Source organism: Microcoleus vaginatus FACHB-2002, assembly GCF_040004035.1.
GTDB classification, from domain to species: domain Bacteria; phylum Cyanobacteriota; class Cyanobacteriia; order Cyanobacteriales; family Microcoleaceae; genus Microcoleus; species Microcoleus vaginatus_C.
On sequence record NZ_JAMPLN010000039.1, the window covers coordinates 1 to 54,495 of the forward strand.

Annotated in this window: 48 protein-coding genes and 2 pseudogenes; 29 read left to right on the plus strand and 21 right to left on the minus strand. The window is 45.0% G+C overall.

What is annotated here, in order from left to right; all coding sequences use genetic code 11:
• The first annotated feature begins 187 nt into the window (after positions 1 to 187).
• On the plus strand, positions 188 to 574 hold the full coding sequence (locus tag NDI35_RS24485) for an MAG6450 family protein (RefSeq protein ID WP_445315025.1): 387 nt from the start codon (positions 188 to 190) through the stop codon (positions 572 to 574).
• A 102-nt stretch (positions 575 to 676) separates the two neighbouring features.
• Here NDI35_RS24485 and NDI35_RS24490 read toward each other — a convergent pair whose 3' ends face one another.
• Positions 677 to 1,705, minus strand: a complete 1,029-nt coding sequence (locus NDI35_RS24490; RefSeq protein WP_445314981.1) for a hypothetical protein — start codon at positions 1,703 to 1,705, stop codon at positions 677 to 679.
• Positions 1,706 to 1,863: 158 nt separating this feature from the next.
• Positions 1,864 to 2,424 carry a hypothetical protein gene (locus NDI35_RS24495; protein WP_445314982.1) on the minus strand — a complete coding sequence of 187 codons (561 nt, stop codon included), beginning with the start codon at positions 2,422 to 2,424 and terminating at the stop codon, positions 1,864 to 1,866.
• A 192-nt stretch (positions 2,425 to 2,616) separates the two neighbouring features.
• Here NDI35_RS24495 and NDI35_RS24500 point away from each other — a divergent pair, with 192 nt between their 5' ends.
• From NDI35_RS24500 to NDI35_RS24510, 3 genes are all read left to right on the plus strand, one after another.
• Positions 2,617 to 3,702 carry a T4 RnlA family RNA ligase gene (locus tag NDI35_RS24500; RefSeq protein WP_445314983.1) on the plus strand — a complete coding sequence of 362 codons (1,086 nt, stop codon included), beginning with the start codon at positions 2,617 to 2,619 and terminating at the stop codon, positions 3,700 to 3,702.
• A gap of 207 nt (positions 3,703 to 3,909) precedes the next feature.
• Positions 3,910 to 4,758, plus strand: a complete 849-nt coding sequence (locus NDI35_RS24505; protein ID WP_445314984.1) for a phosphatase domain-containing protein — start codon at positions 3,910 to 3,912, stop codon at positions 4,756 to 4,758.
• A gap of 87 nt (positions 4,759 to 4,845) precedes the next feature.
• The gene (locus NDI35_RS24510; RefSeq protein WP_445314985.1) at positions 4,846 to 5,436 is read left to right on the plus strand and encodes a Uma2 family endonuclease; all 591 of its coding nucleotides are present in this window, start codon (positions 4,846 to 4,848) and stop codon (positions 5,434 to 5,436) included.
• A 144-nt stretch (positions 5,437 to 5,580) separates the two neighbouring features.
• On the opposite strand, the gene NDI35_RS24515 is transcribed toward NDI35_RS24510, so the two are convergent.
• Positions 5,581 to 7,116 carry a mercuric reductase gene (locus NDI35_RS24515; protein ID WP_445314986.1) on the minus strand — a complete coding sequence of 512 codons (1,536 nt, stop codon included), beginning with the start codon at positions 7,114 to 7,116 and terminating at the stop codon, positions 5,581 to 5,583.
• Between the two features lie 16 nt (positions 7,117 to 7,132).
• The gene (locus tag NDI35_RS24520; RefSeq protein ID WP_445314987.1) at positions 7,133 to 7,864 is read right to left on the minus strand and encodes a TVP38/TMEM64 family protein; all 732 of its coding nucleotides are present in this window, start codon (positions 7,862 to 7,864) and stop codon (positions 7,133 to 7,135) included.
• A gap of 77 nt (positions 7,865 to 7,941) precedes the next feature.
• On the opposite strand from NDI35_RS24520, the gene NDI35_RS24525 reads away from it, so the two are divergent.
• The 3 genes from NDI35_RS24525 to NDI35_RS24535 are packed head-to-tail and all read left to right on the plus strand — an operon-like array spanning position 7,942 to position 9,367.
• Complete coding sequence (locus NDI35_RS24525; protein WP_445314988.1) at positions 7,942 to 8,967, plus strand: cysteine hydrolase family protein; 1,026 nt, start codon at positions 7,942 to 7,944, stop codon at positions 8,965 to 8,967.
• A gap of 20 nt (positions 8,968 to 8,987) precedes the next feature.
• Positions 8,988 to 9,125, plus strand: coding sequence for a hypothetical protein (locus NDI35_RS24530; RefSeq protein WP_445314989.1), 138 nt, complete (start codon positions 8,988 to 8,990; stop codon positions 9,123 to 9,125).
• An 11-nt stretch (positions 9,126 to 9,136) separates the two neighbouring features.
• Positions 9,137 to 9,367: a hypothetical protein gene (locus NDI35_RS24535; protein WP_445314990.1), complete on the plus strand. Its 231-nt coding sequence runs from the start codon at positions 9,137 to 9,139 to the stop codon at positions 9,365 to 9,367.
• 33 nt (positions 9,368 to 9,400) lie between these two features.
• On the opposite strand, the gene NDI35_RS24540 is transcribed toward NDI35_RS24535, so the two are convergent.
• The 4 genes from NDI35_RS24540 to NDI35_RS24555 form a co-directional block, all read right to left on the minus strand.
• Entirely contained in the window at positions 9,401 to 11,644 is a 2,244-nt protein-coding gene (locus NDI35_RS24540) for a DEAD/DEAH box helicase (protein WP_445314991.1), read from the minus strand.
• 5 nt (positions 11,645 to 11,649) lie between these two features.
• Entirely contained in the window at positions 11,650 to 12,180 is a 531-nt protein-coding gene (locus NDI35_RS24545; protein ID WP_445314992.1) for a hypothetical protein, read from the minus strand.
• Positions 12,181 to 12,306: 126 nt separating this feature from the next.
• Positions 12,307 to 13,356 carry a caspase family protein gene (locus NDI35_RS24550; RefSeq protein ID WP_445314993.1) on the minus strand — a complete coding sequence of 350 codons (1,050 nt, stop codon included), beginning with the start codon at positions 13,354 to 13,356 and terminating at the stop codon, positions 12,307 to 12,309.
• 127 nt (positions 13,357 to 13,483) lie between these two features.
• Positions 13,484 to 13,642: a hypothetical protein gene (locus tag NDI35_RS24555; RefSeq protein ID WP_445314994.1), complete on the minus strand. Its 159-nt coding sequence runs from the start codon at positions 13,640 to 13,642 to the stop codon at positions 13,484 to 13,486.
• A gap of 32 nt (positions 13,643 to 13,674) precedes the next feature.
• Between NDI35_RS24555 and NDI35_RS24560 the strand changes: the two are divergent.
• Positions 13,675 to 14,034, plus strand: a pseudogene (locus NDI35_RS24560) (cysteine hydrolase family protein); the annotation flags it as partial.
• A gap of 169 nt (positions 14,035 to 14,203) precedes the next feature.
• A complete protein-coding gene (locus tag NDI35_RS24565; RefSeq protein ID WP_445314995.1) occupies positions 14,204 to 14,692 on the plus strand; it encodes a hypothetical protein in 489 nt (162 codons plus the stop codon).
• A gap of 379 nt (positions 14,693 to 15,071) precedes the next feature.
• Here the strand turns inward: NDI35_RS24565 and NDI35_RS24570 are convergent, their stop codons facing one another.
• Entirely contained in the window at positions 15,072 to 16,094 is a 1,023-nt protein-coding gene (locus NDI35_RS24570; RefSeq protein WP_445314996.1) for a cysteine peptidase family C39 domain-containing protein, read from the minus strand.
• 420 nt (positions 16,095 to 16,514) lie between these two features.
• Between NDI35_RS24570 and NDI35_RS24575 the strand changes: the two genes are divergently transcribed.
• The gene (locus tag NDI35_RS24575; RefSeq protein ID WP_445314997.1) at positions 16,515 to 17,969 is read left to right on the plus strand and encodes a methyl-accepting chemotaxis protein; all 1,455 of its coding nucleotides are present in this window, start codon (positions 16,515 to 16,517) and stop codon (positions 17,967 to 17,969) included.
• A gap of 81 nt (positions 17,970 to 18,050) precedes the next feature.
• Here NDI35_RS24575 and NDI35_RS24580 read toward each other — a convergent pair whose 3' ends face one another.
• Entirely contained in the window at positions 18,051 to 18,299 is a 249-nt protein-coding gene (locus tag NDI35_RS24580) for a hypothetical protein (RefSeq protein ID WP_445314998.1), read from the minus strand.
• A gap of 381 nt (positions 18,300 to 18,680) precedes the next feature.
• On the opposite strand from NDI35_RS24580, the gene NDI35_RS24585 reads away from it, so the two are divergent.
• Positions 18,681 to 20,138 (plus strand): CHASE3 domain-containing protein, encoded by a 1,458-nt coding sequence (locus NDI35_RS24585; protein ID WP_445314999.1) that lies wholly within the window; start codon positions 18,681 to 18,683, stop codon positions 20,136 to 20,138.
• Positions 20,139 to 20,219: 81 nt separating this feature from the next.
• On the opposite strand, the gene NDI35_RS24590 is transcribed toward NDI35_RS24585, so the two are convergent.
• On the minus strand, positions 20,220 to 20,378 hold the full coding sequence (locus tag NDI35_RS24590; protein WP_445315000.1) for a hypothetical protein: 159 nt from the start codon (positions 20,376 to 20,378) through the stop codon (positions 20,220 to 20,222).
• Positions 20,379 to 20,643: 265 nt separating this feature from the next.
• Here NDI35_RS24590 and NDI35_RS24595 point away from each other — a divergent pair, with 265 nt between their 5' ends.
• From NDI35_RS24595 to NDI35_RS24615, 5 genes are all read left to right on the plus strand, one after another.
• Positions 20,644 to 23,409, plus strand: a complete 2,766-nt coding sequence (locus NDI35_RS24595; RefSeq protein WP_445315001.1) for an HAD-IC family P-type ATPase — start codon at positions 20,644 to 20,646, stop codon at positions 23,407 to 23,409.
• A gap of 780 nt (positions 23,410 to 24,189) precedes the next feature.
• Entirely contained in the window at positions 24,190 to 25,584 is a 1,395-nt protein-coding gene (locus tag NDI35_RS24600; protein WP_445315002.1) for a CmpA/NrtA family ABC transporter substrate-binding protein, read from the plus strand.
• Between the two features lie 79 nt (positions 25,585 to 25,663).
• Positions 25,664 to 26,506, plus strand: coding sequence for a nitrate ABC transporter permease (gene ntrB / locus NDI35_RS24605; protein ID WP_445315003.1), 843 nt, complete (start codon positions 25,664 to 25,666; stop codon positions 26,504 to 26,506).
• A 211-nt stretch (positions 26,507 to 26,717) separates the two neighbouring features.
• On the plus strand, positions 26,718 to 28,718 hold the full coding sequence (locus tag NDI35_RS24610) for an ABC transporter ATP-binding/substrate-binding protein (protein WP_445315004.1): 2,001 nt from the start codon (positions 26,718 to 26,720) through the stop codon (positions 28,716 to 28,718).
• A gap of 166 nt (positions 28,719 to 28,884) precedes the next feature.
• Entirely contained in the window at positions 28,885 to 29,730 is an 846-nt protein-coding gene (locus NDI35_RS24615) for a nitrate ABC transporter ATP-binding protein (RefSeq protein ID WP_445315005.1), read from the plus strand.
• A gap of 599 nt (positions 29,731 to 30,329) precedes the next feature.
• On the opposite strand, the gene NDI35_RS24620 is transcribed toward NDI35_RS24615, so the two are convergent.
• From NDI35_RS24620 to NDI35_RS24640, 5 genes and pseudogenes are all read right to left on the minus strand, one after another.
• On the minus strand, positions 30,330 to 31,337 hold the full coding sequence (locus NDI35_RS24620) for a DUF6745 domain-containing protein (protein WP_445315026.1): 1,008 nt from the start codon (positions 31,335 to 31,337) through the stop codon (positions 30,330 to 30,332).
• A 33-nt stretch (positions 31,338 to 31,370) separates the two neighbouring features.
• A pseudogene (locus NDI35_RS24625) lies at positions 31,371 to 34,286 on the minus strand (leucine-rich repeat domain-containing protein); the annotation flags it as partial.
• A 293-nt stretch (positions 34,287 to 34,579) separates the two neighbouring features.
• On the minus strand, positions 34,580 to 34,873 hold the full coding sequence (locus NDI35_RS24630) for a DUF8820 family protein (protein WP_006632553.1): 294 nt from the start codon (positions 34,871 to 34,873) through the stop codon (positions 34,580 to 34,582).
• Positions 34,874 to 34,990: 117 nt separating this feature from the next.
• On the minus strand, positions 34,991 to 35,572 hold the full coding sequence (locus tag NDI35_RS24635) for a Uma2 family endonuclease (RefSeq protein ID WP_445315006.1): 582 nt from the start codon (positions 35,570 to 35,572) through the stop codon (positions 34,991 to 34,993).
• Between the two features lie 146 nt (positions 35,573 to 35,718).
• Positions 35,719 to 38,589, minus strand: a complete 2,871-nt coding sequence (locus NDI35_RS24640) for a diguanylate cyclase domain-containing protein (RefSeq protein ID WP_445315007.1) — start codon at positions 38,587 to 38,589, stop codon at positions 35,719 to 35,721.
• A 510-nt stretch (positions 38,590 to 39,099) separates the two neighbouring features.
• Between NDI35_RS24640 and NDI35_RS24645 the strand changes: the two genes are divergently transcribed.
• From NDI35_RS24645 to NDI35_RS24675, 7 genes are all read left to right on the plus strand, one after another.
• The gene (locus NDI35_RS24645) at positions 39,100 to 39,780 is read left to right on the plus strand and encodes a class I SAM-dependent methyltransferase (protein WP_445315008.1); all 681 of its coding nucleotides are present in this window, start codon (positions 39,100 to 39,102) and stop codon (positions 39,778 to 39,780) included.
• 101 nt (positions 39,781 to 39,881) lie between these two features.
• The gene (locus NDI35_RS24650; RefSeq protein ID WP_445315009.1) at positions 39,882 to 40,460 is read left to right on the plus strand and encodes an SMI1/KNR4 family protein; all 579 of its coding nucleotides are present in this window, start codon (positions 39,882 to 39,884) and stop codon (positions 40,458 to 40,460) included.
• On the plus strand, positions 40,453 to 40,998 hold the full coding sequence (locus NDI35_RS24655) for an RNA 2'-phosphotransferase (protein ID WP_445315010.1): 546 nt from the start codon (positions 40,453 to 40,455) through the stop codon (positions 40,996 to 40,998). The genes NDI35_RS24650 and NDI35_RS24655 overlap by 8 nt, the downstream gene beginning before the upstream one ends.
• 71 nt (positions 40,999 to 41,069) lie before the next feature.
• Positions 41,070 to 42,278, plus strand: a complete 1,209-nt coding sequence (locus NDI35_RS24660) for an AAA family ATPase (RefSeq protein WP_445315011.1) — start codon at positions 41,070 to 41,072, stop codon at positions 42,276 to 42,278.
• The gene (locus NDI35_RS24665) at positions 42,253 to 42,438 is read left to right on the plus strand and encodes a hypothetical protein (protein ID WP_445315012.1); all 186 of its coding nucleotides are present in this window, start codon (positions 42,253 to 42,255) and stop codon (positions 42,436 to 42,438) included. Before NDI35_RS24660 ends, NDI35_RS24665 begins: the two co-directional genes overlap by 26 nt.
• 423 nt (positions 42,439 to 42,861) lie before the next feature.
• Positions 42,862 to 45,072, plus strand: coding sequence for a PAS domain S-box protein (locus NDI35_RS24670; RefSeq protein WP_445315013.1), 2,211 nt, complete (start codon positions 42,862 to 42,864; stop codon positions 45,070 to 45,072).
• 26 nt (positions 45,073 to 45,098) lie between these two features.
• Entirely contained in the window at positions 45,099 to 45,392 is a 294-nt protein-coding gene (locus NDI35_RS24675) for a TIGR03792 family protein (RefSeq protein WP_333071228.1), read from the plus strand.
• 25 nt (positions 45,393 to 45,417) lie between these two features.
• Here the strand turns inward: NDI35_RS24675 and NDI35_RS24680 are convergent, their stop codons facing one another.
• The 4 genes from NDI35_RS24680 to NDI35_RS24695 all read right to left on the minus strand — a co-directional run bounded on the left by NDI35_RS24680 (position 45,418) and on the right by NDI35_RS24695 (position 46,998).
• On the minus strand, positions 45,418 to 45,846 hold the full coding sequence (locus NDI35_RS24680; RefSeq protein WP_445315014.1) for a type II toxin-antitoxin system VapC family toxin: 429 nt from the start codon (positions 45,844 to 45,846) through the stop codon (positions 45,418 to 45,420).
• 12 nt (positions 45,847 to 45,858) lie between these two features.
• The gene (locus NDI35_RS24685) at positions 45,859 to 46,215 is read right to left on the minus strand and encodes a hypothetical protein (RefSeq protein WP_445315015.1); all 357 of its coding nucleotides are present in this window, start codon (positions 46,213 to 46,215) and stop codon (positions 45,859 to 45,861) included.
• A gap of 20 nt (positions 46,216 to 46,235) precedes the next feature.
• Complete coding sequence (locus tag NDI35_RS24690; RefSeq protein WP_445315016.1) at positions 46,236 to 46,445, minus strand: hypothetical protein; 210 nt, start codon at positions 46,443 to 46,445, stop codon at positions 46,236 to 46,238.
• Between the two features lie 112 nt (positions 46,446 to 46,557).
• Complete coding sequence (locus tag NDI35_RS24695; RefSeq protein WP_445315017.1) at positions 46,558 to 46,998, minus strand: RDD family protein; 441 nt, start codon at positions 46,996 to 46,998, stop codon at positions 46,558 to 46,560.
• 190 nt (positions 46,999 to 47,188) lie between these two features.
• Between NDI35_RS24695 and NDI35_RS24700 the strand changes: the two genes are divergently transcribed.
• From NDI35_RS24700 to NDI35_RS24710, 3 genes are all read left to right on the plus strand, one after another.
• Positions 47,189 to 48,565, plus strand: a complete 1,377-nt coding sequence (locus tag NDI35_RS24700) for a helix-turn-helix domain-containing protein (RefSeq protein ID WP_445315018.1) — start codon at positions 47,189 to 47,191, stop codon at positions 48,563 to 48,565.
• A 338-nt stretch (positions 48,566 to 48,903) separates the two neighbouring features.
• A complete protein-coding gene (locus NDI35_RS24705; RefSeq protein WP_445315019.1) occupies positions 48,904 to 49,380 on the plus strand; it encodes a Panacea domain-containing protein in 477 nt (158 codons plus the stop codon).
• Complete coding sequence (locus tag NDI35_RS24710) at positions 49,361 to 49,795, plus strand: hypothetical protein (RefSeq protein WP_445315020.1); 435 nt, start codon at positions 49,361 to 49,363, stop codon at positions 49,793 to 49,795. The genes NDI35_RS24705 and NDI35_RS24710 overlap by 20 nt, the downstream gene beginning before the upstream one ends.
• Before the next feature lie 213 nt (positions 49,796 to 50,008).
• Here the strand turns inward: NDI35_RS24710 and NDI35_RS24715 are convergent, their stop codons facing one another.
• On the minus strand, positions 50,009 to 50,143 hold the full coding sequence (locus tag NDI35_RS24715) for a hypothetical protein (protein WP_445315021.1): 135 nt from the start codon (positions 50,141 to 50,143) through the stop codon (positions 50,009 to 50,011).
• 450 nt (positions 50,144 to 50,593) lie between these two features.
• Here NDI35_RS24715 and NDI35_RS24720 point away from each other — a divergent pair, with 450 nt between their 5' ends.
• The 3 genes from NDI35_RS24720 (at position 50,594) to NDI35_RS24730 (ending at position 54,483) form a co-directional block, all read left to right on the plus strand.
• Positions 50,594 to 51,430: a hypothetical protein gene (locus tag NDI35_RS24720; protein WP_445315022.1), complete on the plus strand. Its 837-nt coding sequence runs from the start codon at positions 50,594 to 50,596 to the stop codon at positions 51,428 to 51,430.
• A 164-nt stretch (positions 51,431 to 51,594) separates the two neighbouring features.
• Positions 51,595 to 53,697: a M3 family metallopeptidase gene (locus NDI35_RS24725; RefSeq protein ID WP_445315023.1), complete on the plus strand. Its 2,103-nt coding sequence runs from the start codon at positions 51,595 to 51,597 to the stop codon at positions 53,695 to 53,697.
• A gap of 591 nt (positions 53,698 to 54,288) precedes the next feature.
• Positions 54,289 to 54,483: a hypothetical protein gene (locus NDI35_RS24730; RefSeq protein ID WP_445315024.1), complete on the plus strand. Its 195-nt coding sequence runs from the start codon at positions 54,289 to 54,291 to the stop codon at positions 54,481 to 54,483.
• The last annotated feature ends 12 nt before the right edge of the window (positions 54,484 to 54,495 follow it).

Here is a 54,495-nt window from a genome sequence, read left to right on the forward strand (position 1 = left end):
GTTAGTTTTTGGATTTTCTCCCATAGCTCTACTATCAAGGCTTCTTTTGCCTCGTTCGATAGCTGTTTTAGGTCGGGGAGTTTTTCCATTCCTTGATCTAATGTCTATCTTGTCTTCTTGTCAAGGGGGTTGAGCAATTACAAAAAGTCAAATACCAAAGCCATCTCAAAAAAAGCAACAAAGTAGAATTCCAGAGCAAGCAACTCAGTTAAATCGACCAAGCAGTACAGATGATGAGCATCCTAGCTTCAGATTTACCTATGCAGATAAAAATCGTTGGCTTTTGTCTGACTGGACATCATCAGAAATCACTGACCTAATAGAAGGACTAAAGAAAATTGAGAAATATACTTGGGGCCAAATCAAAGGCCACGGATCAAAAAAACGAGGTGAATCAGTGGGAACTGGTTATAAGTTGATTAACATTCATCCGACTTTGCCTGACAATATTCCTGAAGATGAGAGGTTATCCGAAATGCGAATTGATGAGAAAAAACGGATCTTTGGGTTCCGCGTTCAGTCTGTTTACTACATCATTTGGTTTGACCGCGACCATTCAGTTTGTCCAGAATAAAGTTTATGAGGAGTGAAAAAGGGCGATTCCCTACCCTGCCCGAAGGCACGCGCGTTCGGGATAGCTTCGCTCGCGCGTACCTTTTCCATTTCTCACCCAAATTTAACGTTGCCCTGCTTGAAGTGCAGAATTTGCTATCTGGACAACTTCTTGCTGCCGTGCGTTTTTCCTTGTGACTCGGTACAGCACCCCCAGCCTTTGCCACTCAACAAAAGCAGTGCAGTAAGCACCGCAATTATTGAAATAAATCCCCCTGAATCCGCCTGCCAATTCAACGCTTCTGTAAGTATCCTGCGGCAATTGCGAAGGAGGCGAAAACGGTTCATTTCTTTTAGCTTCGATTGTGCCGAAATAACAGGCTCCCGCGCGGCATCCTTTGCCTAAATACATTCCCACAATGTAACCGTGGGAACCTGCTTGCACATCAAAATTAAGTTGCTGAATGTCAGATAAAGGAAGTCTACTCGGAAGAAAAACAGGCACTCGCGTTTTGCCTTTGATTTGTCTAAAAATGTCCCTCGCAGGAAAACGACTGTTAGCTTGGTTTGCACCTAAATTATCTGGGATTGGGGGAAACTTTTGCACAAAATCCCTCCACTGCACAACTCTATTTTTAGCAATGTTAAAAGTTGGAATCGAGTATTTTTCTAGCGCAAAAGAAGGGCGACCGTTTGTCAGGTTGAAGTTGCGGCGAATCACTGTAATTTCGGGTTTACCTAAGCCGTAAGCTGTGGCTATGGAACGGGCGAGATTGCAGCTAATTTTGAAGCGTCCCATCTCAATACTGCCATTTTCTGCTTGATAAGACCAATTGTAACCCTCAGAAGCACGATCGCGATCGCACAGAAAATGAGAAATCTCAAACATCTTGGCAATATGAACATCGTACAACCGCAACTTCCGGCTGCCGGCCGATTTTGCAGTGTTGCGATCGGGTACAATAAATTGTATCGGTTGCCAGCTATCTTCAGGGGAATAATTAAACCAGCGGATTTCTGTAATCGGGAGTTCAGTCCTTGCTAACGCTGAGTTTGGTGTCAAAGGTGCGTGAAGCGAAGCTATCCCGAAGGGAATCGTAAAAGCAGTAACCACACAAGCAAAAATCGCCGCAAATAGCCATCTTCCCCTCATCCTAATTTCCCCCTAAGTAGGTAAGCGCAAAAAAACCATAGCATCTTGTAAGGGGCGAGTGCGAGTTAATATCTCTCATACAAATCTCTCCTACAATAACGGTAAGGTGCGCCGTGCACACCCTACAGATATAAGTTGTGCGTCTCCGACTACAAAGCTTAACGCTTCCGAGCTAAAATAGCAGAATTTGCTATTAAAATTAAATCAGATTCTCGTCCATTCTTAATTGCTACGGTATACATAAAATTCTGACTTTTCCACTCAAGAGTTGCTGTGCAGTAAGCCCCGCAACCATTGTGAAAAACTCCTTTCACTCGGTCAGCCAGTTGAACATTTTTTAAGGTCTTAGTTACCCCTTCTACTTTGGTAGAAAAATCACCGCCTTTCTGACCTCGAATTTCCCCCAAACTGCAAGCTCCCGCACCTCGGCAATCTGCTGTATACTCCATAGAAATAGTATAGCTGTCCGCTTCCGCTTGGCTTTGATAGTAAAGCTTCTGCGAAATAGGGAGCCGACTGGGGAGGAAAATGGGTACTTGTGTTTTGCCTTTTAACTGCTGCAAGATTTGACTTACCGGAACAGCCGTACCCGCTACAGCAACAGATTTTGTTTCCGGCGGTAGCTGCGACAATTCGCACGCACCAAAAACTCGCGATACAGGTACTAAAGCAGTCAATACACACGCCGAAGTCGCCAAAAGTAATAATTTATTGTTCACTGTGTTTTTCCTTGATGCCGAAACAGTCCAGTTTTACGTTGAAGCACATTCACCTATTTACAACGATACTCGAAAATACCAAACTCCCAATAGGCATTCCGCAAAAAAGCCAGTTTAACTTTTTGTTTACAAATTCCCTAAAATATGCAGTTACAGATAAAATATAGAAGGAGACAAATTTAGGTATCGAACGTGGAACTACAAGAGTATTTACGTCAGCACGGATTGGAAACTTTGTCCGAAACTTATCATATCAAAGTTACCCGCCACCGCCAATATCCCGATCTAGTCTGTCTGAAATACTCGCAGATAGAATCTCCCCTGGGCGAAAAAATAGTCCAGCAGTGCCGAGGCATTATTTTAGATTCATCTCAAGATTGGCAGATAGTTTCTTATCCCTACGACAAATTTTTTAATTACGGAGAAATTCACGCCGCTGCAATTGATTGGAGTCATGCCAAAGTTTACGAAAAACTAGACGGTTCTCTGACGGTACTGTATTTTTACAAGGGAGAATGGAGAGTGCAATCTAGCGGGACTCCCGACGCCACCGGCGAAGTTAACGGTTTTGGATTCAGCTTTGCCCAACTTTTTTGGAAAGTCTGGCAAGAACTGGGATATCAATGGCCGGAAGAAACCGACCAGTGTTTTATCTTTGAATTGATAACGCCTTACAATAGAATAGTTGTCCAGCCAAAAAACAATCAAATCGTGCTGCACGGGGTTCGCAACACTCAAACGCTGCTAGAAACAGACCCGAGTCTTTGGGCCAATAAATACGGCTGGGAATTGGTCGCATCCTATCCTTTAACTAGCTGGAAAGAAGTTATCGAAGCGGCTCAACATTTAGATCCGATGAATTCGGAAGGGTATATTATCTGCGACGCTAACTTCAACCGAGTTAAAGTTAAGTCTCCGCAATATGTCGCGATTTCCCATCTGCGCGAAGGGTTTTCGACCCGCCGCCTGATAGAAATTGTTTTAACTAATGAAGGAGAAGAGTTTTTAGCTTATTTTCCTGAGTGGAGTGAGTTGTATCAACAAGTTAAGGACAAATATCAATCTTTGGTTGAAGAAATCGAGGAAGCTTACCGACAGCACGAACATATCGAAGTTCAGAAAGATTTTGCATTAGCTGTGAAACATTTGCCGTATTCCGGGATTTTGTTTTCTTTGCGGGCCCGAAGAGTTGCGGGAGTGAAAGAAGCTCTGCGCGATGTTACTCTTCATAAAATAGAAGAGTTATTGGGTTTAGATTACATCCATTTAGGTTTGTAGAAGAAGGAAGGCACTCTAAGAGATTTTGACACGGATACACGGATTAATGATCGAGCGTGAGGCAAATGTTTAAGAAAGAGGGAAGAGGGAAGTTCGGCAACGGATTATGTAACGGATGTAACGGATGTCAGGAAGAGGTAAGTATTTAAACAATGCCCAATGCCCAATGCCCAATGCCCAATTACCAATTACCAATTACCAATTACCATGAAAAAAGTTATTGTACTTGTCGGTTTACCTGCTTCGGGAAAATCTCAATTTGCTAGGGAATTGCTGCTATCGGAACCTGCAAAATGGGTTCGTAGCAATAAAGATTTGCTCAGAGAAATGGCTCACGCTTCTCATTGGTCGCCTGCGAATGAAAAGTTTATTTTGCAGTTGAGAGATACGATTATTTTGATGGCTTTGGAAAGCGGCAAGCACGTCATTGTTGATGATACTAATTTCGGGCCTCACATCGAGCATATCAAGGAGTTGGTTAAAGGTAAAGCTGTTGTGGAAGTTAATGATTCTTTCCTACAAGTTCCGGTAGAGGAATGTATTAAACGGGATTTGAAAAGACTTAATTCGGTGGGCAAAGATGTGATCGTGAAGATGTACAATAAGTACGTGCGGGTTCCCGTTGTGCCGCCGGAATATAACCCGGATTTGCCTGATGCAATTATTGTCGATATGGACGGTACGCTGGCACTTCTCAACGGCAGAAATCCTTTTGATGCTTCGACGTGCGATCGCGATTTGCCCAATCAGCCAGTTTTAGATACCGTTCGGAAGTGGCAGTCCAGCGTTAATATTATTGTAGTGTCGGGTCGGACAGATGACTGCCAGCCTCAAACTGAAAAATGGTTGCAGCAGTATGAGGTCAATTATGCCGCTCTTTATCTGCGGAAAACCGGAGATATGAGGAAGGATGCGATTATGAAGGAAGAGTTGTATCGGCAGCATATTGCAGGGAAATATAACATTAAATTTGTTTTGGACGATCGCCAGCAAGTTGTTGATATGTGGAGAGGGTTGGGATTGACGGTATTCCAAGTAGATGAAGGGGATTTTTAATGTCTGGTTTGTTTAGGCGATCGCAACTTCCAACCATTGTCCCACCCCTAATGCTACAATCAAAGTAACATTGACAAAAATTTTGTTATGATATCCATTCCCCAAGAACCCCAAAAAATGACGGTTGAGGAATATCTCGAATGGGAAGCTCGACAAGAGATTCGTTACGAATATGTCAACGGCGAAGTTTTTGCCATGACAGGCAGTACAATTCCTCATAACGATCTTGCACTTAACTTTTACAGGAACTTGTACCCGCATCTGCGTTCCAGAGGCTGTCGGATGAACGTGTCAGACGTGAAATTGCAAGTCAGTTTTCAAAGCCGTTACTACTACCCTGATGTGATAGTCAGTTGCGATCCAGAAGACATTAATTCGCGCAATTTCATTCAGAATCCTAAAATCATTGTGGAAGTTCTTTCCCCCAGTACAAGTGCTAAAGATCGGGATGAAAAATTTACTTGTTACCTGAAAATTCCGACTTTACAAGAGTATATCTTGATTGACGCAGAAAAGATTTTCGTTGAGCGTTACTGTCGCGGAGAGGGTAGAATGTGGCTTTACTATTCTTACACTGCTGGAGAGATTGTAACTTTATCAAGCATTGAGTTTGATTTGCCGATCGCACTTTTGTATGAAGGTGTTGGATTGGAAACAGAAACAGAAACAGAAGCATAAAAACACACCTCATTTTGCACCTTTTTTATGAACCGGCAAGATGCCTGTTCCACAAAGAGTGAATTTTATGGTGGGCCGTTGCTCCTAGCCCGTCCATAAAAGCCCATAATGAACAGGCAAGATGCCTGTTCCACAATTATTTATCTATCGCGTCCAAGCCAGCCAGCGATTAAACAAATTTTTCACAAAGGGAGTCAAACGAGTGCGATTGTAAGCATCTCCCGCTTTCCGAATTGCATCAGCTTGTGTTGGATACGGGTGAATTGTGCTAGCAATCTTTCCCAAACCAATATTGTTAACCATTGCCAAAGTAATCTCGCTGATCATATCCCCAGCGTGGCGCGCAACAATAGTTGCACCTAATATTTTATCGCTGCCTTTTTTGACGTAAATTTTCACAAATCCTTCCTCTTCGCCGTCAATAATTGCCCGATCGACTTGACTGAAAGGAATTAAAAATGTATCGATATCGATGCCTTTTTCCTTAGCTTCGCGATCGCCAATTCCGACGCGCGCAATTTCCGGATCTGTGTAAGTACACCAAGGTATCGTCAAAGCGCTGAGCTTTTTGCGCCCGAAAAATAGAGTGTTTTGAATTACCATTCTCGCGGCAAAATCAGCAGCGTGAGTGAATTTATGTTTCATGCAAATATCCCCAGCGGCATAAATGCGGGGATTAGTAGTTTGCAAATAATCGTTGACAAATACGCCAGTTTGTGTATCGTATTCGACACCGACAGCCTCCAGATTCAATCCTTCCACGTTGGGCGATCGCCCTGTACTCACAATAATTTCATCTACTGTTACCGATGCTTCCTTACCTTGAGATTTATAATAAATTACTTTGCCTGCATTGGTTTTCTCAACGCGCTCTATTGTGGATTCTAGTATTAGTTGAATTTCTTCGCGTACAAAAGCCTGCTGCACGATTTTAGCAGCCTCCGCATCTTCCTTATCTAAAATTTGAGCATTTTTGTGCAGCAACACGACTTCGGAACCCAGCCGTTGAAAGGCTTGAGCCAATTCGCAGCCGATCGGCCCTGCGCCAATTACTGCCAAACGCTGAGGTCTTTCTGTCAGGTTAAAGACAGTTTCATTTGTCAAATATCCAGCTTCTTGTAAACCGGGAATTTGTGGTTGTAGCGCCCTTGCACCTGTGGCAATTACTGCTTTTTTAAAGCGGAGAGTTTGACCTGCCACTTCTACTGTATTATTGCTAGTAAAACGACCCGAACCTAAGAAAACATCGACTCCTAATTTCTCCTGATATCGTTGAACAGAATCAACATCGCTGATGCCCGCCCTGATGCGGCGCAGCCGTTCCATCACAGCGGCAAAATCAACTTCTACACTGTCAGAAACATTAACACCAAATTTATTTGCTTCCCAGATATCGCCGACAGTGCGAGACGAACGAATCAGCGCTTTTGACGGTACACAACCGACATTCAAACAGTCGCCGCCCATTAAATGTTTTTCAATCAAAGCAACTTTCGCGCCCAAACCTGCCGCACCCGCCGCCACAATTAATCCGGCGGGTCCCGCACCAATTACTACTAAATTATAAGAACTAGCCGGCTGCGGATTTACCCAATCGGGCGGATGCAAATAGGAGACTAATTTCTGGTTGTGTTCGTCCATCGGGGGGACAGTTACGCGATCGACTTTTGACTGCAGCATGGGCAAATTCTCCTAATTAAATACTTTCTTCCAAAGCTTTGCTAGCTATGCGAGTGATAAAGACAGTAACAGCGACAGTAGCAAGAAAACTGATAATATTAATCAACCATTTTACTGCGGAATCTTGAGGACTTGCATACACAGTTTTTGTGCCTATCGCCGCCACCTCTCCCACCAAAGAACCGGAGTAAACGTACATAATTGTACCCGGTATCATGCCAAAGGAACCCAGCACATAATCTTTCAAAGAAACTTGAGTAATTCCCAGAGCATAATTCAATAAATTGAAAGGAAATAAAGGACAAAGACGAGTCAAAAAAACTATTTTTAATCCTTGTTGAGAAACTGCGCGATCGAGAGCTTTAAACTTGGGGTGAAATTCCATATATTTTACCACGCGATCGCGGCACAAATAGCGCCCGATCGCAAAAGCAAATACAGCACCTAAAGTGGACGCCGCAAAGACGTAAACCGAACCCCACCACAAACCAAAAATCGCCCCCCCTCCCAGCGTCAGTACCGAACCCGGTACAAACAGCACAGTCGCCAAGTTATAAGTAGCTACAAAAGCCACTGGCCCCCACCAGCCTAAATCTTCGATCCGCATTAACAGAGTTCTCAAAACATCTTGAACGTAGGCAGATCTAGTTGCTACAATTAAGAGAGCGAGGAAAAGTGCGATCGAAAAAAACAACACTATGCGTTTAAATTTTACCCTATAATAATCTTGGATTCGTTCTTTTGCCATGATTTACCCGCAAATATTTATCAGCATTATACTCCAAACTTAAATTATTACTGTAAACTACCCTACAAGCGATCGTCATGACACCAAAAGCCCAACTTCCAATCCCCGAACATTTTGATCCCAAAAAAGTAGGCGAAGTCTGGCGAGTCCCCTACCGAGAACGCGCCGCCCAAGCGAAAAATTGGGCAAAGCAGCACAGCATCCAGCCAGCATCCAGCGACAAAAACCGCATTTGTTTGCTGATAATTGATGCCCAAAATACCTTTTGTTTGCCAGAATTTGAACTATTTGTGGGCGGGCGTTCCGGTAGCGGTGCAGTTGATGACAACCTGCGCCTGTGCGAATTTATTTACCGCAATTTAAACGCAATTACAACCATTGCGCCCACAATGGATACCCACACCGCCATGCAAATTTTTCATCCAATCTTTTGGATAAACGAAGCAGGCGAACACCCCCTACCCGCCGCCACATCAATTACTTTAGAAGACGTGCAGCAAGGCATTTGGAAAGTCAATCCCGCCATCGCCCACAGTATCAGCGGGGCTAATTTTTCAGCATTGGAAAAACAGGCTTTCCACTACGTCAAAAAACTCAGCGCCGATGGGAAATATCCCCTGACTATTTGGCCCTATCACTCGATGCTGGGCGGCATCGGACACGCGCTGGTTTCTGTGGTGGAAGAAGCAGTGTTTTTTCATACTATAGCCCGCAACAGCCAAGCACTTTTTGAAATCAAAGGCGATAATCCACTGACCGAAAACTATTCTGTTTTGCGGCCAGAAGTTTTAGATGGATTCGACGGCAATCCGATTGCGGAAAAGAATGCTAAGTTTATTGATAAATTACTCGATTTTGATGCAGTAATTATTGCCGGACAAGCCAAAAGTCACTGCGTTGCTTGGACAATTGATGATTTGTTAACGGAAATTTTGGCGCGAGATCCGAATTTGGCAAAGAAGGTTTATTTGCTAGAAGATTGCACTTCGCCTGTGGTTGTTCCGGGTGTTGTTGATTTTACGGAACAAGCAGATGCAGCTTTTCAAAAATTTGCGGCGGCGGGAATGAATGTCGTTAAATCTACTCAGTTTGAGGTACAATAAACATAAGTTAGTAACAGGCTATGAGTATGAGCTTAGTATCTAATGATCCGCCGGCTATTATCCGTACAGAGCCCGGGTTGTCGATCGCAGGTACGCGCATCACTCTCTACGACGTGATGGACTACGTAACCGCAAATATCCCCCTAAATTTATTCTAGCCCTGTTTGATTTGACAGAGGATCAAATTAATGCAGCCCTCTCCTACAGAGATACAAATTGGGCTGAATTTGAGGCTGAATACCAAGTTGTTCTTAAGGAAACTGAGGAACTTCGGCAATACTACGAAGAACAAAATCGCGAGATCGTGGCCCGCATTGCTACCCTGCCACCACCACCTGGGGTGGAAGCAGCCTGGGAAAAGCTTCAAGCATCGAAGGCACGTCACCAACTTCAGTCATGATTTTTTGATTAAATGTAGTTAAATCAATAATTTCTAGTCAGCCTTAAGCTTGTTCTCCAAATCCTCAATCTGCAGATCGAGTTGCGTTCTTTCTGATTCAGCTTTCTCAATTTGTCTTTCTAGCTTAAACTTTTGAGCAGTGTCGGATTCGATCGCTGAATCTTCTCGTAAAGCAGCTATCTTTTCGCTTAACACATCATACTGGTTTTCCAGGCTATCGAGTTGTTGTTGGATACGCTGATGTTTTCGTGCCGTGACAGTTTCTTTACTTGCTGGTTCAGCCTTAGCCTTCTGCACAGTCTCAATGCCTAAGATGTCTAACCACTCTTCGGTAGTTATAGGATTTTCAACTGCTTCAACAGCAAGAGGATTGATAACATTTTCGACAAGCAGGTGCTTCTCGGTTAACTTCTTCTTAATCCGTTCCTCAATTGTACCCTTCATCCAAAAACTGTACACCGTCAGATTCTTTGTTTGTCCAATTCGGTGTGCTCTGTCTTCAGCATTTTGCATTTGTGCAGGATTCCATGGATGATCGAAATGAATTACATAGGAAGCTTCTGTCAAAGTCACACCAAAACCAACCGACTTAATTGTGGCGAGGAAAACATTGACATCTGGCTTACTGCGAAAATCACTCATGACCTGATTGCGTTCCTGCTCAGACATTCCACCCTTATACAATACAAAGCGAATCCCTTGCTTGTATAATAATTTTGCCAGTTTATCCACTCCTTCTGGAACATACTGAGAAAAGATAAGTACTTTCTGATTGTTGGCTACTATTGTTTCAAGATATTCAAGTAATCGTTCCGTCTTGGGACTTTCATCTTTCCCTTCAGCAAAATTACAAATTTGCTTCAACTTTCCTATAAGCGCAAAAATGTGAGTTTGAACTTGACTTTCATTACCCAGAGAATTCTTAATATTTAGACGACCTGCATTCAGAGCATTATTGTAAGCCTTCCGTTGTTCGTCATCTAAATCCAACCAATTCTCTTGATAAGTTTTCTCAGGTAAATCCTTTAAAACCTCCTGCTTTAATCGACGAAGCATATAAGGCTTTATCGTGTTTTTGATTTCTTGATTTGAATAATTAATACCTGAGTTAAAGAAACCTGGTTCAATAAATTCAAAAAGTGATTTAACATCTTCTATGCTATTTTCAATCGGTGTACCAGTTAATGCCCATCGATATTGGGCTTGTAATTGACGAACTGCTTTAGAACGACCAGAATTTTTATTTTTTACGTTCTGCGCTTCATCTAAAGCAACACAATCAAACTTATTTAAATCAGTTAATAAACCCTCTGATAAATCATTACGAATAGTATCATAGGTTGTAATATACACATGAACTGGAGTTTCCCAGGCTAACTTACGGTGTTCCCTACTGCCTCTAATAACCGTTACCAATAGTTCTGGTGCCCAAAGATAGAAATGCCCACTCCATCCTTCGGGTTTTTCAGTTTCAATACTTAGTGCAATGCTACCAATTACAGCAGGCGGACAAACAATTAAAGCAGATTTGATTTTTCCTTGTCTGAAAAGAAGGCGAATTGCATTTACTGTTTGTACAGTTTTACCAGTACCCATTTCGTCCGCAAGTAAGGCTGATGAGTTAGCCACTAACCAGCCAATTCCTTCCTGTTGATATCCTCGTAACGGCTGATATAAATCAAGCTCATCAGGAAAATCAAATAATAAAGGTGGTTGTAGTAAAGGCTTTAATAAATCCCAAACATCTACTTGTTTGGTTAGAGAATAGTCTTTCTGAGCCTGATCAATTAAACGGAGTTTTTCATCGTCTCCAAGATTTGAGAGATTTCTTCTAAGCTGTTGAGTCTCATCTTCAAAAGCTTTTCCTTTTGCCTTTTCCGCTTCAAGTGGTTCAAATAAGTTTTCTGAAAGGGATGTCTGCTCAACTGGGTAATTATATTCAAAAGTGTCTGGCTGATAAATTAACTCTACTAAGTTCTCAGACACCCACTTCTTAACGCTTAATATATCTGTGCAATCAAAAATGTTTGAACGAGGAATAAATAAACTTTCTACAATCTCAAAGTTGCTAGGAGTCTGAAGTGGCTCACTTATTTCAAAGACTGAAGGAAAAACAGGTAAAAGATTTTCAGAAACTTTAACTTTTGAAATAATCAGACACAGATTATCTGAAATCTGGGGAAGGACTATCCGAAAACTTTTCAGAAAGCAAGCAGGTTTTCTAATTCCAGAGGTTGTCTTGGTTATTTGTCTTGAAATAGCGCGTATCAGTACCATATAGACTACTCTCCAAGCCTCTGATTATGTACTTCCTGACACGCTATGCTGTTACGTGAGAATGCTTCCAGTAAATCTCTACGAGAATATATCGACTCCAGTTGCTCTCGTATGCTGTCTAGTTCTTTGCTAAACTTATCTGAAGTTTTCAGAATAAGAGGAGGATGACCTGAAGCAGAATCTAATTGTGCTGTGGGATTATTTTTGCCAAATTCCAGCTCATCTTCTTTCAAAATCAAAACTGTAGGAATCATTTGTCTAGCGTTAATTCCAAGAAAGAGTGGGTCACGTACTAAGATGATCTGAGGCTTTTCTTTGAGTTCAGCCAGTAATGGAACTGCTATAAGTTCTACAAGAATATGCTCCTCCAGCAATTCACCGTATAAGGTTTTCTGGAAGAGGGTAGGACGCACTGGAGCAGTGACGCGAAACTCCAATGGCTTCGTATCATAGTCAGCTACAAGTACAGCTCCTCGGATCGCAGCACCATCTTCAAAGCGATGACTGGAAATAAAGGCAATTTTGAGATCGTTCATATTTTTTTGAAAAGAAAATTAGAGACAGCCTAGCTTTGGGCTGTTCTGTACAGCCGTGATAACAATCACATGAGTAGAGCTTTTGGCAGAAGACATTAGTTAGATGGTGCTGCGTCAGCATCAGATTTAGGGAAGTGCTTGCTCAAGAGCATCCAGTTCAGCCCCTAAATGGGCTAATCTAGCCTCTTCATCCAAAAGCTGCTGTTCCAGTTGAAACTTAATTGCTGTCGCAGTTTCGATCGCAAAGTCCGTCCGCATCCGTTTTACCTTCTCACTCCGTAAGTTCCACTCACCTTGCAAGGCATCTCGTTTCTGTTCCATTCGTCGTCGTTGTCCAGAATTTAGGCTAGTTGGTGCAGGAGTAAACTCAGGAGAAGGCGACTCCCCGGCTAGAAACTTACTGCCGCCTGCATAGTAGCAGAGGGGGAAGTTATCACCCAAGCCTAAAACCTTATTAACGAAGGGATGTTGAGGACCCGATGCTCGCTTAGGTACTTGGTCAAATAGGTAAATCAGGACATCAAGGATGCGAGCATAACCATCCTTATTGACGGCTGCCTTGCCTTGTAGTGCTTCCAGTAGACAAGCAGTAAAAGCACTGTAAGGATTACCTGTATAGGAATACTCGTTTTCTCTTGATGAAGCAACTACTACCCTACCACTGCCTGAGCCCAATACATTCAACAGGTCAGGTGGCACTGGCGACTTGGTAAAACTTTTATCAACTTCCTTCAGTGCAGGAACACCTCCAGCGTGACAGCAATCTAGGAGAACAACGAGCTTACGAGCTTTAATCGCCTCAATCTTCTCAGTAAACTCTCTGCCTGATATAGCTGTATCTGCTATTCGGCTCCTGTTAAAGTCAGAGGGTACTAGAAAATACTCAGACGATCCATCTAAACCCTTGATTGAGCCTCCATGACCGGAGTAATACACAATTACAGTCGCCTCCGGATTCTGACTCACTCGTTCAATCAGCCGATCGAATGCAGCAAGAATGTGCTGCCGAGTAGCAGAAGTTTCGGTGAGGAGGGCAACTTGTTCTGTTGAGTAAGCAGCGTGACTGGGGTCAATCAGCAGATTATATATAGCAGTAGCATCTTTGACGGTGACGGGTAGATCGACACCGATGCCCACAAGCAATGCGTAGCCGTTGGAGAAGGTTTGATTAGTCACGCTTTGTTTTGGTCAACTTATTTAGGACTTACGCACCATTGACAGAATTTTAGCTATTTTAGCATTCATAGATATTCGTCGCTACAAATTCACTATTTCCTCTGCGACCTATTATTTATACTAATCATTATTTCCCATCCAATCTCGGCACTCCCTCCAAAAAAGAGCCGCTCAACATTAATTCAGTCATCCTATCTAGTTTACCGCTGACTTGCAATTTTTTATCTGTTTGAAAGCGCTCTATATCTGCTTTTAAATTGCCGCTATTATAGCCTAATTTACTCAAATAGTCAATAGCTTGTTTGTCACTTAATAAGATACCCGCTAACAGAAAACTATTCTGTTTTGCGGCCGGAAGTCTTAGACAGGTCGGATGGCAATTCTATTGCTCAAAAAAATGCTTCTTTTATTGAGAAATTACTTGATTTTGATGCGGTAATTATTGCCGGACAAGCCAAAAGTCACTGCGTTGCTTGGACAATTGATGATTTGCTGACTGAAATTTTGGCGCGAGATCCGAATTTGGCAAAGAAGGTTTATTTGCTGGAAGATTGCACTTCGCCTGTGGTTGTTCCGGGTGTTGTTGATTTTACCGAACAAGCAGATGCAGCTTTTCAAAAATTTGCGGCTGCGGGAATGAATATTGTTCAATCTACTGAGTTAATTTTGGGCGATTAAAGACGTTTGTTTTCTGTTGGGTTTTCAGTGCAAAAAAAGTATACATTATGAACCCTAGGCGGTAATTTTTGTTTGCTTGGCACTCGGCTGTGATCGCATTTAACTGATTAGTTATGATATCATGTCCGGTAAATCACTTACGATAGAAGCGTAGTTAAGGAGTTTCCCGATGACTGAAAACGAAATTTATAGTGTTGTTCTGTTTCGGGATGCGAGTGTGCGAGCAATTTTAAAACTCTCTGTGGCGATCGCCACGACTCTTTTGAGCACAGTTGTAACTGCCACCCAAGCCTACGCAGTTCCCGTAACCTACGATTTCACCATCACTGTTACCAAAGGCGGGTTAGCGGGCAATTCATTCAACGGTTCTTTCAGCTACGATGATGCAAAATTGAAGGGAACGGGAGTGGAAGAATTGGGAATTAGTGAGGGATTAAGGGCCTGCCTAAATTACCTGGGACGTACTTATCGCGAAACCGATGATACCAGTTATCCTACCTTTCCCACACTCAGATTTGAGGATGGCAAGATCACGCAACTAAACTTTTGGATTCAGCCGAATCAGCGAGTTAATTGGTGGAATTTACCTGGATGGGAAGTCAAGCTGTCTGAGCCTAAAAGGAGCGATTCAACTGTTCCCAATTGTCAAAAACGGTGAGGGGTGGCCAAGGTGCGATCGACCCTAAAAATAGGGTGTTGCATAATTGCGGGATGGTTTTGATGGTTTTTTTGGCAGGGACTCTCGTACCTCGAAAGCCTGTATTTTCACAGCAGGCGGGACGCCTAATACTCCCCACAAGCATCCTCCTCAAATTCTGCAACGCCAAAAATAGAGGAGGAATTAGATGCAAGTGCCTACGGTTATATGGGTAATTTCATGCAGCCATGCTACGAAGGTGCGATCGTCGCTCATCTGCTGGGGCGATCAAATATTTGCGATCGCTATGAACGAATGACTCAAAGATTGTTAAAAAAAAACGCATGATTCCTATTTTATGTCGGTCAAGAGTGCCTCTGCGCTTGATGATTTCCCATAACTATTTCCCATCCAATCGGGGAACTCCTTCCAAAAAACTGCCGCTCAACATTAACTCAGTCATTCGGTCTAATTTGCCGCTGATTTTTAATTTTTTGTCTTTTTGAAAGCGCTCAATATCTGCTTGCAAATTACCCGAATTATATCCTAATTTACTCAAATAGTCAATAGCTTGCTGATTGCTTAACAAGATATCCGCAGACCGGAAAATTGGCACGTATTGATCGCGAGAAACCTGAGCAAAAGTTGCCCTATCTAAATAGAAAATCCTGCCCCGTGCGGGGTCTGCAATGGCAGCTACACTGTCATTCATTCCCAGCAAAGCGACCGCGTGGGGTAGCTTCCGAGGGCCGTCAAACAGCCAAAATGCTAGCACTCCGGGGCGATTAATTTGCTGAATTTGCTCCCAAGTTGGCGTAAGTTCGATCGCATTTACGCCCAAAGCTCTTGCTGCCACAATTAACTGCGGCATGGAAGTTCCCAAGCGACTTGTACCGGCAAAACGCGCTACACTCGATTCCGTCGCGTCGATTCCCCAACGCCTTAACACTGTTGCTAGCGCCGCCGGCGCACAACTGCTGTTAGATGTTTGCCGAAATACACCGTTTGGCTGCAAATTATCTATTAAATCAGCGTAAATTGGCGCCATAAAATAGTTTTCAGCGCCTGTAAATCCTCCCAATCCCAACAAGCAAATTAAAATTACTGCGATTACTTGGGATCGTGCTGTCAACCAACTTATACTAAAGCCAATACCGCAGACTCCCATCAACATCACTCGTAGCAAAGTCCAAGTAACCCGCATCCCGTGAAAGCGCCACTCGATCGGCAAAACAGGCATTTGAGGCATATTTAGAGCCAGTAGCAGCAAAGCAATATAAAAACCCAAAAACAGCAGGGCGATCGAATTTCTGCCCTTAAACAAATCATTAGCCGTTACTCCAGAGCGAACTAGCACTCGCCCGAACCGCATTCCCCAGACAAAGAGTACCGAACCCAGCACCAGCGTCACTACTATTTCCATGAACTCAAAATTTTGTTGCTTAACTACGTTGTAACATTTATGCGATCGACTTGAACCCCAATCAATAGTGGGAAAGAAGAAGAGTGGGGGAGAGAATTTGACGATGTTTGGGTTTCATTCCTGAATTTCCTGCTACAATCGAATAAACAGGATTTATCCAAAATCGAAGCAGGCAAAACAACCATCAATCCTCAAGACTTTGACCTGCATAGCTTGCTCGATATTAAGTTTTTTCAGGTTTTTCTTGATGAGTCTGAGTCAATGGTTGAGAATGAGATAATTCCGCTACCTAACCCAACAGGAGATATTGCCATGTTTGCCAACTTAAAGCTGAGAAACCGGAGGCGACTAGGATATGCAGTTCCCATTGCTTTGAAGGGAATTAATTTGTTTGTTTTTTCAAGATAGGAAAATTTTAAGATGATTAACTTCAAAGCCCCCAAATTAAGAGAGCGTATTCTGTGGGGATATTCCCTACCGATTTTGCTTTCAGTTGGAGCAGCTAGTTTGGTTTTCTTTAATGCTAAAGAAGTCGAAGACAAAGCCAAACTGCTCAATAATTCTAATGCTGTTGTTATAGCATTGAAAGCTCAACAGCTAGGATTTGCAGGTATGCAAAAAGCTGCTCGTGGGTATTTTTTGGCAAAAGATAGTGCTTTCTTAACTGAATACAATGAAGAGGCAAACAGCTTTGACAAAGCCTATCAGGATTTACTTGAGCGGGCAAAAAATCCGCAACAGCGCCAGCGGCTAGATGAAATGAAGGTATTAAAAAATCAGATAGACCAAGGCTATAAACAAGCCTTTTCTTTGGTCGATCAAGGTAAGCGAGACGATGGAGTTAACTTATGGAAGACACAAATTGTACCAAAGCTTCGTCAGGTTGATGCTATAGCTAAGGAGTTTCAAAGCACCGAGGAAGGAATTTTAATTAACAAAGAAAAAGAGCAAATTCAAGCTTTGCAGTTCCTGACTACAGTGGTGATTTTAAGCACTGCTTTAGCTGCACTTACGGCAATTGTGATCGCTTTGTGGATTGCTTCAGGTATTGCAAAAAGCATGAATCAGTCGGTCAATATGATTGTTAGTTCTTCCACAGAGATTGCTGCCACAGTTGAACAACAGGAACGCACAGCCGCACAGCAATCGAGCTCTGTAAATCAAACTACAATCACAATGGATGAATTGGGCGCTGCCTCCCAACAATCAGCCCAGCAAGCCCAAGCGGGTGCGGAATCGGCACGGCAAGCTTTACAGATCACTCAAAAGGGAACCCTAGCAGTGGAGCAAACCCTAGAATCGATGATAATATTGAAAGAAAATGTCGGGGCAATGGCGACACAAATTATGCGATTGAGCGAACAAACCCATCAGATTGGCAATATCTCTACTGATGTCACAGATTTAGCAAATCAAACAAATATGCTGGCACTGAATGCCTCAGTAGAAGCAGTCCGGGCGGGTGAAAACGCCAAAGGTTTTACTGTCATAGCCACAGAAATCCGCAAACTAGCAGACCAAAGTAAGAAATCAGCCGAGAAAATTAACCGCCTAGTCGATGATATTAAGAATGCGATAAATTCCACAGTAACGGTGACAAAGGAAGGTACTAAAACAGTAGAAGAAGGAACCAAAATCAGTCAAGAAACAGCAGCAGCTTTCTCGGAAGTAGCAAATGCTGTTAACAATGTGGTATTGAACAATCAACAAATTTCTCTAACTGCTCAACAACAAGCAGTTGCTATTAAACAAGTAGTGGATGCGATGAACAGCCTCAACCTAGCAGCAAAAGAAACCGCTAGTGGTATTACTCAAACCAAAGTAGGCACTCAACAATTGAACGATGCAGCCCAAAATCTCAATTCAATTGTCTAAAGGGTGCTCAGTGTTTTGGGCTAGCAGACGAGCAATTGATAGCATTGAGTCATGAATTGAACTCGCAGCCATCCCAACTTGTCAAACAGTCGGCATCCAAGTCAAAGTGTTCGCAGGCGAGTGCATCGCGAAAGCCAGGGCGATCGAATTTCTGCCCTTAAACAAATCCTCTTGTGTAACGGACGATCGAACTAACACCCGCCCAAACCGAATTCCCCAGACAAAGAGTACCGAACCCAGCACCAGCGTCACTACTATTTCCATGAACTCAAAATTTTGTTGCTTAACTACGTTGTAACATTTATGCGATCGACTTGAACTCCAATCCATAGTGGGAGATAAGAAGAGTGGGGGGAGAGAATTTGACGATGTTTGGGTTGCATACCTCAATTTCTCGCTACAATCGAATAAACATGATTTATCCAAAATCGAAGCACCCAAAACAACCCTTAATCCTCAAGGCTTGACCTGCATCGCTTGCTCGACATTAAGTAGGGTCAGATTTTTGTTGATGAGTCTGAGTCAATGGTTGAGTTAGTAAAGCAAGGAAAGCAAAAAAAGCGCTGGAAGTTTTTCCCACGAAAAAACTGGCATTAATTATGAATAACTATTAGGGATTAAATAACTACTGGGGTGAAAACCATCAGCAAATTATTGACGCTGCATCTTCCCCCACAAAAATCAACAACGAATTAAGGAGTAGAAAGTGAAATGTGGCAAAATATTATTCGACTTAGTAAAGTAGTTCCGCTGGGCTTCGGCTCCATTTTTTTGTTAATGATTAGCATCGGATTTGCCACTAAATTGAGTATGGATAAGTTAGCCGAAGCTATTGAGTGGCAAACGCACACTTATGTAGTCCAGACAAATTTGCAAGCCCTAGAAAAAACTTTATTGGATGCTGAAACAGGACAGCGAGGGTTTATATTCGCTGGAAAGGAAGAATTTTTAGAACCTTACAAAAAGGGGACAGTCGCTTTTTATAAAACAGTAAATGAGACAAAAAAATTAGTAAAAGATATCCCTAAACAAGTTAAAACTTTGGAGGAAGTTGAAAATTTGGGTCAGCAAAAACTCGATGAATTAGCGGAAACTATATCCCTGAAAAGGGCTGGTAAAGAAGCAGAGCTAAGAGCATTGGTGATTTCAGGTAAAGGCAGGATGTTAATGGATGAAATTAGGGATAAGCTGGCAGAAATGCTTACGGTAGAAGATGATTTACTGGTTCAACGAACAAAATTAGCAAAACAGTCGGAGCAATTAGCGACGATTGTTTCTATAGGAGGTACGGTTGTTGCTGTAGTATTGGGTTCATTTATTGTATTATTTATTTTTGCTAAAATTATCCGGCCAATCAATCAGGTAGCAAATACGATCGCCAGTTCTTCCACAGAGATTGCTGCCACAGTTGAACAACAGGAACGCACAGCCGCACAGCAATCGAGCTCTGTAAATCAAACTACAATCACAATGGATGAATTGGGCGCTGCCTCCCAACAATCAGCCCAGCAAGCCCAAGCGGGTGCGGAATCTGCACGGCAAGCTTTACAGATCACTCAAAAGGGAACCCTAGCAGTGGAGCAAACCCTAGAATCGATGATAATATTGAAAGAAAATGTCGGGGCAATGGCGACACAAATTATGCGATTGAGCGAACAAACCCATCAGATTGGCAATATCTCTACTGATGTCACAGATTTAGCAAATCAAACAAATATGCTGGCACTGAATGCCTCAGTAGAAGCAGTCCGGGCGGGTAAAAACGCCAAAGGTTTTACTGTCATAGCCACAGAAATTCGCAAACTAGCAGACCAAAGTAAGAAATCAGCCGAGAAAATTAACCGCCTAGTCGATGATATCAAGAATGCGATAAATTCCACAGTAACGGTGACAAAGGAAGGTACTAAAACAGTAGAAGAAGGAACCAAAATCAGTCAAGAAACAGCAGCAGCTTTCTCGGAAGTAGCAAATGCTGTTAACAATGTGGTATTGAACAATCAACAAATTTCTCTAACTGCTCAACAACAAGCAGTTGCTATTAAACAAGTAGTGGATGCGATGAACAGCCTCAACCTAGCAGCAAAAGAAACCGCTAGTGGTATTACTCAAACCAAAGTAGGCACTCAACAATTGAACGATGCAGCCCAAAATCTCAATTCAATTGTCTAAAGGGTGCTCAGTGTTTTGGGCTAGCAGACGAGCAATTGATAGCATTGAGTCATGAATTGAACTCGCAGCCATCCCAACTTGTCAAACAGTCGGCATCCAAGTCAAAGTGTTCGCAGGCGAGTGCATCGCGAAAGCCAGGGCGATCGAATTTCTGCCCTTAAACAAATCCTCTTGTGTAACGGACGATCGAACTAACACCCGCCCAAACCGACTTTCTTCAACCAAACCTAAAGTTTGCAAAATGTCAAGAGACTCGATCGACTTTTTCCCACCTTAGCTACGAAGTCGCAAACAAGATTTAGCGCCGCAAATAATTTCCCAAATCTCTTGCCACAAACGGCCACATCCGTTGTAATATAGATATAAGTCACAGCCCGTTAAAGTAATCAACAAACAATTAAGCCGCTCAATATATTCACGCTCCAACGAGCGATGAGTTGTATTGAGCGTGCCTATTAAGGAGCGATCGAAGCTCCCAAGACACCCCAAATATTCAGGAAGAATCATGCCATCAAGATCCGCCAACGATGTAGACGTAGCAGAGCAATATTGGCACTACCTAGAAATATCCAAGGTTGCAACAATCTTAGAAACCAACCTGGAAAGCGGTTTAGAACCGACAGAAGCCAACCATCGCCAACAGAAATTCGGGCCCAACGAACTAACGGTTAAAGCAGCGAAACCAGCCTGGTTAAAATTTATCCTGCAATTTAACCAACCCCTCCTGATCATCTTGCTGAGTGCAGGTTTAATCAAAGCAGTGATCGGAGAATGGCTAAACGCTAGCGTAATTTGGGGCGTAACAACCACCAACGCTACTATTAGTTTCATCCAAGAAGCTGGAGCAGAGAAAAAAATTGAAGCCCTAGCCCAAGCTGTCACCACCGAAGCCACAGTCATTCGGGGCGGCAAAAAATTAAGAATTCCCTCCAAAGAACTCGTTGTCGGCGACTTAGTAATCCTGACTTCCGGCGACAAAGTACCGGCAGACTTGCGCTTAGTGAAAGTGCGCGACTTGCAAATCGACGAATCGGGACTCACTGGGGAATCTGTTGCTGTCGAAAAAGAATTAGGACAGTCTGGAGACATAGTTCTGCCAAAAGAAACGCCACTAGCAGAACGGGATAACATGGCCTATGCCGGCAGTTTTGTCACTTTTGGCCAAGCTAGCGGCATCGTAATTGCGATCGCCAATAAAACCGAAACCGGCAAAATCTCCCAACTATTAGATCGGCACCTCGATCTCACCACCCCCTTAACCCGCAAATTCAACCAATTCAGTCAAAACTGGCTGTTATTCGTGTTGGGAATGGCAACCTTGACCTTCGCAGTCAGATTGGGGCGGCCAGTTCCTGCGGGAGTTTCAGCGTTTAAAGAAGCAGTCGAACCCGCAGTCGCCCTGATTGTCGGCGCAATTCCCGAAGGCTTACCCGCCGTCATCACCGTCACCCTAGCCGTAGGCGTTTCCCGGATGGCAAATCGCCACGCGATCGTCCGCAAATTGCCCGCAGTCGAAACCCTCGGCGGCGCTACAGTCATCTGTTCCGACAAAACCGGAACTTTGACGGAAAACCAAATGACGGTGCAAGAAATCTATTCGGGCGGCAAATCCTACTCAGTTACGGGTACGGGATACAGCCCCGAAGGTGAAATTCAACTCAACCAACTGCCAATTACTGTCAGCCAAGCTCCAACTTTGCAAGAATGTTTGCAAGCCGGACTCCTTTGCAACGACTCTCACTTGGAATTTAAAGATGATGATTGGATAGTCGTCGGAGATCCGACAGAAGGAGCGTTAATTGCTGCAGGCAAAAAAGCTGATTTGAGTCAGCAAGCTTTGTCCAAGTCAATGCAGCGCCTGGATTCAATTCCCTTTGAATCTCAGTTTCAATACATGGCGACGCTGCACCGAACTCCCAGTGGCAAAATTTTGTACGTCAAAGGTTCCGTAGAATCAATTCTCGGCCGCTGCGGTTCCAGTCTGGATACCCAAGGAAATCCGTTACCAGTCGATCGCGAACAAATCCACTATCAAGTCGATGAAATGGCAAAGCAAGGCTTGCGCGTCTTGGCTTTAGCGAAAAAGCCAGTACCCGAAGACCAAAATTCCGTCGATCACTCGGATTTGGAGTCAGGGCTGGTTTTCTTGGGACTGCAAGGCATGATTGACCCGCCGCGGGCAGAAGCGATCGCAGCCGTCCAAGCTTGTCAAACCGCCGGCATCCAAGTCAAAATGATTACCGGCGACCACATCGCTACAGCTAAGGCGATCGCCCGCCGCATGGGATTCCGCAAAACTAAACACCACAGAGAACTTGTAGCCTACACCGGCGCTCAACTCGCCTCGATGAGCAAGCAGGAACTCGGCGAAGCCGTAGAAGCCGGCTCAGTTTTTGCCCGCGTCGCCCCAGAACAAAAACTCCGCCTTGTAGAAGCTTTGCAACATCAAGGCGAAATCGTGGCGATGACGGGAGACGGCGTTAACGACGCGCCAGCCCTCAAACAAGCGGATATCGGGATTGCGATGGGCAGCGGTACTGAGGTTTCTAAGGAAGCCGCCGACATGATTCTTACTGATGATAACTTTGCGTCGATCGAATCTGCTGTCGAAGAAGGGCGATCTGTTTACAAAAATCTGCTCAAAGCAATCAGCTTCATTCTCCCAGTCAACGGCGGAGAATCGATGACAATTTTGCTCAGCACCCTCCTCGGTCGAGAATTGCCGATTTTGTCGCTACAAATTCTCTGGCTGAATATGCTCAACTCGATCACCATGACTGTGCCGCTTGCTTTCGAGCCCAAGTCACCGGGAGTCATGAAACAGCAGCCCCGACCGGTAAACGAACCTTTCCTCACGGGAAATCGAATCAAGCGGATCATCGCTATTTCTCTTTACAACTGGACTCTGATTTTCGGAATGTTTGAATGGGTACGCCAAGCGGAGTGGGGAACTTTGGAACTGGCCCGCACGATGGCGATTCAAGCTTTGGTAATGGGGAGAATTTTTTACCTGTTGAGTCTCAGCCAGTTGTTGCCTTCTTTGGTTGCTAAGTTTAGCGGTTCTAAGGAAGAAGTTAGCGGCGCTCCCGCCCTCGGTGTGGGAATTGTCCTGGCGGTGATTTTGCAGATCATCTTTGCTAATTCTCCGTTTGTCAATCGCATATTTGAGACGGCTCCAATGAATCTGGATCAGTGGCTGATTTGCTTCGGTGTCGCGCTACCGATGATCGGTGTTGCTCTCTGGGTCAACCGCTTTGACCCGCCCAACTAATCGAACTTGTAGGTACTGCGATCGATTAGTAATTTCGGGTGTTCAGAAACCCGGTTTCCTGAAGAAACCGGGTTTCTCTGTTTTACAGAAATCGAACCTAAAAGCCCACGTCATATCATATCCGGTAAATCACTTACGATTAAGCGCCAATTCTAGTCCACCAATGAAAACCCGTTAACCCTTTGAAAACAGCAGTTTCATAAAACCTCAATTATTTCTGTATAATCCACTACAATTAACCCTTAAAAAACTAGAAATGTATTAAAAAAGCAAATGTGCGCTTGTAGCGATATTGGTCGCTTATTGACAATAGGTTTGAATGATCCGCGATCGCCCTTCGCTACAAACTTTAGCCCGCAAGTCTTAGTTTGAAGCAGTTTTGATGTTTGAACCAGTTTTGATAAGCAAACCCGATCGCTCTTCCCAACGGCTCCTTATCGATAGCGCCGTCCTAAAAGATTTGCTTATCAATCAAATTTAATAATTGTTTTATAATTTCCGCAAGAGTACGGTAGAGTTAATTATCAAGTAAAGGAAACGTGCGGCTCGCAAAAAGTGAGTTCACACAACTCGGTCGATCGAAATATCGATATTAATCAAAAAAGTCAAATCTGCAGGGATAGTTTAAAGACTTATACTAGCTATAAATCTTTTGCTCCCTCCTGCCAACCAGCGCTCAAAACAGTTAGCTAAACCCAATTAGCGAACAGCAAAAAAGCGCCTTGATAACCTTCAGTGAATGTTGTTACAGAAGATTATGAATTGCAGCGAGGCTAGGCTATGACAAGATTTTCAGATGAATTTTCTGCGCTTTCTCGGCGTAAATTTATCATCAAAGCAGGTGCATCTGCCCTGGGTTCAATACTGCTAAAAGGTTGTTTGGGAAATCCCCCAGAACCCGGTGCAACGGCCGGTGCTGACGGCGCGATACCCGCAGCTACCTCAGTAGTGGCTGTTGCCAACGAGAAAAGAGTCGAAGGAATTGAAAGCACTAAAATCACATTGGGATATATCCCAATCGTCGAAGCAGCACCTTTAATCATTGCTCAAGAAAAAGGCTTTTTTGCCAAATACGGCATGACTGAGGTAACAGTTGCTAAGCAAGCAAACTGGGGCTCGGCCAGAGATAACCTAGAAATTGGATCGGCAGGCGGCGGCATTGACGGCGGCCAGTGGCAAATGCCCATGCCTTATCAAATTAGTAAAGGGTTGATTACCAAAAACAGCGTCCAAATCCCCATGTATGTTCTGGCCCAGTTGAACACTCACGGAAATGGAATTGCGATCGCGGCTAAACACCAAGGCAAAGGCATCGGACTTAAACTAGATCAAGCAGCCCAAGACTACATCAAAGGCCTCAAACAAGCAGGTACTCCCTTCAAAGCAGCCTACACCTTCCCCAAAGTTAATCAAGACTTTTGGATTCGCTACTGGCTGGCAGCTAACGGTATAGATCCCGACGCAGATGCGGAACTGCTAACAGTACCGGCCGCCCAAACTGTCGCCAACATGAAAACCGGAAGCATGGACGCTTTCAGCACCGGCGACCCCTGGCCCCTGCGGATTGTCAAAGAAAACATCGGCTTCATGTCCGCCCTCACCTCCGAAATCTGGAAAGATCACCCAGAGGAATATCTAGCAATTCGCGGCGACTGGGTAGACAAACACCCCAAAGCCACCGAAGCCTTACTCGCAGGACTAATTGAGGCACAGCAGTGGTGCGACAAGCCCGAACATCGAGCCGAATTGGTCGCCATTGTTTCTGGCAAAAATTTCTTTGACGTATCTCCGACGGTTTTGACGCCTCCTTATGAAGGCAAGTATGTCATGGGCGACGGCAAACCAGACATCAACGACTTCAAGAGCAGTCCGCTGTACTGGAAAGACACCCTCGGCAACGTTTCCTATCCCTACAAGAGTCACGATTTGTGGTTCTTAACCGAAAGCGTGCGCTGGGGTTTCTTGCCGACAACAACCTTGGCAGATGCTAAGACAATTATCGATAAAGTCAACCGCGAAGATATCTGGAAAAAAGCAGCTCAATTAGCCGGAGTTGCTGATGCGGACATTCCGAAAAGTACGTCTCGTGGCGTTGAAAAGTTCTTTGACGGCAAAGAATTCAACCCTGAAAATCCGGAAGCTTATCTCAAGAGTTTGGCAATTAAAAAAGTGTGATGGGGCGTTAGCTTCCCATAATTTAGTCTCGAAATTTAGTCTCGAAAATACACAGCACCAGAGAGAGGAGATTAGCAGCATGGCTGTAAGTACAAGTCGGAGAGGCGGCAATGCACAAGGAGCATTTGGCGAATTTTGGAAGAAGAATTCCCCAAATATCTTGCCGCCAATTTTGGGAGTAATTGGATTTCTGTTGGTTTGGCAGTTCCTGTCGAGTTTGGGAATTATCAAATTGCCGGGACCGCTCAGCGTTTGGACTGACGAACGGACGCGGATCTTGTTGATGTATCCTTTTATGAACTCCAAAACCTACGGAGTCGGCTTATTTTGGCAGACTTTGGCTAGTTTGGAACGGGTGGCAAAAGGCTACACTCTCGCGGCCGCTGTGGGAATTAGCATGGGAGTTGTGGTAGGTACGAATCCCTTCTTGAACAAGGCTTTAGATCCGATTTTCCAGTTTTTGCGGATGGTAGCGCCTTTGGCTTGGGTGCCGATCGCCCTGGCTGCACTGCAACAAAACGAACCTGCTGCTTTGTTCGTGATTTTTATCACTTCAGTTTGGCCAATTTTAATCAACACGGCTGAAGGTGTCCGCCAAATTCCCGACGATTACAACAACGTGGCGAAAGTGCTGCAACTTTCTCGTCAGGAATATTACATGAATATTTTGTTTCCGTCGGCGCTTCCTTATATCTTCACAGGATTGAGAATTGCGATCGGTTTGGCTTGGCTGGCGATTATTGCTGCGGAAATCGTGATGTCGGGGATTACGGGTATCGGCTTCTTTATTTGGAATGCTTACCAGCAAAACTACATCAGCGAAATTCTGTTAGCGGTGTTCTACATTGGGGCGGTTGGTTTGTTGCTCGATCGCATGATGGCTTGGTTGCAGCAAAAGATTGCTCCCCCTCAAGGAAAGTAGTTTTGAGTTACTTCTCTGGGGCCGGAAGAATTAGGATTATTTAACCGCGAAAACGCGAAGGACACGAAGGAAGAAGAAGGAAGAAGAGGGAAGAAGTAGATAATCTTCTACTGGAAAGCGAGTAAAAGTATTTCTACTTCTATGCTCAGCCAGGGAACCAGTTAATTAGCAGCTAGCGAAACAACAAACCTACAATAAAGGCAAGAAAATCATGTCTGTTTTGATTGCAGTAGAACAACTAGAAAAAGTCTTTAATCTCTCTGATGGGGGGACATACATAGCCCTCAAAGGCATCGATCTAGAAATTAAAAAAGGCGAATTTATCTCCTTAATTGGACACTCCGGCTGTGGCAAATCTACGCTGCTAAATATGGTGGCAGGTTTGGATATGCCGACAGAAGGATTGGTGACAATTGAAGGGCAAAGAATCACCCAGCCTGGTCCCGATCGCATGGTAGTATTCCAAAACTATTCGCTGCTACCTTGGCGGACGGTCAGAGAAAATATTACCCTAGCCGTAGACTCGGTAATGAGCGGCTTACCCAAAGCCGAACGCCTCGAAATCATTCAAAAACACATCGACATGGTGGGCTTGACGCCCCACGCCGAGAAGCAACCCGCACTGCTGTCGGGTGGACAAAAACAGCGCGTGGCGATCGCCCGTGCTCTGGCCCTGCGCCCCAAACTGTTACTCTTAGACGAACCCTTCGGCGCTTTGGATGCTTTGACTCGCGGCAACTTGCAAGAAAAGTTGATGGAAATTTGCCAAGAGTACGAAATCAGCGCCCTGATGGTAACGCACGATGTGGATGAGGCCGTGTTGCTGAGCGATCGCATCGTCATGCTCACCAACGGCCCAGAATCGAAGATTGGCGGGATTCTCGAAGTAGACATCCCCCGCCCCCGCCAGCGCATGGAAGTAGTCTCACACCCCAGCTACTACGCTCTACGTAGCGAAATGATTTACTTCCTCAACCAGCAGAAGCGGGTGAAAAAACTGCGGGCGCGGAAAGTACCCGCGATCGCCCGCCACGGCCTGGAAAAAGTCAACCTCGAACTCGGCTTTATTCCGCTGGCAGCCTGTGCTCCCCTTGCTGTCGCCAAAGAAAAAGGCTTTTTTGCCAAGCACGGCCTTGATGAAGTCCACCTCGTGCGGGAAACAAGCTGGCGCGGCATCGTAGACGGCATCGCCGCAGGTTACTTAGACGCAGCTCAAATGCCCTCTGGGATGGCGATGTGGTTGAGCTTGGGAGGCCACCAAGAGAAGCCGATTCCGACGGTTACAGCCCTCACCATGAGCCGCAACGGCAACGGAATTACCCTCGCGAGGCGCTTTTACGACCAAGGAATCTACACTCTGGCCGATTTCAAAAAAATGCTCCAGAGAACGCCCGCGCAAACGCACCGTATGGGCATCGTGCACCCTTCTTCGATGCACAACCTGTTGCTGCGTTACTGGCTGGCTTCCGGCGGCATTGACCCGGATCGCGATGTGTTGCTGAAAAATATCCCACCGGCTCAGATGATCGTTGACTTGCAGGGCGGCACTATTGACGGTTTCTGCGTCGGGGAACCTTGGAACTTGCGGGCATCGATGGAAGGAGTCGGCTTTACGGTGGCGACAGATTTGGAACTCTGGCCCGGACACCCTGCAAAAATTCTCGGAGTTCGGGAAGACTGGGCAAATGCTTATCCCAACACTCACATTGCTCTAGTCAAAGCTTTGCTGGAAGCTTGCAACTATTGCGCCGATCCAAATCACGCCGCCGAGGTTTCGGAAATTGTCGCGGGAAGGGAGTACGTCGCTACTGATAAGAGTTACATCCAACTCGGCGACCCGAAATCTGTTGCTTGCAACCTCGATACTCCGATGCGGGAATACGCCCACCACTTGTTTTCTGGAGAGGGGGTGAATCGCCCAAGCCGCACCGAACAACTCTGGCACATGGTGCAGATGGCGCGCTGGGGCGATACTGTGTTCCCGCGCAACTGGGTGGAAATTCTGGAACGGGTGGTGCGAGTCGGTGCGTTCAGCACGGCGGCGCGAGAGCTGGGGATGGCTGATATAACTTACACTCGCGGTTCTCTCAGCTTGTTTGACGGCTCGGTGTTTAATGCTGACGATCCGATCGGCTATCTCAACAATCTGGCGATTAAACGCGATTTCACGATGGCTGAAGTTGTACTCGATTCCGGCCGCAGAGCTGCTTAAAGCGGTTTTTAGTTGGATAAAAACAGGGTAATTGCTAATTCTTAGTTGTTGGTTGTTAGTTGTTAATAGTTAACTGCTAATTTTAATTAGTAATTGCCTCTTCATTCTGCCCTATTGCCTCTTCATTCTTCCTTCGCAAATCACCCACTCACAATTTTCCAAACCCATGATTAATACTTCTCTCAACCAGACGAACACCAAAACTCAAATCCAGCGGGGAAAAGGCCGCCGCCAACCTTTTTTGGTGATGGACAATGTTTATAAAGAATATCCAAACGGTTACAGGGCTTTAGAAAACGTCAATCTGAATGTAGCTGAGGGAGAGTTTATTGCTCTAATCGGACACTCGGGCTGCGGTAAATCAACACTGTTAAATATGGTGTCGGGTTTTAGCCATCCGAGCCAGGGCACCGTGTCGATTAACGGGCAGCGGATTACGAAGCCGGGCCCCGATCGCATGGTGGTGTTTCAGGGTTACGCTTTGCTGCCTTGGCGGACGGTGTTTGAAAATGTTTACCTTGCGGTTAATGCTGTATTTCCGAATAAGTCGAAGGTGGAAAAAAATGCGATCGTCAAAGAGCATTTGGCGATGGTGGGATTGACGGAAGCTGCTGAGAAAAGACCGCCGCAAATTTCGGGAGGGATGAAGCAGCGGGTTTCGATCGCCCGCGCTTTGGCAATTCGCCCGAAAGTGCTGATTTTAGACGAACCTTTTGGTGCTCTGGACGCAATTACTAAGGAGGAATTGCAAGAAGAGTTGCTGAAAATCTGGAACGATCACCGCTGTACGGTGTTGATGATTACTCACGACATTGATGAAGCGCTGTTTTTGGCCGATCGACTGGTGATGATGACTAACGGCCCGTCGGCAACAATTGGCGAAGTTTTGGAGATTCCTTTTCCGCGTCCGCGCGATCGGGTTCAAATGATGGAAGATCCGGAATACTACAATTTGCGGAACTACGCCCTAGATTTCCTGTTCCGTCGCTTTGCACACGATCACGATGCCTAATCGGTTGGGAAATCCCAGTTAAAGAGGAGAATTATGAGACTTCTGGAAAAATTTTAATTCTTGTGCGGAGTAGGGGTTGGGCATCCTGCCGGCCCAAGACGAACTTTTTTGCAGAAGTCTATGGAAAAGTTGAAGCCTCAGTGTTCCCCGGTTTCAGGGGAACATCGCTAGGGGCGCAATTTTCCCGATCCGGTTGGGTAAACTGAAGCTTAATGGTGGGCGATAAGTTTTTTCGGACGTTCGGATCTTTTTCCGATATTTTACGTCTACCAGCGAAGAGACCCGATTGCCTAGCTGTCGGTAAGCTGGCATGAACAGAGCCCACCTTCGATCGAGGGTGGGCTTCTTCTTGATGTTATTAACCGCTTGTGGGCGATCGGTGGTTGGTGCATTCCACCCTGGGAACTGGCACACTGCGGCCACGTTTATCGGTGTTTCATGGATTAAGGCTGTTGTCAATATAGCGGTTTTCAGGGGAGTAAAGTACAGACGATCGGGTAGGGAAACGGCTGATCCTAAGTCCTGCGCGGGGTTCTGTGACTTTTAACAATTGGTATAAGACTAATGATTGTAGCAACACTTTTTTAAATTGCTATTACTCAGGTTTGCACGGAAAACTCCTCTGGGTCAATATCCCAATTTACCCAGCGAATTGCTTCTTTAGCCGATCGCACATCAGGCGGCACTCGCAAAACGTGAATGAATCCCGTGCTCGGACAAGTCATTTTTAACAAATAAATCGGCTCGACATCGGCGTTATCGATTTTTAATAGCGTGTATTCTTGCCAAGCATCTAATTTTACTGCTTGCAATTGTTGGCAAATGCGATCGTACCCGATTCCCTGAATTAATACTCGCCTGAGTTCGGCGTTTGTTTCCGATAAAATCCATTCTGCTTGCCAGTTTTCGGGATGAATTGCACCGTATTTTTTAGGTAATGTTACGCCGTGATATGAATAGAGTTTGTAGCCGTCACTAAATTCGATCGCGCTTTCTCCTTCTGCATGGAGTCGGTATTCACTATCGAGCAAAAGTTTGATGGGGCGATCGCACACAATGCAGATACCATCCAGCGGAAAAATCCAGCCGCATTCTGTTAAAAGCTGCTTGACTACTTCAAAAAGTTTCTGTGATTCTGGTTGCAGAACAATACCCAAGCCAGAAACACATAATTCAGCAAGAGCGAAATATTCAACCACATAATTCGTAGTAACTATCCAATATAAGGAGTCATAATAACAATAAAAATCTCCGAACAATTGTTCTTGTAACTGTCGATCCCACGGGACAAATAACCTCTCAAGTTCCCGCCACGAGTTTGCTATTAGTGAAAACGGGCGCCGCGCATTTTTTCCCTGTTTGCCAAGTCGATGGCTCAATTCGTTGTCAATCGGCATTTTCAGCATATTTAATTGTGCGAACCCTTCGTTGGGGCTACTGCAAAAAGTTATTTCAGGTGCTTCTAAACCTAGGGTTTCGTACAGATTTTTAACAGCGATTGTGGCTTGGGTGTGAGAAATGGATGCGGTAGAGTTGGCGAGAGTTTCCCACGAATGACGATCCGCTTCGATGAGAGTTTTCTGTTGGGATGCAAAGTTTACCTCCAGATAAGTCAAACCCGCGCACGATCGCAGGGGTGTGATGTCTGATATTTGATTGTTGTCAAGATCCAGATGAGTCAAACCCGTGAGAGATTGCAGGGGTGTGAGGTCTGATATTTGATTGTTGTCAAGATCCAGACCGGTCAAACCCGCGCAGGATTGCAGGGGTGTGAGGTCTGATATTTGATTGTTGCCAAGACCCAGACTGGTCAAACCCGCGCAGGATCGCAAGGGTGTGAGGTCTGATATTTGATTGTTGTGAAGACCCATATCGGTCAAACCCGCGCAGGATTGCAGGGGTGTGAGGTCTGATATTTGATTGTTGCCAAGACCCAGACTGGTCAAACCCGCGCAGGATTGCAGGGGTGTGAGGTCTGATATTTGATTGGAGGAAAGATACAGATGAGTCAAACCCGCGCAGGATCGCAAGGGTGTGAGGTCTGATATTTGATTGTTATTAAGATTCAGAGAAGTCAAGTTCGTGAGAGATTGCAGGGGTGTGAGGTCTGATATTTGATTGTTATTAAGATTCAGAGAAGTCAAGTTCGTGAGAGATTGCAGGGGTGTGAGGTCTGATCTTTGATAGTTGCCAAGATACAGATCGGTCAAACCCGCGCACGATTGCAGGGGTGCGAGATCTGATATTTGATTGGAGGAAAGATTCAGAGAAGTCAAGTTCGTGAGAGATTGCAGGGGTGTGAAGTCTGATATTTGACTGTCGCCAAGATCCAGAGAAGTCAAGTTCGTCAGAGATTGCAGGGGTGTGAGGTCTGATATTTGATTGGAGGAAAGATCCAGAGAAGTCAAGTTCGTCAGAGATTGCAGGGGTGTGATGTCTGATATTTGATTGGAGGAAAGATCCAGAGAAGTCAAGCTCGTCAGAGATTGCAGGGGTGTGATGTCTGATATTTGATTGGAGGAAAGATCCAGAGAAGTCAAGCTCGTCAGAGATTGCAGGGGTGTGATGTCTGATATTTGATTGGAGGAAAGATCCAGAGAAGTCAAGCTCGTCAGAGATTGCAGGGGTGTGATGTCTGATATTTGATTGGAGGAAAGATCCAGAGAAGTCAAGTTCGTCAGAGATTGCAGGGGTGTGATGTCTGATATTTCATTGCAGGAAAGATTCAGAGAAGTCAAGTTCGTCAGAGATTGCAGGGGTGTGATGTCTAATCTTTGATTCTCGTCAAGATTCAGAGAAGTCAAGTTTGTGAGAAATTGCAGGGGGGCAAGATCTGATATTTCATTGTAGTAAAGATTCAGAGAAGTTAAGTTCGTGAGAGATTGCAGGGGTGCAAGATCTGATATTAGATTGGAGGAAAGATTTAGAGAAGTTAAGTTCGTGAGAGATTGCAGGGGTGCAAGATCTGATAGTAGATTGGAGGAAAGATCCAGCTCATTCTTACTGGATAGTATCTGGTTCGCTTCATTAATATCAGAAGTGCCCGTTGCCTTTAACAGCTCCTCAACTGTATATATTGCTGCTGGCGAAAGGCTGTCAAGGTGGGAGTACCAGTCTAGTTCGGTTGCTTCTAATTCTTGAATTATGCGATTGTACCCGATTCCCTGAATCAATACTCGCCTGAGTTCGGCGTCTCTTTCCGATAAAATCCATTTTGCTTGCCAGTTTTCGGGATGAATTGCACCGTATTTTTTAGGTAATGTTACGCCGTGATATGAATAGAGGTTGTAGCCGTCACTAAATTCGATCGCGCTTTCTCCTTGTGCATGGAGGCGGTATTCGCTGTCGAGGGAAAGTTTGATGGGTCGATCGCACACAATGCAGATACCATCCAGCGGAAAAATCCAGCCGCATTCTGCTAAAAGCTGCTTGACTACTTCAAAAAGTTTCCGTGATTCTGGCTCCAGAACAATGCCCCCAGAAACACATAATTCAGCAAAAGCGAAAGTTTCAACTACATATTCCGTAGTAACTATCGAAGCTGCGTCGTCGCAACGACCGCAAAACTCTGCATTCAATTGTTCTTTTAACTGTCGCTGCCAACCAACAAATAACCCCTCAAGTTCCCGCCACCAGTTTTCTATTAGTGAAAACGGGTGCAGCGCATTTTTTACCTGTTTGTCAAGTCGAGGGAGAAATTCGTTGTCGATCGAGCTTCTGTTTAATTGTGCGAACCCTTCGTTGGGGCTACTGCAAAAAGTTATTTCAGGTGCTTCTAAACCTAGGGTTTCGTACAGATTTTTAACAGCGATTGTGGCTTGGGTGCGAGAAATGGATGCGGTAGAGTTGCCGAGAGTTTCCCAGGAATGACGATCCGCTTCGATGAGAGTTTTCTGTTGGGGTGTAAAGTTTACATCCAGAGAAGTCAAACCCGCGAGAGATTGCAGGGGTGTGAAGTCTGATATTTGATTGTTGTAAAGATACAGAGAAGTCAAACCCGCGAGAGATTGCAGAGGTGTGAGGTCGGATATTTGATTGTTGCCAAGATACAGATGAGTCAAACCCGCGCACGATTGTAGGGGTGTGAGGTCTGATATTTGATTGTTGTCAAGATCCAGACAAGTCAAACCCGCGAGAGATTGCAGGGGCGTGAGGTCTGATATTTTATTGTTGTAAAGATCCAGATAAGTCAAACTCGCGCACGATTGTAGGGGTGCGAGATCTGATATTTGATTGGAGGAAAGATTCAGATCGGTCAAGTTTGTGAGAGATTGCAGGGGTGTGATGTCTGATATTTGATTGGAGGAAAGATTCAGAGAAGTCAAACCCGCGCACGATCGCAGGGGTGTGAGGTCTGATATTTGATTATTGTCAAGATTCAGCTCATTTGTACTTGATAGTATCTGGTTCGCTTCATTAATATCAGAAGTGCCAGTTGTCTTTAACAGTGCCTCAACTGTATGTCTTGCTTCTGGCGAAAGGCTGTCAAGGTGGGAGTACCAGTCGGCAAAGCTGTTGAAAGTTATCGATGGTTTTGGTTGTTTTTGTTCGGACATAAAACCTCAAGATTAGAAAAGTCGTGTAGTCCGGCAGTGCGGCAATGGTGCAAGATCTCAATTGAAACCGACTGAAAGAAATTAAATTATCAAATCACGATCGCCCATAATATTTGTTGTCAATTTAGGGATTTAATTTGTCAAAATCAGCTCGCATATAACATAATACTTGCGCTCGATTTAGCCATTAATTCATTGTTCGGTCGATCAAGCCTGTGGAAAGCGCGATCGCTTTCCACTTTTCCCGATACACTGGAATCAAAGCTGCTTGTTCTGGCGTCAGTTTTTTAACCTTAGTCTGCGACATACCTCCAACCTTGCGGCTCATATTCCCGCTGAATTCGCACCATCCAATTACCCTCGGGAATTGCGATCGCATGGTGTTCTTCGTGACTCAATAAAGCTGTCGGTGAAAGCACCCGCAAGTACAGAGTGCCGTCTTTTTCGTAAAGTTCAGCTTGTCCCTCAATAATCTGGTGAGAATGTCCGGTGACTTCACCTTCGGCGAGAGTTAGGTGAGGTTTTTTTTCTCCTTCGATTTTCGGTACGGGAGTGAGAATTACGTCGCCTTGTCGGATGGGTTGCATAGGTTTTTTCTAAATTTTGTTTACTGGTATCGCTCGATCGAGCTTTTCTACCGTAACTTAATACTACATTTGTAATACATGGCTGTCAAGAGCCACAAACCAAATTCCACTTTTCCTCTAAACCGCAGAAATCCCGCGCCGAAACTCCTTAACCGCTTCCACCCTAGAAGCCATCAGCAAGCAGCGAGACAGCAAGTTGATGTCTAAACCGGGTAGAACTTCGCTTTGGTCAATTTTTTCATATCCGTGCGATCGCAAGTGATACAGGCTAAATACTCCATCCTCCCAAAACCAAACTTCGGGGACTCCCAAGGCTTGGTAACGATTCAACTTGCTTTCTCCCCCACTGGTAAACACTACTTCGATGGCAAGATCGGGGGTAATACCTGTTGACTTGCCAATTAAAAAAGATTCATCAGCTTGTACTGAGACTTCCTGTCCCTTCTCTTGGGTAAAGCTACCCAAGGGGTTAAACTCGATGTCTTTTTCCACAAAGTAGTCCATCAGCAAAGTTGCGATCGTCCTGCTAAAAGATTCGTGTTCTTGAGAAACTGCCAAGATTTCTACCTGACCTTTGAAATAAAAAAGTCGGATGCCGGGAGAATCCGAAAACCCCTGCTCGATTAGCTTGAATTGTTGCCAATCAATCCCGGAGTGAATTAGGCGCTGGTCTTTTGGTTTGTCTAAGGTTGCTGTCATGGCACGACCTCCTTTAACTATTTTATAGCAATTTGAATTCGCACAAGTTTGCAAGCACATTTGTATGTTGCGTCCGATCCAAAAAACTTGTTTAAATCGAAACGTTCGATGTCAGACGCAGCATACAAGTTGATTTAACTATTATATTATCCTTGAAATGTGGCAACCGAAACCCGATCGCGCCCTGCTTCTTTCGCCCGATAAAGCGACTCATCGGCGATCGCAATTAGCGCCCCCGGCTGCGACATCGGCGCCGGAATGCAGCAAGCTACACCCAAACTCAGCGTCACATATTCGCTGACAGCAGACTTAGCATGAGGTATGTGCAAACCCCGCACCTGTCGTGCGATCATTTCAGCTACGCAAGTGGCACCTTCAATATCCGTATTCGGCAAAACTACTACAAATTCTTCTCCACCGTAACGCGCTACTAAATCTGCCGCTCGCTTTACCGAATGCTGGATCACCGTCGCCACTTGCCGCAAACATTCATCCCCCGCTTGGTGACCATAAGTGTCGTTGTAAAGTTTGAAATAATCAATGTCGCACATAATCAAAGACAGCGGTCCTTCTTCCCTCGCCAAACGCCGCCATTCCGTATCGAGGTATTCATTAAAAGAGTGGCGGTTTCTTACCTCAGTCAAACTGTCGTAATTTGCCAAATAATGCAAGGCTCGATTCACTGTTTCTAACTGCTGTTTCTGCTGCAGCAACTGACGGTTGAGTTCCGCCAACTGCTGTTCGGCTGAGTGCGATCGCAACAAATTTCTCACCCTCGCCAGCAATTCCCTCTCGTCAAAAGGCTTTGAAATATAATCGTCAGCACCCGCATCCAAACTTTCGATCCGAGCTTCCATCCCCGATCGCGCTGTCAAAAAGATTACCGGAGTAGATTTCAATTCTGGCGTGTTCCGAATCTCCTTGAGCAAATCCAGTCCGTTTTGTCTGGGCATAATTTGGTCGCTCACAATCAAATTTGGCTGCAAACTTTTGGCTTTTTCTAAACCTTCAACCCCGTCGATCGCCACGGCGACTCTATAGTACGGAGTTAATAAAGTTTGGAGGTAAGCCAGCAGAAAATTGTTGTCTTCTACTACCAGCAACAGCGGTAATTCTCGGCTGTCACTTGTTAATTGTTCCCGATGATTTTTGTCGTCCAAACTGTTAGGTTCCGGCAGTGAGGCCTGGGGTGTGGTCGCCCGAACATTTCCCGAACCCCACTCTCCGGAGCCGAATCCAGTCAGTCCAGCCAATTGGGCGATCGCGCTCACCAACTGATTCGCTTCCACCGGCTTCGACAAATGCCTCTGAAACCCCGCCTCCAGGGCCGATGCCGAATCTTCTTCCTCGATGCCTCCAGTCAGCGCCACGGCCGGCAGCAGTTCCCTGTGCTCGGACATTTCCATGGCTCTGATGCGGCGGATCAAATCGCAGCCGTCGGCTCCCGATACCGCCATATCGCTCACCAACACGTCGGGTCGCGACTGTTGCAACTCGGCCATCGCTTCGGTGGCGCTACCCACCGCTGTTACCTTGGCTCCAAATGCTTCGAGGCCTGTTTTGAGAAATTGGCGGATCTCGGCGCTGCTTTCGACCACCAGGACTTGCTTTCCCGCTAGGGGTTTGGAAACCGATCCGGGTCTGCTTTCACTTTGGGCGATCGCAGCAGTGCGATCGTCGGGTGCATTTTTGTTGGCAATCGGTAGCAGCACCCCAAAGGTCGCCCCCTGACCGATACCGGGGCTCGAAGCCCAAACACTTCCCCCGTGCAGTTCCACCAACTGCCGCACAATTGAGAGCCCCAGCCCAAGCCGATTTTGTTCCTTGGTCTGGAAGTTGTCTGCGGGGCGGAAGTAGTCAAAGATGTGTGGCAGAAATTTGGGATCGATGCCGCAACCGCTGTCGCTGACCCGAATCAAGACGCCCGACGGAGTAGGCTCTATCCGCACTTGAACTGGGTATGGTGTCGATTCTGGGGTGAATTTGATGGCGTTGGCAAGGAGGTTCCAGACTATTTGCTGCAAGCGTTCTGCATCTGCCAAAACATAGCTGATGGCGGGGTCGAAATGTTTTTCTACGCGGAGGTTTTTAGCCTCGGCGGCGGGACGGAGGGTGTCAATCGCAGATTCTACGAGCGACGGGAGGTGAACTTGGCCGATGTTCAGGCACACTTTCCCTCGCAGCAGCCGCGAGAGGTCGAGGAGATTGTCTATTTGCCGATTTTGTAATTTGGCGTTGCGCTCGATGATTTCCAAAGCGCGGCTGGTGGTGGCTTCGTTGAAATTGCGCGATCGAGCTAGCTGCGCCCATCCCAAAATCGCGCTCAGGGGCGATCGCAGTTCGTGGGAGGCGATCGCCAGAAATTCGTCTTTTGCCCGGTTGGCTTCGGCTTGGGCTGCTTCAACGGCTTTGCGATCGGTGATGTCGAATCCGATCGCCAAATACTGACAGGGTTTTCTCTTGCAGTCCAACAGTGGAACTACTGCTGCGTACACCCAATAATCAGTTCCATTCTTAGCTTTATTCTGAATGTCTCCTTGCCAAACTTCACCTTTGGCAACAGTTGACAGCAAATTTTTGATTAATTCCGAAGATTTATATTCCGAATGGAGGATGCCAAAGTGGCTGCCGAGTAGTTCAGCGCGGGAATAGTTGGAGATGTAGCAAAGTTGATCGCTGACATAGTTGATAATTCCTCGCGCGTCAGTCCTCACTGCAAGTGCCGATCGGTCGATCGCTCCTTTAAAATCTAAACATTCTTGCAGCAACGAATCTAGTTCTTTTTTCGTATAAATTTTGCGCTCCCGATCGGGCGTGTCCGGTTGCTGGCGATCGGGCTTATCCTTACTCCGTTGTTGGATTTCCATTGCTTCTATCTTCCCCTGACGGCTGACACCTAATCTACTCGCATCCTGATTCATTATCACAATTTTCTTGCCCGCACCGACGGGTGTAATATTTTGTATCTCTTGATATTCCTGAAAAATTGGCAGATACCACATCCACTCGGGAGTCAACTCAATTTTTGTTTATAGTTGGCTAAAGTTTGTCAATCTGAGGACTGATTTTTTCAGATTTAGCCGATCCTCGACTGCTGGCTCATTCCTTGTTATCTTTTATCTTTTACTAGGGGGAATCACTGAGAAATTTAATGGTGTAGAGCACACACCGACAGTTGCATTCTTGTTTGAAACGGGTATCATAACCGTCAACTTTTTTCTCACAATTACTCCTAGTATCTGGCACAAAGTCTTGTCTTCGGCAGGCTTTCGGGTATGTGGCATTCTGCCTCATCTGCACTGAAGGAGATATATGTGCAGGGCTAAACAGTTCCCAAATGACGGGCGGGTTTGGGCGCAAAAAGTCCCTGTCTGGCGATCGTCCGTAACTTCTTTTAAATTATTTTCTTCTACATCTTGACAGATATGTAATTATTTCGTATTATAGAGTGTAATATGACCTCGAACGATAGAACCGCCAAACTGCATTGGCGCACTCAACTATTAACAATTTGAGGAAAATAGTCTGTGAATTTAGACGCTGTACGCGAGCAATTTGAACAAAGAGCCTTTGATTATGACGGTTTAATTCCCCGCCTCATTCCGCGATATCGCGAGCAACACGATGTAATATTGCAGTTAATCACTTCTGAAACTAATGGTAACATAAAAGTTCTGGATTTAGGCGCGGGAACTGGCATACTGTCGGCTATGATTCTGCAAGCATTTCCTCAAGCAAAAGTCCTAGCCTTTGACATCGCCCAAAATATGCTGAAAACTTGCCAAACTAACTTGTCCGCTTTCCGAGAACGGCTGACCTTGCAGCAAGGAAACTTTGCCGAAGATGATTTCGGCAGCGGTTACGATTTGGTAGTTTCAGGGTTGGCAATCCACCACCTCGACAGCGCAGGCAAACAACAGCTATTTCATAAACTTTTCCACTCCATGAATCCAGGGGGAATCTTGCTAATTCGAGATATTGTGACAGGTGCTACTCCCCGGCTGACTGAGCAATACGAACAGTTGTGGCGGCAGTACATGAAAGCTAACGGAGAAGACGATGCAGCCTGGTTTCAAAAATATCTAGAAGAAGATATTCCCTCCTCTGTGGAAGAGCAAACAAAGTGGCTTGCAGAAGCTGGTTTTGCAGACGCCGGATGTCACTGGCGCTATCTAAATTTTGCTATTTTTGGCGGAGTTAAGAAGTGAATGCAACTAGCTGAGGCTCCGTTAGGATAAATCTGCGATTGCGACAAAAATCTTAACCGAGTGAATTCTGTAAATATGCCATAAGTTAACGTTACACTATCATGAAAACCATCTGGAATCGCATTGACTCTTGGCTTGCTGCTAATGCGCCAGAAATCCTGAACAATCTGCAACCTGGAGCAACCCATGAAGCTATAAAAGCAGCAGAACAATTTTTAGAAATCGAGTTTACTGAAGATGTAAAATCATCTTACCGCATTCATAACGGTCAGTTGGAAGAGAGATATTCAGTAATGCCCTACTGGCAGTTTCTTTGTTTAGAAGGAATGATAGGAGAGTGGAATTCTTGGAAAGAATTACTGGATACAGCCGACTTTAAGGAGGAAGATGGCAATGATTATGGCTGCGCTTCAGATGGACTGATTCGGACAGAATTGTGGTGGAATCCGAAATGGATTCCGATCGCTTCCAACCTCAGTGGCGACAGTCTTTGTTTGGATTTAGATCCAGCACCAGGAGGTCAAGTTGGGCAAATTATTTTTATGTGCCACGATGATGGTTACAGAGGCTTTATTGCTAAAAGTTTGCGAGAATGGTTAGAACAGTTAGCCACAGATTTAGAAGCTGGTAAATATAAATTTAAGAAAACAAGCTTTTATTTGAAAAAACAAAATGAATAATTCACGCTTAGTCAAAATTAGCAAATACCTCAGCAGACATCTGCGACACGCTCCGGATCGCATCGGCATTCAACTCGCTCCCGGTGGCTGGGTTCCTGTTAGCGAACTCCTTGATGCGTGCCAAACAAATAACTTTCCTGTTCAGCTTGCAGACCTCAAAAAAGTAGTCGCGCAAAACGACAAGCAGCGCTTTTCCTTTGACTCCACAGGCACTCTAATTCGTGCCAACCAAGGACACAGCGTAGAGGTTGACTTGCAGTTAGAACCCGCTGTTCCCCCGGATATTTTATATCACGGAACAGGTAGCACTGCCGTCAAGTCTATTCTCAGTCAAGGAATTAGGAAAATGTCGCGGCATCACGTTCATTTGTCCGTGGATATACAGACGGCGCACCAAGTAGGTGCAAGACATGGCATCCCGGCAGTCTTTACTGTAGATGCCACAGCCATGCAACGCGACGGTCATACATTCTACTGCTCGGAAAACAAAGTTTGGTTAGTAGATTTTGTGTCGCCCGCTTATCTCAAAATAAGTTGATAATTTTCACTTTTTTTGTAGAATGTGTACCACAAAAACTGTAAAATAAGAGTAAGTAGGAGTTTGTCCAAATGAGTGCGGAAGATATGGGCGATCGCGAAAACAATTTTCATCAAAACAATTCTCCAAATAGAGGTCTGCTAGGCTCTGGTTGGCGACCTTTTTACCGTCAATTTGATTGGGAACACCTGGTACATTTAGCGTCTAGCGATCCCTTAGAACTAGCTCAAAAAACTTTAGGGGCAGCTAGCGACATTGCCGACGCAATGGGACGACACCAATATACTTGGTGGGCAAATATTTTAAATGTATTCTCGGAAAATACTCGCTACGAAATTGATGAATTTTGGGATTACATTACTCCGCAGCCAGTTTACCCGGATTACCGCTACAAAGATGTTTTAGTTACCGAAACGCCTGTGGTGCAATTCGTCAGCCGCGCTAGCATTCCCATCGACTACGTGCTCAACAAACTCCAAGAGATTACTGTTTTTAAAGTTCTCGATTTGCTGGGAAAACCGGATGCGATTACCCAGTTTTTTATGGAGCGACATTTTTCTTATCCCCCGGAGCGGTTTGTTAGCTGGGAACGCTTAGAAGTTTTGGGTACTGTTTATGCTTCTTGGGCCCGATTCGGCTGCTGGCTGCAAATAGACAGCTACGACAGGGGAAGACGCTGCTACACTCTAATTTGCCAAGATATTGCGCCGCTCGTTAGCAAGGCAACTTATAATTTAGCGGTGATTCTGGGCGGGTACAAAAGCCGCGTCGGACAGGTTCACAGCCAGTTCCCAATTCGCACGTTTTCTGCGGAGGTTCAAAGTTTTACCGATACAGTTCAGCAGGCAATTTTAGATCAAAATCAGTTGGCTGTTTTGGTCAGTGGCGAACCGGGGACGGGCAAAACTGCTTGGACGCAAGCGGTAGCAAAGGAAATTTTAGTGCCACTGGGTTATGTGATTTTTATCTTAGACCACGATGCTGTGGAAAATTTTGTGCCGCCGAGTTATTTAGAGCGGATTTGTATTATTATCAACGAGGCTGATAATTTGGCTCAAGATCGATCGACCGCAGAAGCCCAACGCACTAACAAAACTGAACACATTTTGAGTTTGCTGGATGGAACTTTGTATCAAAGCGTCATTGACGAACACGGTATTCAATTTCAGCAAAAACTCGTAGTTTTGATGACTTGCAACACCACTGAAAGATTAGATCCTGCAATGTTACGGAAAGGAAGAGTGGATTTTACCAGTGAATTTACGCACAAATTTGTTTGAGCGCTCTCTTGCATTCTCAAGCTATCTGGCGATCGCACTGGCTACAGGATCTCATACCATGTTCGATGTGGGATTTGCAATTAAAGAATTGGGAATGACTGAGGAAGCTCATGGTTTGGCTCACGGGCCGGCAGTTGCATTCTTTTGGGAACTTGTCTAAAATACCGAACAATCATCAGGAAATTTTCTGACTCTCACAGTGTGGGGGAAACTTTCTTGAGTACCTATAGACCATTGGTGTCACCAATCGTCTAAAACCCTTTGTATCTCTCGTTTTTTGCCTAGTGTCCCTGCCATGTTGCGCCCCGGAATAGTCGGGGCAGGCAAGAGATCACTCCAGTCTCCTCCGACTATTCCGGGGGCGCCGGCGTGATCTATGCCTAATGGTCAAACAGCAGGCGGGCACTACCTTTAGCCTTAAGTTGATAGCAATGCCTATAGACATATCCCCATCAAAAATGATATCAATGATGGGTGATACCCTCTAAGGGTATTGTCCGAGAGAGCAAATCAGGGGAAAACAGCATTTTTGGTCTCAAACAGAGTTTTTCAAACTTGACAGCTATGGAGGAAATCCCAAACCGTGCAAACTAAGCCAGTTCAGCAAAAAAGTCAGGGACTGGGAAGGTACGTTGACGGGAATGTCCCTATCGCCCAACAACCCGCAGAGGCAGCCGTGTCGGAGAGTAAAGAGCGATTTCGGCGGTTTGTGGAGCGCTCCGCCGAAGCCGTGGCAATGGTAGATTGTGAAATGCGCTATCTGTCGGTTTCCCGTCGCTGGGAAACAGATTGCGGGTTGGGCGACGGCGAGGCGATCGGCCGATCTCATTGGGAACTGTTCCCGAATCTCCCGGAATATTGGGAGCAAAATGCCCAGGCTTGTTTGACGGGAGTTTTGGAATACAGCGAGTTTGTGGCAGGGCGATCGATCGCATCTGTATCAGGAAAAACCGCAAGCGGCTCTGTCAGCGAGTCGGTAAGATGGGTATTTCAGCCTTGGACAAATAACGAAGGTGCGATCGGCGGTTTGATTTTGTTTGCATCTAAGATAGGTGAGGGTCCCGCTCAAACTAATTGCTCTAATAAATTTCAGTCCGAGGTCAAAAGCAAGCAGTTAGAAACAATACCACAACTAACTCAAATTGCCCTCGAAAATGCTGCTGATACAATCTTTTTTAGTACATCAGACGGTCAAATTTGCTACGCGAACAAAGCCGCTTGCCATCTTTTCGGCTACTCGGAATCGGAACTGCTAAACATGAGGGTTAGCGACATCGATTCGCACTTGCCAGCGTCGGGTTGGCGAGAACACTGGGCTCAACTGAAGCAGCAAACGAACCTCACTTTTGAAACCAGTTACAAAACCAAAGACGGCGCCCGTTTTTCCGTCGAAGTTAAAGTCAATTATTTAGAATACGGCGGCTGCGAATACCGCTGTGCGATCGCCCGCGACATTTCCGCTCGCCAAATAGCAGAATCAGCGCTTTTAGAGGCGAAAGAGCAACTTCAAGCCGTGTTGGACGCCGTGCCCGGATTAGTTTCTTGGGTAAGTTCCGATTTGCGCTACTTGGGAGTAAATCGACATTTAGCTAGCGCTTACAAAATGCCTGCCGAACTATTTATCGGTCAAAAAGTAGGTTTTTTAGATACAAGTCCCAAATTTAACGATTTAGTATACGATTTCTTTGCAAACCATAAAAAGAAGACATCTCAAGAAGTAACAGCGAGCATCAGAGGAGAAAATAAAACTTATCTAATAGTGGCTCAAAAATACCATAACAATACGGCGGCGGTATTTGTGGGATTGGATATTACAGAAAGCAAACAGTCTCTTTTAGCTTTGCAAGAATCCGAAGAACGCCTGCGACAACAAGCGGCTAGATTAGAGGAGACGCTGTTAATTTTGCAGCGAGCTCAAACTCAACTGATTCAAACAGAAAAGATGTCATCCCTGGGGCAGTTGGTAGCAGGAATAGCGCACGAAATTAACAATCCAGTTAGTTTTATTTCCGGCAATGTCAGTCACGCCACCGGCTACATTCAAGAACTGCTGCGAGCGATCGACCTTTACCAAAAGTATTATCCCCGTCCCGCACCGGAAATTCAAGATTTGATGGAAGAATTAGACTTAGACTTCATCAAAAAAGACTTGCCAAAACTGCTAAATTCAATGAAAGTCGGTTCGGAAAGGATTCGCGATGTCGTGCGATCGCTCCGCTTGTTCTCGCGTACCGACGAAGCCCAAATGAAGCCTGCTGATATCCACGAAGGTTTGGACAGCACTTTGCTGATATTGCAAAATCGCCTGCAAGCTAAAGGGGGACGGCCGGGGATTTCTTTAGTTAAAGAGTACGGGGATTTGCCGCGAGTTCACTGCTATGCGGGACACTTAAACCAAGTGTTCATGCACTTGTTGACAAATGCGATCGACGCTTTGGAAGAAGGGGGGAGAAATGCCGAAAAGTATGGTAAAATGCAAAATCAGCCTTACTTGTCTTCAGGCAGGTCGAGCTCTGAAGTATTCAATCCCGAAATTCGGATTCGGACTTCTGTGGTAGGGGAAAACGAAGTTGCGATCGCCATTAGTGACAATGGTCCTGGCATGACTGAAGAAGTCCTCGACTGCATCTTTGATCCTTTGTTTACCACTAAATGTCCAGACACGAGCACTGGTTTGGGTCTAGCAATATCCCAGCATTTAGTAGTAGAAAAGCACGGCGGTAAGTTGCACTGTGTGTCGCGTCCCGGAGAGGGAACGGAGTTGATCATTAAAATTGCGATCGGCAACGATTAATTAGCTATTTACAAATAGGAAATAATATGGTAATTGAGTGGCTCAAATTTAAAGTACCTCAAGAAAAGTGGGAGCAGTTTATTCAGCGAGATCAGGAAGTTTGGACTGAGGGACTAAAAAGTTGGGACGGTTTTTTAGGCAAAGAAATTTGGGTAGATCCTGTGGAAAATGAGGTGGTGATGTTGATTCGCTGGGAAACTAGGGAGAAGTGGAAGTCTGTACCACAAAGCACAATCGAGGAGTTGGATGCCAAAATGGGCGATTTGCAAATTGCGATCGCCGAAAGTCGCGAATATCAAGTTCGCAAGTTTTTGCATTAGTTAGTCAGCAGTCATTAGTTAGGAGTTAGGAATCAAGCGTCCAATCTTCGATCAAGAGTGCAGGAACTTGACAAAAGTCTCGTTGGTTGCGAGTGATCACCGTAGCACCGACGGATAAAGCAATGGCTGCAATCCGCATATCTTTTTGCAGGCGATTTTTCCGCAGGGGCGGGTGATCTTTTAACAGTTTCTTGAGACAGGTATCAGCTTCCGGTGTAAAGTCCAGTACCTCAATAGTTTGGAGATATTTTACAGTGGTCCAAAGTTTAGAATAGAGTCCAGGTAGGTTATGCACCAGGGATGGATCGTTAATCCTGCCAACCCAGCCATTGAAGAGTTCTTGAACTGTGACAATAGTGACAGCAACCTGATGCTTTGTCGCGTTAGCGGTGACATGGGGATGATTGTAGAGAATCAGTGAAACGCAATCCGTATCCAGAATATATCGAGACACAAAAAGCCACCTCTACAAGTAATAAGAAGGATCGACTTCTGAGTCATCATCGGAGGTTCGTTCGGCGCGAATTGATTCCATAATTGCCACAAAATCGGCATCGTCTTTAAAGACACCTGCAAATTTCATCCAGGTTGGTTCTGAAGCCTGAATCGGCACGTTCCATGAAATTGCTTCAATATTTTTGAGGCGTTCTAAAAAGGTAGCTTGAATTTGTGCGATCGCCGCTTCTCGTGTTTCTGCTTTCACTTGACAGTCGGGAAACTCTCTAACAGATGCCACAACTTCCCCGGATGTGAGTGATTCTAGCAGCAGCGTCACCTTGAGGTTGGTCAAGGGATGGGACTGCGGTAATTCTAGGTTGATCATGTTAATTTTTGAAATATTAATTATGAGTTTACTTTTATTGTACCGCAGACATCGATTTGGTATTTGGTGGGAGGGGCGATCGCACTTCGTAGAATCATCGCAGTGTTGGGTATTTGGTGTGAAGGGCCATCGATCTTGATGCGTGAAAGGCGATCGGTCATCAGAAACAGGAAAGGGCGATCGCTCCAGGTTGAAAAAATAGTAAGGGCGATCGCTCTTTTATTAGACATCTCCCAAAATTAGGTTTTTGTCCAGATAGGGCAAGGCTTCCAGAATCTTTTTTGGAGATGTCTATTGTAGGCTATTTCTCCTCAGAAAAAAGAAAGGGCGCCTGGGAAACAGTTATTTTTTAATAACTACTGTTCTAGTAATCAAATCATGAAGTGCCTGACTATTCTCAGTGAAAGGAACTGAAAGAAAGTCAACTAGAACTAATACAGTCAATAACACAAAACAGAAATACCTTCTCCTGGCTCTGCTAAAAGAAATTTTATTTTCATTTAAGTCAGATACAATAAGTCCAAAAGCTCTTTTACCGAGCGTTGCCTGTCTAGGAGAACTATGATTTATCGAGTGGTAAGGCCAACCCACAATAATAAATATCAACCAAAATAGTTGATCGCTAGCTCCTGTAGAGGTGGTCGTAATGTCTATAAATAGCGCTGGAAATAGAGCTGGAAAAAATCCGGTTACTAATCCATAGATGATTGAGGTTAAGACCAACCAGATAATCAAGTCAAGGAAAAAAGCCAAGGAGCGCTTTCCAATGTTCGCATACTGCATTTCTAAAATCCTTAAATCTACTATTTTATAGTTCTCCTATAGCTCTTATAAATCATAATTTTCTTAATAAAAAACTGTTCTATTTTGCCTAAATTTTTCCTCTGATTTCACTGGTTTTACTATATTTTTGTACAAAAATGTACAAAAATGTGATCAATAATACATAAACTATTTCAATTTTCTTGAACCGATGAATCTTAAAGAAATGTTAAAGCTGGCTGATGGGATAGTATTTGCCAAAACTGGTGAGCACCTTGACGATTTACAAGCAGCGATACTCCGGGGAACTCTACAACGCGAGACATACAAGCACATAGCCAAAGACTTTGACTGTTCTGAAAGTAGTGTTAGGCAAGTTGGTTCGCAATTATGGCAGATACTTTCAGAAGAGTTGGGAGAAGATGTTAGTAAAACTAATTTTAGATCCGCAATGGAGAGGTTCCAAGTCTCTAATGTTTCAAACTTTGCACAAAACGTCAGCGAACAACACCTCACTGGTAGTTTTAACATCTGTGGAGAAGGTAGACACCCGCCAGATATATCAAACTCAGATAATGACGAAAAATCTAACTCAAAACAAACCAAAACTCTACATCAAGATTTAAGTGAAATGCCGGAGTTGGGCGATTTCTTCGATCGCACCCCCTCTCTTAACACCCTCACAACCTGGATTCTACAACAAAACTGCCGCCTCATCACCCTCACCGGTATCAGCGGCATCGGCAAAACATCCCTAGCAGTACAACTCGTACAACAAATCAAAGACGAGTTTGAGTACGCAGTTTGGTACACACTAGACGAATTCCCCACAGATAAATTTCAATCTAACCTAACACAGCTTTTTTCCCAGTCAGAAAACCCAGATTCATCCCCAACAAATCACAAACGCTTACCACTAATTAAATATTTACAAAACCATCGCTGTTTAGTAGTCTTAGATGACGTTCACAACCTTTTTTGTAGCGGTGAATTAGCAGGAAAGTATAAACCCAAATACGAAGAATATCGCTCCCTATTCAAACAGATAAAAAATTCATCCCATCAAAGTTGCTTTCTGCTAATCGGTTGGGAACCACCGAAAGAACTTCCTCAACTCACAAGCGAAAATACTCCCATTCGTACCTTACAACTCACGGGTTTAGACACCGCAGCCGCAGGGGAAATCCTCAGAGATAAAGGATTAACAGACATCGACAACTGCGAAGCACTCATTCACCGCTACCAAGCCAACCCCTTCTGGTTAAAAAGCGTGGCGACTCTGATTCAAGAGTTGGGAATCGGCGCGACCGAGTTATTAATAGATGATACCATATTGTTACCCGAAGATTTAAAAGATATTTTACAGCAGCAGTACGATCGCACTTCCGAACTCGAAAAACAAGTCATGTCATTGTTGGCGACAGAAAACCAGCCAGTCAACTTCGCGAAATTGCTACAAAACGGACACATATCATCATCAGATTTGCTAAACGCATTGCAATCTCTATCGCGGCGCTGCTTGATCGAAAAACAGGAAAGTCTTTACACTTTGCCACCTGTACTGAAGCAATATATCAAAGGGTTGTAACGGAGATGTCGCACCATTCTCGATAAATCTTTTAGGAACAGGCTTTCCGGCCTGTTCCAGACACAATAAAATTCATCTTTTGTGGAACGGGCCGGAGAGCCCCTTCTTGAGAATGGTGCGAGATTGTGGGTTTTAGCCAATTATTGTTGGTGAACCCGCCCCAACAAATTTTTGACAGAGGGTAAGATTTCAGTTATACCCAATCCGGCTTAAATACCTCCTTTATTTCTTAGTCTGCGGAGGCAGACTTTGTTTGACAAGAAGCAGTTTCAACCGCCCCATCATAAAGAGTGGTGATTGTGCTATCATAGAATACAAAACTTATTGAGTCGAGTTATATGACCACAATAACTACAGTCACAACAGCCTCAAAACTCGCTGATTACTACATCTGGTTCGCGAATGATGTAGGCTCCTATCTCAGCAACCACAAGCTACAAAAACTCTTGTACTACGCCCAAGCATGGTATTTAGCCTTTGAAGATACACCGCTTTTTGATGAAGATTTTGAAGCTTGGGTGCACGGGCCGACTATCCCGGCTTTATTTTATGAATACAAAGAACAATTTGACTGGAAGCCAATTCTGAAAGAAGTCGAAAAACCCGAGTTTCCCAAAGAAGTACAAGAGTTTTTAGACGAGTTATCCGACGAATATTTCTTTTGCGATGCCTATGAGTTAGAATTGATGGTGCGCCGCGAAGATCCTTGGATTAATGCTAGAGGTGATTTGCCAAAAGATGAACCTTCTCATGCTATTATTACCAAGGAATCAATGAGAGAATTTTACAAAAGCCGTGTCATCGAAGAAAATTAAGAAAGCAGATATACGCCGCCAGGAATCTTTATCTAGCATCAATCGTCTCGATGTAAAAATACCGGAAGGAGTTAGTTTTTCTTTCAGGTATTATCAGGATGATAAAGATAAGTTTTCACTAGGCGGCAGAGATGCTAAGTATCTAGCATCTCTATTGAGAAGGCTGCGCGATTTGTCACAATTGAACGCTCAAGAAATTATCAATAATCAAAGTAAAAGCCTGCGCTGTCATGGCATAGTTTGGAAAAATACTACTGAACCTAATGGCTTTGGCATTCCCAATGAAGCTGAGCTAGTAAATATCCCCTACCAGTTTCAAATATCTGCTAATGAATACGGCAGAGTGCATGGATTTTTTAGTGAAAATGTTTTTTATATTGTCTGGCTAGACCCCGACCACAATCTTTACAGTTGAAATTATAGCCGCAGAAAGAAGGAAGAGGGAGAATGCAATTCAAACAAATGAGCTCGTGCTTAAGATTCGAGACTTCTTGAAGGAGTTGGGAATCTCAAACAGTCTGGGACTCACTCCGACTAAAGAAACCGGGTTTTTCACCTAATCTGCAGGCTGCGACGAAGTATTTATGTAAAAAAATAGGTTTATGAACCCCATGCGTAAGTCCTAATTTTAAGAAAATTTTGCATAGAGAGCTAAAATAAAATTAACGCTTAAAAAGCCTACTCCTAGTACGAGAATGATAAAGGTGGCGATACTGAAAATAGACTTTAGGCGATCGCCAATTCCGGGTTTTTCTGAGTTCATTGGTCAATTTTTGCAGTAAATTTGAGAGGGGCAATTCAGAAAGAGTAGATTATACCAATGGGCGAACAAAAATGCAACTCCAGACAAGCTCCAAATCCCGATCGCCCTCAGTAGGTAGCATTTTTTAACTTTTAATCTCAAATCTAAAATCTAAAATGGTATTAGGCATTGTTCGGTTGGGCACAGCAGCGGCTTTGTCGATCACCCGAACTCGATTGCGCTAACTCCTGTAAAATAGAGGGCGCGTTGGGGCGAACCTTTTAAGATCCGGAATTGGGCGCGATCGCCACAGGCTCCCAAATACATAATAATATGGCAGTCATCCTTAACTTACTCACAAAGGTAAAAATAGAAGAGTGCCAAGAAATAATCTAAAACATATAACTGAAAAAAGGATAGAAATCGATGCTCCACCCAATCTCGCAACCTTACCAACAACGAGCAAATACTATGACCCAAAGAGCCGTGCGGAAGCCAAAACCCTCTGTTGCAAACCACTTGAGACCAAGTTTTCCTCAAAGGCACTGGCTGGAGATGGCAGAGTACGCCTCTCTGGCGGCCTCTGGTGTGGGTTCCCTGGCGGTGGCAGTGTCGGGTCAAGCTTTTTACGGGGTGGCTCCCCTAACTTTGGCTTTGTCGCTGAATGTTGCTAACCGATATCGCTTCGAGCAGCAAGTGCGGGTGCATCACAATTCGGAAATGGCCCAAGTCCAAAAGTCTGTCAATAAAGTCGAAAAAACGGCCGTGACGGTAATAGTTAAATTACGCAGGCAGTTGTCTGCAGATATTGCAGCGCTGCGCCAGCAAATGGCGGCAATGCCTAGGGCGGAGGGCTTTGAGGATTCTCTCGACATTCAGCGGCAGTTGCTGAGTTTAGGAGAGTCGGTAGCTTCTTTGCAAGAAATCGTGGCGTCTGCTGTGCTCGATGTCCGCCAGCAGGTGAGCGAACAACTGCAAGATTTATCGGTCGATCAACGGGCGAATCTCCAAGCTGTGGAACAGGCTATAGAGCAACTGCAAAGTGCGACGCAAGGCTTGACAGAAACTTCTATCACCCGAGACGACTGGGAAGTAGTAAATACTCGATTTTTGGAAATCCAGAAAGTCATGGCCAATTTGCAAAGCCAACTGCAAGCTCCCGCGCACCAATCAACGGCGGATTTGTCTATCGTCCAAGCTCAAATCCACCGTTTGGAACACGAGCAGCAAGAAGTTGTCAAACCTCACCTCAAGCGCTTAATCTCGGTTGTCAAGGAGTTGCAGCACATCCAAGAGAGTAGTCATTAGTCATTAGCAAGCAATCATTAGTCATCAGTCAGAAGGAAGATTTTTCGACTCAGAGATTCTGCGACTCACGCCCGATCGAGTCCAAATTTTTCGACAACTGTGTTACAAAATGAAAAGCTAATCTGTCTAGTTCACCTGTTTTCAACCTGTTACAAGAAAATTAAATGACTGCAACCGTAACTATTGCTGATAACCCGTTACTAATCGGTCAAGGATTGCCTCCATTTGACGCGATCGAACCAGAACACGTAGTCCCGGCTGTTACCCAACTGCTGACCGAACTAGAAGCCTCGCTAGCTGACTTAGAATCGTCTGTAGAGCCGACTTGGAGCGGCTTAGTAGAACCATTGCAGCGACTCGGAGAGCGTTTAAATTGGAGCTGGAGCATTGTCGGACATTTGATGGGCGTGAAAAATAGCCCGGAACTGCGATCGGCTCACGAAACAGTGCAGCCGGAAGTAGTAAAATTTTGGAGCAAGCTCAGTCAAAGCAAACCGCTTTATGAAGCTTTTAAAGCGCTGCGGGCTAGCGAAAATTGGGACAGCTTAGAGTCAGCTCAAAAGCGAATTGTCGAAGCCGCTCTCCGAGACGCCCAACTCTCCGGCGTCGGTTTAGAAGGCGAGCAAAAAGAGCGTTTTAATGCCATTCAATTAGAATTGGCGGAAATTACTACCCAATTTTCTAATCACGTCCTCGACGCTACCAAAGCATTCAGCATCACCCTCACAAACAAAGACGAAATTGACGGTTTGCCGCCGAGTTTGTTGAGTTTAGCAGCTCAAGCCGCTCGCAGCGCCGGCGAAGAAAATGCGGATGCCGAAAACGGCCCTTGGCGGATTACTTTAGACTTTCCGAGTTACGGCCCTTTCATGCAGCACAGCACCCGCCGCGATTTGCGCGAAAAGTTGTACAAAGCTTTTATCGGCAGAGCAAGTAGCGGAGAATTGAATAACTGGCCGTTGACCGATCGCATTTTAGCTTTGCGCCAGGAAAAAGCTGCTTTGCTCGGGTTTAGCAGTTATGCCGAATTGAGCTTGGCGAGCAAAATGGCTCCCGACGTTGCAGCAGTGGAAGCTTTGTTAGAAGAATTGCGCCAGGCTAGTTATGATGCTGCTATCAAAGATTTGGAAGAATTGAAAGATTTTGCAGCCGAAAAAGGCGCGGCGGAAGCTGGAGATTTGAAGCACTGGGATGTAGGTTTTTGGTCGGAACGGCGCAGGGAAGAAAAGTTTGCTTTTAGTGCCGAAGAATTGCGGCCTTATTTTGCTTTGCCACAGGTATTAGAGGGTTTATTTGGATTAGTAAAGCGGCTGTTCGGCGTGACAGTAACTGCGGCGGACGGTCAAACTCCTGTGTGGCACAAAGATGTGCGCTATTTCCAAATAGATGATGAAGCAGGAAATACGATCGCCAATTTCTATTTAGACCCCTACAGCCGCCCCGAGGAAAAGCGCGGCGGTGCTTGGATGGACGAGTGCGTGGTGCGCGCTAAATTTGTCGAAGCGGGAAAAACAACTACGCGGTTGCCGGTGGCTTATTTGGTGTGCAACCAAAGTCCTCCGGTTGACGGCAAACCGAGTTTAATGACTTTCTTGGAAGTCGAAACTTTGTTTCACGAATTCGGTCACGGTTTGCAGCATATGCTGACAACAGTAGACTATCCGGGGGCTTCGGGCATCAATAATGTTGAGTGGGATGCGGTGGAATTGCCCAGTCAATTTATGGAAAATTGGTGTTACGATCGCGCGACTTTGTTCGGGATGGCAAAGCATTACGAAAGCGGGGAAACTTTGCCGGAACACTACTACCAAAAACTGCTAGCAGCGCGCCACTACATGAGCGGCAGCGTCATGCTCAGGCAAGTACATTTTAGCAGCGTTGACATTGAATTGCACCACCGCTATCGATCGGGCGGCAGCGAAACTGTTGCCGATGTCCGCAACCGCATCGCTAAAACTACGACAGTTTTGCCTCCTCTGGAAGAAGACGCATTTTTGTGCGCTTTCGGACACATTTTTGCAGGCGGCTATGCGGCGGGGTATTACAGTTATAAATGGGCGGAAGTGCTCAGCGCTGATGCTTTTGCGGCGTTTGAGGAAGCGGGTTTGGAAGATGAAAGTGCGATCGCCTCTACAGGTAAGCGCTTCCGAGATACAGTGTTAGGATTGGGCGGCAGTTTGCACCCGATGGAAGTGTTTAAAACTTTCCGGGGACGCGAACCGAGCACTAAAGCTTTGTTGAGACACAGCGGTTTAGTTGCTGCTTAATTTAAGTGTGGAATAACTCGGGATTAATGCGGGTAAATTTATCTGCATTAATCCCGGTTTTTTGTTAACCAAAATTTACGCATATCCTGTATGTGTAGGGTGCGGTGTGCATGAAGTCTTACCGCTATAATTTATATCACATCAGGTAGGATGGGAATTATTCATCTCTCTGTTCTCTGACTCTGTGTTCTCTGTGTCCTCTGCGGTTTAATCATTCCAATTCTACCGGAAGTCATCTCATGCGTAAAACCCCTTTCTGCCTAACTTTTGCTGAATTCAAAATGTTTGTAGTAAAACTAAAGTGTTTAGATTTTTATACTAATTCCCACAATTATTGCAACATATAATCCTGCGACCATCTGTAGGGAAACGGCACTGCCGTGTCCGGCGCGAGACTCTCTAAGTTTTCAGATTTGTTATAAAATTGATAATTGTAGCCACATTTTTTTATTGGTATTAATAAAACTAAAATTTTCCCTACAAACTTATTTTATTGTAGAACATCATGCAATAAAAATCTGTAGTTTTGCACATCATCTCCAATCTTTTGGTAAAAAATCGGGCCTAAAGTGCGTTAGCGAAGCCCGCCCCTTGTATCTTAAAAGAGTGAGGACGGTCGATCGCCACGTCATTGATTCGATCATACCGACAATCAGGCGATTGAGCCGACAATCAGTCGCTCGTACCGACAATCAGTCGCTCGTACCGACAATCAGTCGCTCGTACCGACAATCAGTCGCTCGTACCGATCATCGGTCGCTCGTACCGATCATCGGTCGCTCGTAGCGACAAATGGGT

What these genes read in the sequence shown, in the direction of transcription:
- NDI35_RS24490 (WP_445314981.1), bottom strand. Translation starts at nt 1,705, where the DNA reads ATGAGGGGAAGATGGCTATTTGCGGCGATTTTTGCTTGTGTGGTTACT.
- NDI35_RS24505 (WP_445314984.1), top strand. Translation starts at nt 3,910, where the DNA reads ATGAAAAAAGTTATTGTACTTGTCGGTTTACCTGCTTCGGGAAAATCT.
- NDI35_RS24510 (WP_445314985.1), top strand. Translation starts at nt 4,846, where the DNA reads ATGATATCCATTCCCCAAGAACCCCAAAAAATGACGGTTGAGGAATAT.
- NDI35_RS24515 (WP_445314986.1), bottom strand. Translation starts at nt 7,116, where the DNA reads ATGCTGCAGTCAAAAGTCGATCGCGTAACTGTCCCCCCGATGGACGAA.
- NDI35_RS24520 (WP_445314987.1), bottom strand. Translation starts at nt 7,864, where the DNA reads ATGGCAAAAGAACGAATCCAAGATTATTATAGGGTAAAATTTAAACGC.
- NDI35_RS24525 (WP_445314988.1), top strand. Translation starts at nt 7,942, where the DNA reads ATGACACCAAAAGCCCAACTTCCAATCCCCGAACATTTTGATCCCAAA.
- NDI35_RS24530 (WP_445314989.1), top strand. Translation starts at nt 8,988, where the DNA reads ATGAGTATGAGCTTAGTATCTAATGATCCGCCGGCTATTATCCGTACA.
- NDI35_RS24540 (WP_445314991.1), bottom strand. Translation starts at nt 11,644, where the DNA reads ATGGTACTGATACGCGCTATTTCAAGACAAATAACCAAGACAACCTCT.
- NDI35_RS24545 (WP_445314992.1), bottom strand. Translation starts at nt 12,180, where the DNA reads ATGAACGATCTCAAAATTGCCTTTATTTCCAGTCATCGCTTTGAAGAT.
- NDI35_RS24565 (WP_445314995.1), top strand. Translation starts at nt 14,204, where the DNA reads ATGACTGAAAACGAAATTTATAGTGTTGTTCTGTTTCGGGATGCGAGT.
- NDI35_RS24570 (WP_445314996.1), bottom strand. Translation starts at nt 16,094, where the DNA reads ATGGAAATAGTAGTGACGCTGGTGCTGGGTTCGGTACTCTTTGTCTGG.
- NDI35_RS24575 (WP_445314997.1), top strand. Translation starts at nt 16,515, where the DNA reads ATGATTAACTTCAAAGCCCCCAAATTAAGAGAGCGTATTCTGTGGGGA.
- NDI35_RS24580 (WP_445314998.1), bottom strand. Translation starts at nt 18,299, where the DNA reads ATGGATTGGAGTTCAAGTCGATCGCATAAATGTTACAACGTAGTTAAG.
- NDI35_RS24585 (WP_445314999.1), top strand. Translation starts at nt 18,681, where the DNA reads ATGTGGCAAAATATTATTCGACTTAGTAAAGTAGTTCCGCTGGGCTTC.
- NDI35_RS24595 (WP_445315001.1), top strand. Translation starts at nt 20,644, where the DNA reads ATGCCATCAAGATCCGCCAACGATGTAGACGTAGCAGAGCAATATTGG.
- NDI35_RS24600 (WP_445315002.1), top strand. Translation starts at nt 24,190, where the DNA reads ATGACAAGATTTTCAGATGAATTTTCTGCGCTTTCTCGGCGTAAATTT.
- ntrB (WP_445315003.1), top strand. Translation starts at nt 25,664, where the DNA reads ATGGCTGTAAGTACAAGTCGGAGAGGCGGCAATGCACAAGGAGCATTT.
- NDI35_RS24610 (WP_445315004.1), top strand. Translation starts at nt 26,718, where the DNA reads ATGTCTGTTTTGATTGCAGTAGAACAACTAGAAAAAGTCTTTAATCTC.
- NDI35_RS24615 (WP_445315005.1), top strand. Translation starts at nt 28,885, where the DNA reads ATGATTAATACTTCTCTCAACCAGACGAACACCAAAACTCAAATCCAG.
- NDI35_RS24630 (WP_006632553.1), bottom strand. Translation starts at nt 34,873, where the DNA reads ATGCAACCCATCCGACAAGGCGACGTAATTCTCACTCCCGTACCGAAA.
- NDI35_RS24635 (WP_445315006.1), bottom strand. Translation starts at nt 35,572, where the DNA reads ATGACAGCAACCTTAGACAAACCAAAAGACCAGCGCCTAATTCACTCC.
- NDI35_RS24650 (WP_445315009.1), top strand. Translation starts at nt 39,882, where the DNA reads ATGAAAACCATCTGGAATCGCATTGACTCTTGGCTTGCTGCTAATGCG.
- NDI35_RS24655 (WP_445315010.1), top strand. Translation starts at nt 40,453, where the DNA reads ATGAATAATTCACGCTTAGTCAAAATTAGCAAATACCTCAGCAGACAT.
- NDI35_RS24660 (WP_445315011.1), top strand. Translation starts at nt 41,070, where the DNA reads ATGAGTGCGGAAGATATGGGCGATCGCGAAAACAATTTTCATCAAAAC.
- NDI35_RS24675 (WP_333071228.1), top strand. Translation starts at nt 45,099, where the DNA reads ATGGTAATTGAGTGGCTCAAATTTAAAGTACCTCAAGAAAAGTGGGAG.
- NDI35_RS24685 (WP_445315015.1), bottom strand. Translation starts at nt 46,215, where the DNA reads ATGATCAACCTAGAATTACCGCAGTCCCATCCCTTGACCAACCTCAAG.
- NDI35_RS24690 (WP_445315016.1), bottom strand. Translation starts at nt 46,445, where the DNA reads ATGTCTAATAAAAGAGCGATCGCCCTTACTATTTTTTCAACCTGGAGC.
- NDI35_RS24695 (WP_445315017.1), bottom strand. Translation starts at nt 46,998, where the DNA reads ATGCAGTATGCGAACATTGGAAAGCGCTCCTTGGCTTTTTTCCTTGAC.
- NDI35_RS24700 (WP_445315018.1), top strand. Translation starts at nt 47,189, where the DNA reads ATGAATCTTAAAGAAATGTTAAAGCTGGCTGATGGGATAGTATTTGCC.
- NDI35_RS24705 (WP_445315019.1), top strand. Translation starts at nt 48,904, where the DNA reads ATGACCACAATAACTACAGTCACAACAGCCTCAAAACTCGCTGATTAC.
- NDI35_RS24715 (WP_445315021.1), bottom strand. Translation starts at nt 50,143, where the DNA reads ATGAACTCAGAAAAACCCGGAATTGGCGATCGCCTAAAGTCTATTTTC.
- NDI35_RS24720 (WP_445315022.1), top strand. Translation starts at nt 50,594, where the DNA reads ATGACCCAAAGAGCCGTGCGGAAGCCAAAACCCTCTGTTGCAAACCAC.
- NDI35_RS24725 (WP_445315023.1), top strand. Translation starts at nt 51,595, where the DNA reads ATGACTGCAACCGTAACTATTGCTGATAACCCGTTACTAATCGGTCAA.